Source organism: Thalassospira sp. UBA4513, from assembly GCF_002388495.1.
Classification (GTDB): Bacteria; Pseudomonadota; Alphaproteobacteria; order Rhodospirillales; family Thalassospiraceae; genus Thalassospira; species Thalassospira tepidiphila.
Map to the genome: position 1 here is coordinate 44,517 of NZ_DGMR01000001.1, position 42,438 is coordinate 86,954.

39 protein-coding genes are annotated in these 42,438 nt (G+C 55.0%); 8 read left to right on the forward strand and 31 right to left on the reverse strand.

From position 1 onward, the window contains the following. On the forward strand, positions 1-382 hold a 382-nt coding region (locus B2T33_RS00245), incomplete at its 5' end, for a chorismate-binding protein (protein ID WP_286790869.1). A gap of 71 nt (positions 383-453) precedes the next feature. Here B2T33_RS00245 and B2T33_RS00250 read toward each other — a convergent pair. After that, positions 454-1,677, reverse strand: coding sequence for a divergent polysaccharide deacetylase family protein (locus B2T33_RS00250; RefSeq protein WP_286790870.1), 1,224 nt, complete (start codon positions 1,675-1,677; stop codon positions 454-456). Between the two features lie 271 nt (positions 1,678-1,948). Between B2T33_RS00250 and B2T33_RS00255 the strand changes: the two genes are divergently transcribed. From B2T33_RS00255 to lexA, 5 genes are all read left to right on the forward strand, one after another. Next, a complete protein-coding gene (locus B2T33_RS00255; RefSeq protein ID WP_286790871.1) occupies positions 1,949-2,521 on the forward strand; it encodes an anthranilate synthase component II in 573 nt (190 codons plus the stop codon). A 32-nt stretch (positions 2,522-2,553) separates the two neighbouring features. Beyond that, the gene (gene trpD, locus B2T33_RS00260) at positions 2,554-3,588 is read left to right on the forward strand and encodes an anthranilate phosphoribosyltransferase (RefSeq protein WP_286790872.1); all 1,035 of its coding nucleotides are present in this window, start codon (positions 2,554-2,556) and stop codon (positions 3,586-3,588) included. After that, positions 3,585-4,382 carry an indole-3-glycerol phosphate synthase TrpC gene (trpC, locus tag B2T33_RS00265; protein ID WP_286790873.1) on the forward strand — a complete coding sequence of 266 codons (798 nt, stop codon included), beginning with the start codon at positions 3,585-3,587 and terminating at the stop codon, positions 4,380-4,382. The genes trpD and trpC overlap by 4 nt, the downstream gene beginning before the upstream one ends. Before the next feature lie 19 nt (positions 4,383-4,401). Further along, entirely contained in the window at positions 4,402-4,881 is a 480-nt protein-coding gene (gene moaC, locus B2T33_RS00270) for a cyclic pyranopterin monophosphate synthase MoaC (RefSeq protein WP_286790874.1), read from the forward strand. A 162-nt stretch (positions 4,882-5,043) separates the two neighbouring features. Beyond that, the gene (gene lexA / locus B2T33_RS00275; RefSeq protein WP_008891187.1) at positions 5,044-5,751 is read left to right on the forward strand and encodes a transcriptional repressor LexA; all 708 of its coding nucleotides are present in this window, start codon (positions 5,044-5,046) and stop codon (positions 5,749-5,751) included. 76 nt (positions 5,752-5,827) lie between these two features. Here the strand turns inward: lexA and B2T33_RS00280 are convergent, their stop codons facing one another. Continuing rightward, a complete protein-coding gene (locus B2T33_RS00280; protein WP_286790875.1) occupies positions 5,828-7,828 on the reverse strand; it encodes a ComEC/Rec2 family competence protein in 2,001 nt (666 codons plus the stop codon). Positions 7,829-8,107: 279 nt separating this feature from the next. Here B2T33_RS00280 and gltX point away from each other — a divergent pair, with 279 nt between their 5' ends. Next, the gene (gltX, locus tag B2T33_RS00285) at positions 8,108-9,514 is read left to right on the forward strand and encodes a glutamate--tRNA ligase (protein ID WP_286790876.1); all 1,407 of its coding nucleotides are present in this window, start codon (positions 8,108-8,110) and stop codon (positions 9,512-9,514) included. Positions 9,515-9,624: 110 nt separating this feature from the next. Next, positions 9,625-10,932, forward strand: a complete 1,308-nt coding sequence (locus B2T33_RS00290; protein WP_040823987.1) for a citrate synthase — start codon at positions 9,625-9,627, stop codon at positions 10,930-10,932. A 100-nt stretch (positions 10,933-11,032) separates the two neighbouring features. On the opposite strand, the gene B2T33_RS00295 is transcribed toward B2T33_RS00290, so the two are convergent. The 29 genes from B2T33_RS00295 to B2T33_RS00435 all read right to left on the reverse strand — a co-directional run. After that, the gene (locus tag B2T33_RS00295; protein ID WP_286790877.1) at positions 11,033-11,473 is read right to left on the reverse strand and encodes a VOC family protein; all 441 of its coding nucleotides are present in this window, start codon (positions 11,471-11,473) and stop codon (positions 11,033-11,035) included. A 73-nt stretch (positions 11,474-11,546) separates the two neighbouring features. Next, entirely contained in the window at positions 11,547-12,713 is a 1,167-nt protein-coding gene (gene lpxB / locus B2T33_RS00300) for a lipid-A-disaccharide synthase (protein WP_286790878.1), read from the reverse strand. Beyond that, positions 12,703-13,566, reverse strand: a complete 864-nt coding sequence (locus B2T33_RS00305; protein ID WP_286790879.1) for an LpxI family protein — start codon at positions 13,564-13,566, stop codon at positions 12,703-12,705. The genes lpxB and B2T33_RS00305 overlap by 11 nt, the downstream gene beginning before the upstream one ends. Beyond that, positions 13,547-14,350 (reverse strand): acyl-ACP--UDP-N-acetylglucosamine O-acyltransferase, encoded by an 804-nt coding sequence (lpxA, locus tag B2T33_RS00310; protein ID WP_008891194.1) that lies wholly within the window; start codon positions 14,348-14,350, stop codon positions 13,547-13,549. The genes B2T33_RS00305 and lpxA overlap by 20 nt, the downstream gene beginning before the upstream one ends. A gap of 2 nt (positions 14,351-14,352) precedes the next feature. Next, entirely contained in the window at positions 14,353-14,802 is a 450-nt protein-coding gene (fabZ, locus tag B2T33_RS00315) for a 3-hydroxyacyl-ACP dehydratase FabZ (protein WP_008891195.1), read from the reverse strand. Between the two features lie 11 nt (positions 14,803-14,813). Further along, positions 14,814-15,833: a UDP-3-O-(3-hydroxymyristoyl)glucosamine N-acyltransferase gene (gene lpxD / locus B2T33_RS00320; protein WP_286790880.1), complete on the reverse strand. Its 1,020-nt coding sequence runs from the start codon at positions 15,831-15,833 to the stop codon at positions 14,814-14,816. Then, a complete protein-coding gene (locus tag B2T33_RS00325; RefSeq protein ID WP_245227865.1) occupies positions 15,833-16,405 on the reverse strand; it encodes an OmpH family outer membrane protein in 573 nt (190 codons plus the stop codon). Before B2T33_RS00325 ends, lpxD begins: the two co-directional genes overlap by 1 nt. Before the next feature lie 5 nt (positions 16,406-16,410). Next, positions 16,411-18,732: an outer membrane protein assembly factor BamA gene (gene bamA / locus B2T33_RS00330; RefSeq protein ID WP_197147400.1), complete on the reverse strand. Its 2,322-nt coding sequence runs from the start codon at positions 18,730-18,732 to the stop codon at positions 16,411-16,413. Then, positions 18,732-19,835: an RIP metalloprotease RseP gene (rseP, locus tag B2T33_RS00335; RefSeq protein WP_197147399.1), complete on the reverse strand. Its 1,104-nt coding sequence runs from the start codon at positions 19,833-19,835 to the stop codon at positions 18,732-18,734. The genes bamA and rseP overlap by 1 nt, the downstream gene beginning before the upstream one ends. 38 nt (positions 19,836-19,873) lie before the next feature. After that, on the reverse strand, positions 19,874-21,037 hold the full coding sequence (locus B2T33_RS00340; RefSeq protein ID WP_197147398.1) for a 1-deoxy-D-xylulose-5-phosphate reductoisomerase: 1,164 nt from the start codon (positions 21,035-21,037) through the stop codon (positions 19,874-19,876). Positions 21,038-21,076: 39 nt separating this feature from the next. Next, on the reverse strand, positions 21,077-21,973 hold the full coding sequence (locus tag B2T33_RS00345; RefSeq protein ID WP_349678215.1) for a phosphatidate cytidylyltransferase: 897 nt from the start codon (positions 21,971-21,973) through the stop codon (positions 21,077-21,079). Next, entirely contained in the window at positions 21,882-22,622 is a 741-nt protein-coding gene (locus B2T33_RS00350) for an isoprenyl transferase (protein ID WP_008891202.1), read from the reverse strand. Before B2T33_RS00350 ends, B2T33_RS00345 begins: the two co-directional genes overlap by 92 nt. 2 nt (positions 22,623-22,624) lie before the next feature. Beyond that, on the reverse strand, positions 22,625-23,188 hold the full coding sequence (gene frr / locus B2T33_RS00355) for a ribosome recycling factor (RefSeq protein ID WP_008891203.1): 564 nt from the start codon (positions 23,186-23,188) through the stop codon (positions 22,625-22,627). A 2-nt stretch (positions 23,189-23,190) separates the two neighbouring features. Then, positions 23,191-23,922, reverse strand: coding sequence for a UMP kinase (gene pyrH, locus B2T33_RS00360; RefSeq protein ID WP_040824079.1), 732 nt, complete (start codon positions 23,920-23,922; stop codon positions 23,191-23,193). A gap of 166 nt (positions 23,923-24,088) precedes the next feature. Then, the gene (tsf, locus tag B2T33_RS00365) at positions 24,089-25,012 is read right to left on the reverse strand and encodes a translation elongation factor Ts (RefSeq protein ID WP_008891205.1); all 924 of its coding nucleotides are present in this window, start codon (positions 25,010-25,012) and stop codon (positions 24,089-24,091) included. Between the two features lie 87 nt (positions 25,013-25,099). Beyond that, positions 25,100-25,879, reverse strand: a complete 780-nt coding sequence (rpsB, locus tag B2T33_RS00370; protein WP_008891206.1) for a 30S ribosomal protein S2 — start codon at positions 25,877-25,879, stop codon at positions 25,100-25,102. A 230-nt stretch (positions 25,880-26,109) separates the two neighbouring features. Then, positions 26,110-29,595, reverse strand: a complete 3,486-nt coding sequence (gene dnaE / locus B2T33_RS00375) for a DNA polymerase III subunit alpha (protein ID WP_197147396.1) — start codon at positions 29,593-29,595, stop codon at positions 26,110-26,112. A gap of 89 nt (positions 29,596-29,684) precedes the next feature. Beyond that, a complete protein-coding gene (locus tag B2T33_RS00380; protein WP_008891210.1) occupies positions 29,685-30,419 on the reverse strand; it encodes an ABC transporter ATP-binding protein in 735 nt (244 codons plus the stop codon). After that, on the reverse strand, positions 30,412-31,662 hold the full coding sequence (locus B2T33_RS00385; RefSeq protein WP_063089389.1) for a lipoprotein-releasing ABC transporter permease subunit: 1,251 nt from the start codon (positions 31,660-31,662) through the stop codon (positions 30,412-30,414). Before B2T33_RS00385 ends, B2T33_RS00380 begins: the two co-directional genes overlap by 8 nt. A 116-nt stretch (positions 31,663-31,778) precedes the next feature. Beyond that, positions 31,779-33,104: a proline--tRNA ligase gene (proS, locus tag B2T33_RS00390; RefSeq protein WP_197147395.1), complete on the reverse strand. Its 1,326-nt coding sequence runs from the start codon at positions 33,102-33,104 to the stop codon at positions 31,779-31,781. A gap of 150 nt (positions 33,105-33,254) precedes the next feature. Next, positions 33,255-33,722 carry a hypothetical protein gene (locus B2T33_RS00395; protein WP_252724113.1) on the reverse strand — a complete coding sequence of 156 codons (468 nt, stop codon included), beginning with the start codon at positions 33,720-33,722 and terminating at the stop codon, positions 33,255-33,257. 528 nt (positions 33,723-34,250) lie between these two features. Next, a complete protein-coding gene (locus B2T33_RS00400) occupies positions 34,251-34,490 on the reverse strand; it encodes a DUF1467 family protein (protein ID WP_008891214.1) in 240 nt (79 codons plus the stop codon). A gap of 110 nt (positions 34,491-34,600) precedes the next feature. Further along, on the reverse strand, positions 34,601-35,005 hold the full coding sequence (gene mce, locus B2T33_RS00405; RefSeq protein ID WP_008891215.1) for a methylmalonyl-CoA epimerase: 405 nt from the start codon (positions 35,003-35,005) through the stop codon (positions 34,601-34,603). Between the two features lie 107 nt (positions 35,006-35,112). Continuing rightward, a complete protein-coding gene (locus tag B2T33_RS00410; protein WP_197147393.1) occupies positions 35,113-36,789 on the reverse strand; it encodes a ribonuclease J in 1,677 nt (558 codons plus the stop codon). Between the two features lie 73 nt (positions 36,790-36,862). Then, entirely contained in the window at positions 36,863-37,657 is a 795-nt protein-coding gene (locus B2T33_RS00415; protein ID WP_008891217.1) for a type III pantothenate kinase, read from the reverse strand. 43 nt (positions 37,658-37,700) lie between these two features. Then, on the reverse strand, positions 37,701-38,459 hold the full coding sequence (locus tag B2T33_RS00420; RefSeq protein ID WP_286790882.1) for a biotin--[acetyl-CoA-carboxylase] ligase: 759 nt from the start codon (positions 38,457-38,459) through the stop codon (positions 37,701-37,703). A 2-nt stretch (positions 38,460-38,461) separates the two neighbouring features. Continuing rightward, positions 38,462-39,901, reverse strand: coding sequence for an NADH-quinone oxidoreductase subunit NuoN (nuoN, locus tag B2T33_RS00425; protein ID WP_232308431.1), 1,440 nt, complete (start codon positions 39,899-39,901; stop codon positions 38,462-38,464). Between the two features lie 11 nt (positions 39,902-39,912). After that, positions 39,913-41,430 (reverse strand): NADH-quinone oxidoreductase subunit M, encoded by a 1,518-nt coding sequence (locus B2T33_RS00430; protein WP_008891220.1) that lies wholly within the window; start codon positions 41,428-41,430, stop codon positions 39,913-39,915. 6 nt (positions 41,431-41,436) lie between these two features. After that, positions 41,437-42,438: proton-conducting transporter membrane subunit (locus B2T33_RS00435; protein ID WP_286790883.1), on the reverse strand; the 1,002-nt coding region annotated here is incomplete at its 5' end.

The window sequence follows — 42,438 nt, forward strand, 5'->3', positions numbered from 1 at the left end:
TTATTCCCACGTCATGCATATCGTCTCAAACGTGGTCGGTCAGATTGACGAAACAAAATACGACGCCATGGATGCGCTGAAGGCCGGCTTCCCGGCCGGAACCGTGTCGGGTGCGCCAAAAGTTCGCGCCATGGAAATCATCGATGAACTGGAATCGGTCCGGCGTGGCATCTATGCCGGCTGTATCGGCTATATCTCGGCCGACGGTTCGATGGATACCTGCATCGCGCTTCGCACCGCCGTCATCAAGGACGATAAAATCCACATTCAGGCCGGTGCCGGTGTCGTCGTCGACAGCAAACCGGAACTCGAACACAAGGAATGCCAGAACAAGGCCGGTGCCCTCATGGCCGCCGCCCGCGAAGCCCATCGCTTCGCATAGCTCGCAATCCTGCAAACAAAAAAGGGCTGCAGTTATCCTGCAGCCCTTTTTTTCATGTCCGTCAGCGAACCCTAGCCGGTCACACTTTGCATCGACCGGCGCAGGACATCGGTAATAGGCACCAGAACAAAGCCCTTGGCCTGAATTTCGGGGATCCATTTGTGAAGCGCCCCGATTGTCAGATCGCGCGGATGACCAATCGCAATCGCAAAGCCCTGTTTGCGGGCGACATTTTCGGTGCGGGCCAACATATCGGCGATCTTGGCCGCATCATCGGCATCATCAATAAAGATATCACGTGTAATCGCCGGAACGCCAAAGCTGCTGGCCGTCGAATAGCCGACCGAGTCTGCGCTGGTCCGGCTATCGAGGAACATCAGGCCGCGCGACTTCATGACTTCCATGACAACACGCATGCGTTCGGGATCGGCGGTAAATTTGCTGCCCATGTGATTGTTCACACCGACATAGCCATCAAACCGATCCAGCATCCAGGACATCTCATTGAGGATGGTCTGGCGGTCATAGCTTGCCAGCAACGCATGCGGCCCCGGATCAACCGATGCCGATGACGGTTCCATCGGCATATGCAACATCACTTCATGACCGGCCTTGCGCGCGGCATTGACCTGCGCCTGCAAATCACGGGCATAGGGCAGATAGGAAATCGTGATCGGCCCCGGCAGATCGACCGTTTTGGCGGTGCGCGGCTGATCAAGGCCGGCATCATCAATCACAATCGCAATCACCGGCTTGTCGCCGGTATCCTGTGTCAGCGCGGCATATTTTTGCCACGGCTGATCTGTCGGGCCAACGGTTGCAACCGGAACATCATTGCCACTGTCGCCAGGAAGGATATCCCCACCCTGGTCCGGTTTGCGTGCGGCCGGTGCCGGCACAAAGTCCGTCAGTCCCTGCCCGCCTTGCCCGGTGGATCGGGTAGTTTTACTGTTTTCACCGACCAGATATCCCGTGCGTCCACGCTCAGAAACATTGGCATTTTCCGAAAGCTTGTAATCCTTGCGAAGCTTCGGGGTCGGCTCCGGCTCAGCCAGGGCATAATTCGGTGCGCTTTGATCCGCTGCGCGGCCAAATTCATCGGACGCGCGATCAAGCTCAAGCATGCTGCCAACGGCAATAATGGCCGACAGCGTACCCGCAACAAAGGCCCCGCCCAGCATCAGGCGACCAATGCCACCCGATTTCTTTTTCGGGGCGGTCTTTTTACGAGTGGATTTCTTGGGTGCCGCCCTCTTACGTTTGGCGGTCGGTGCCCGGGTTGCCCGGCGTGCCACGCTGTGGTCTCCAGTATTCGTTTGTTGGGATGCTCGTAGCGGCTGTTTCGTTCACTGAACGACCGCTTCCCATGTTGTGATTATACACCGATCAAGTCGGTTTGTGTTTTCACGTTTTTAAAACGGTTCTGGTTAGCGCACGGTTAAAAGATCGTAACCATCTTCATCAATGTCATCAAATGGCGAAAAAAGCCTTGCTCTGCTTCTGCTTGACGTAGCGACAAGGGCGTTTATTCTCTGGCAACTTTAATGTGCACAGGCCTTTCCTCCGATGTATCTCCTCATCGACAATTACGACAGTTTCACATTCAATCTGTGGCACTATCTGCGCGAACTCGGCCCAGAGGTCGAAGTGCGCCGCAATGATGAGATTACCGTGGATGCGGCCATGGCGCTCAATCCCGAAGGCATTGTGATTTCGCCGGGTCCTTGCGATCCGGAACGGGCCGGTATCTGCCTTGATCTGATCAAGGCTGCCGCGGGCAAGGTCAAATTGCTTGGCGTCTGTCTGGGTCATCAATCGATCGGTCAGGCCTTTGGCGGCAAGGTGATCCGTGCGCCCGAATGCATGCATGGCAAGACCGATGCGATGAAGCATTCCGGCGCCAGCGTTTTTAAAGGCCTTCCCAGCCCGTTTGAGGCCACCCGTTATCACTCGCTGGTGATTGAACGCGAAACTTTGCCCGACAGCCTTGAAATAACGGCCGAAAGCGGAGATGGTCTTATTATGGGCGTGCGTCACAAAACCCATCAAATTCATGGTGTCCAGTTCCACCCCGAAAGCATCGCTTCGGAACATGGACACGCTCTGCTTAAGAATTTTATCGACTATACCGGTGCGTAATGCGCACCGGACCGCAAACCAAGGAAGACCCGATGTCGACTGATCATGATCTGAAGCCAATTCTGGCCAAAGTCGCAGATGGCGAAAAACTGACCGAAAGCGCGGCCGAGGCGGCCTTTAATGTGCTGATGTCCGGTCAGGCGACACCATCGCAGATGGGGGCTTTCCTGATGGGCTTGCGCATTCGTGGCGAAACCGTTGATGAAATCACCGGTGCCGCCCGTGTCATGCGCGAAAAGGCAACCGGCATCATTGCCCCGGAAAATGCGGTCGATACCTGCGGCACCGGCGGTGATGGCAGTGGCACCTATAACATCTCGACCGGGGCTGCGATTGTTGCCGCCGCCGCGGGTGCTACCGTTGCCAAGCACGGCAACCGCGCCGCATCGTCGAAATCCGGGTCTGCCGATGTTTTGATGGCGCTTGGTGTCAATCTTGATGCTGATATGAAGCTTCTGGAAAAGGCGCTTCGCGACATCAATCTTTGCTTCATGATGGCAACCCGTCACCATTCGGCGATGCGCCATGTCATGCCGACCCGCGTTGAAATGGGCACGCGCACGATTTTCAACCTGCTGGGACCGCTGGCCAATCCGGCCAAGACCAAACGTCAGGTTCTTGGTGTGTTTGCCAAACAGTGGGTCGAACCGATTGCCAATGTGCTCAACCGTCTGGGATCGGTGCATGCATGGGTTGTTCATGGCCACAGCGGCCTTGATGAAATCTCGACCACCGGCCCGACTTACGTTGCCGAGGTCAAGAACGGCAAGGTCACCACGTTTGAAATCACCCCAAGTGATTTTGGGCTCGAAACCGTAACGCTTGACGACCTCAAGGGCGGTGATGCCGATGTCAACGCCAAGGCCATTACCGACCTTTTGGCGGCCAAGAAAAGCCCGTACCGCGACATCGTTCTGATGAATGCCGGGGCGGCTCTTGTGGTCACCGGCATTGCTAGCGATTTGGCCGACGGCATCAAAAAGGCCGCAGACGCCATTGATAGCGGCAAGGCCGCCGAGACCCTGCAAGGGCTTGTGAAGATCACCAACGAAGGAACCCCGGCGTGAGCGACGTACTAGCCAAAATCTGCAATGACAAACGCGATCACGTTGCGGCCTGCAAGGCGCGCAAGACGCTTGCCACCCTCGAGGCCGAGGCAAAGGCACAATCAGCCCCACGCGGCTTTATCAAGGCGCTTGAAACCAGTGTTGCCGATGGCCGTTATGGTCTGATTGCCGAAATCAAAAAGGCATCCCCCTCCAAGGGGCTGATCCGCCCGGACTTCAATCCGCCGGAACTCGCCAAGGCCTATAAGGCCGGCGGGGCAAGCTGCCTGTCTGTTCTGACCGACATCCCCTATTTCCAGGGCGATGACAGCTATCTGGTCGCGGCCCGGGCCGCAGTCGATCTTCCGGCGCTTCGCAAGGATTTCATGGTCGATCCCTATCAGATTACCGAGGCACGCGCGCTTGGTGCGGACTGCATCCTCCTGATCATGGCAGCCCTTGAAGATAGTTTGGCGGCTGAGCTTGAAGATGCCGCGCACAGCCTTGGCATGGATGTTTTGATCGAGGTGCACAACGCCCCGGAACTTGAACGCGCGCTCAAGCTCAAGTCACGTTTGGTGGGGATTAATAACCGCAACCTCAAGACCATGGAAATCTCGCTCACCACGACCGAGGAACTGGCAAGCATGGTCGGCGATGATCGGTTGCTGGTGGCCGAAAGCGGCCTGTTTACCCCTGATGACCTTGCCCGTATGGCAAAGGTCGGCGCTGAGTGTTTCCTGATCGGCGAAAGCCTGATGCGCCAGGACGACGTCGCAACCGCCACCCGCAAACTGCTTGGCCTTGCGGCCTGATCAATACTGGACAGAACCAATGGCAGACAAGCTTTCCCATATTGATGCCGGTGGCAACGCGGTGATGGTCGATATTTCGGCCAAGGCAGAAACCGCACGCATTGCGATTGCCAAGGCCCGGGTTCTGATGTCTTCCGAAACGGCAAAGCTGATTGCGGCGCGCGGCCATAAAAAGGGGGATGTTCTTGGCATCGCCCAGCTTGCCGGGATCATGGGGGCGAAAAAGACCCCTGACCTGATCCCGCTTTGTCATCCCCTGCCCCTGACTTCTGTCACCGTGGATCTCGAACTGGCCAACGATGCCGATGCCGTCGATATCACCGCCACCTGCAAGACAACCGGCAAGACCGGTGTCGAGATGGAAGCCCTCACCGCTGCCTCGGTCGCAGCACTCACGGTTTTTGACATGTGCAAGGCGGTTGATAAAAGTATGAGGATTACCGATTTGCGGGTCACCCGAAAAGAAGGTGGCAAATCGGGTACCTTCGTCGCGGACTAGCTTCCTGTCCCTGCGGACCGCCTACTATTCATATTTTTTGAAGGATCACGGCGATTATTCGGTTTTTCCGTCAAATCGCACAGAGCCGCTTGACCCGCGAAAAGAACTAAAGTAGAACATCTGTGTATCCTTTTTGTTCTTTTTACAGGTTCGGGAAATAACATGCTGACGCGCAAGCAATATGAGTTGCTGGTCTATATAGACAATTACCTTCGCGATCACGGGATTTCGCCCTCTTTCGATGAAATGAAAGAGGCCCTGAACCTTAAATCCAAATCCGGCATTCACCGCCTGATCACAGGCCTCGAGGAACGCGGCTTTATCCGCCGCCTTGCGCACCGTGCACGCGCGCTTGAGGTCGTCAGACTTCCGGAAAACAGCGATGATGACGCCCCGGAAACGCCAAACAATGTGACCTCGCTTGCCAGTGTGCGAAAGGCCGCGCATCGACCAACCACGGTGCCAACCGCCTTCTCGGAAGCCGGGGAATCCGTTGGTTTGCCGCTCTATGGCCGGATTGCTGCCGGTACACCGATCGAGGCCCTTCGCGATCAAACGACCATGGTGCAGGTCCCGGCCGCCCTGCTTGGTGCCGGTGATCACTATGCCCTTGAAGTATCGGGGGATTCGATGATTGATGCCGGCATTCTTGATGGCGATACCGTCCTGATCCAGCGCTGTGAACAGGCCCATGACGGAACGATTGTGGTGGCACTCGTCGATGACAGCGAAGCCACGCTTAAGCGCCTGAAACGCGGACGTGGTGAAGTTCTGCTGGAACCGGCCAACGCACGCTATGAAACCCGCGCCCTGTCGCCAGATCGCGTGCGCATTCAGGGCCGTCTGGTCGGGCTGCTGCGTCAGTACTGATTGCTTGCGCGAAGTTACAAACAAAAACGCCCGGTGCTTGTGCCCGGGCGTTTTTGTTTTGAGTACGATCAGGTTGTTAGCGCCCTGCTCTGCCGCCGATGATGATCCAGGGCCAATTGCCAGTTTCCGCACGGACGGTGTTGATTTCTGGCTTTTCGCCAGGCTCAGACGGCAGTTTGATCGCAACACCGCCCTGCCACCACAGAACGTCATCATCGATGATCACGCGCGCGCCAGAGGCCTGACAGGTGGTTGGTAGATCGGTTTTCAGGCTGACAATGATATCTGCATTACGGCAGGCATAAAACGGATTGGCAATACGGCTTGCGACGATGATCCGTGACGGAACGATGTTAGCGCTAACACCAAGGGAGCACGGGTCGTTCTGGCAGGCCTGTACGCGGCTTGGTTCCTGTTCGGGGCGAATACCAAAGCGGCTCATCCAGATGCCTTTTTGAAAGTCATTCAGCCGCGATGAGGTATGCAGGATAGCGGCATCGGGATCATAAACAGCCCAGCTTTCGCGGTCGCCCGAAATCAGGATTTCGGGTTCTTTGTGCAGTGCCTGAAAGATAATGGCGGCAAAAATCACCGGAAGGACCGGCACGATCATCACCTTGTCGCGCCAGATAACGATCCAGGCCAAGGCAAACAGCCCCAAGGCAACCGCCAGCATATCAAGGCCCGAGACATACCAAAGCCCCCAGTCCTGTGCGGCAACCAGTTCGGCGGTTTCCAACAATACCGTCAATCCGGGCTTCATCGCGGCCAAAGAAAACCCTGATAACCCAATCGGGATCAGCGCCAGCGTCACGACAATCCAGGGCATGACCCAGAATGCCATGACCGGAATGGCGACCAGATTGGCGAGTACGCCGAGCATTGAAATACGGCCGAAATGATAGCCGATAATGGGCGCAGTCACCGCCGTCACGATCAAACTGGTCAGCAGCAAACCGGCAAGATAAAGACCGGCACGCTCATACCAGGACAGCATCCCCTGCCGATCCAGCCAGCGCCGCCCCGGCCCGTCATAAAACGCAACAAGTGCGCCAACGGCGGCAAAGGAGAGCTGGAAACTGGCGCCAAGCGCCGCATCAGGCCGAAGGATCAAAACAATGATCGCGGCCACGCCCACAAGGCGCAGCGATATGGCACGGCGATCCAGCAGGAGTGCCAGCCAAACCACAAGCAACATGACAAAGGCGCGCTGGGTCGGGATGGTCGCCCCGGATAATCCAAGATAGACAAGCCCCGCCAGCATGGCCGCCATCGCTGCCCATTTCTTGATCGGATAGCGCAAGGCAATTGATGGAATGGCGGCCAACCCGAACCGGATCAGGAAAAACACCGTCCCGCACAGCAATCCCATATGCAGACCGGAAATCGCCAACAAATGCGCAAGCCCGGATTTGCGAAGGTTATCGGCAATATCCGGGGAGACTTCACCGCGTTCGCCAATGATCAGCGCCTTGGCAATGCCGGTTTCAGGGCCAGTCATTTCATCGCTGATGACGGCTGAGATATATTGACGCGCCCTTTCAATACCGACCAGTAAAATATTGTTGTTTATGTCTTTTTGATTTTCCAGAACTTCGAACTGTCGTCCAAAGACAAAGCCGGATGCGGCAATATTGCTGAAATAGAGATTACGTGAAAAATCCGGGTCGCCGGGAACCGCAGGTGCGCGCAAGGGAAAGAGACGTGCGTTCGCGCGGATCTGATCGCCAATTGAAAGCGCACTATCGCCCAAGAAACTGAGCCTTACATTCCAGTCCAGTTGGTCTTGGGCAATGCCGACAATCTCGGACGGCTGCACGGTGGCGCGGATACGTCCGTTCCTTGGCTCCAGCGCGATGATGGTGCCGGTAACCTCGGTCGTATAGAACGTTTTTGTCGTGATATTATCCGGGCCAAGTTCGGTATGGATGGCACTTGTCAAAGCCCCGAAAGCCAGACTGGCAAGCAGTTGAAACGCGAAGGCCAGAGTGGCAAGTCGCCGCGACATCCAGAAACCGCAGCACAGCAGAATCACCGCCAGAGCAATTTGACCAAGCCCGATACGCGCAGGGAGCAAGAAATACCCGGCACAGCCCAACCCAAAGAAGATAACCGAGGACAGAAACCATTTATTTCTTTGGCTTGTTACAACAAAATTAATTTGTGAGAAAACACCCACAAACAATTGTTTTAATTTAACTTTACCTGTCGCCGTACGACGAATGTCCAATAGCCCGCCTGCCGCATAGTTTCTATCTAACATCCGCTGTGGTGCAACAGCGTGTCATTTGTGCTATAGCCTGCACGCCAAAAGTCCTCAGGACAAGCGACAACATCCAAATAACGGATAGATTGAATGACGGTTGTTACCCGTTTTGCCCCGTCTCCGACCGGGTTTCTGCATATCGGCGGCGCACGCACCGCACTTTATAACTGGCTGTATGCCAAACATACCGGTGGCAAGTTCTTGCTCCGGATCGAGGATACCGACCGTGAACGTTCAACGCCCGAGGCCGTAGACGCCATTTTTGACGGCTTGAACTGGCTTGGCCTGACCGCAGACGAAGAGCCGACTTTCCAGTTTGCCCGTCGCGACCGCCATGCAGAAGTCGCCCAACAGCTTCTTGATGCCGGGAAAGCGTATTATTGCTATTGCTCCCCCGAGGAGCTGACCGCCATGCGCGAGAAAGGCCGCGCAGAAGGCCGTCCGATGAAATATGACGGTACCTGGCGTGATCGCGATCCGTCCGAGGCACCGGAAGGTGTCAAACCGGTGGTCCGCGTCAAGGCGCCGCAGGAAGGCGATGCCGTGATCAATGATCAGGTGCAGGGCGAAGTTCGCGTCGGAAACGAGCAGCTTGACGATTATGTCATCCTGCGCGGCGACGGAACGCCGACTTACATGCTTTCGGTCGTGGTTGATGACCATGACATGGGTGTTACCAACGTTATTCGTGGTGACGACCACCTGACCAACGCATTCCGTCAGAAAGTCATTTATGATGCCATGGGTTGGGATGTCCCGACCTTTGCGCACATCCCGTTGATCCATGGCCCGGATGGAGCCAAGCTGTCGAAACGCCATGGTGCGCTGGGTGTTGATGCCTATCGCGATGAAATGGGCTTCTTGCCCGAGGCATTGAACAACTATCTTCTGCGTCTTGGCTGGGGCCATGGCGATGATGAAGTCATTTCGACCGAGCAGGCAATTGAGTGGTTTGACATCACCGATGTCGGCAAAGGGGCTGCGCGCTTTGATTTTGCAAAGCTGACCAACCTTAATGGCATCTACCTGCGTCAGGCCGATGACAAACGCCTTGCAGACGAGATTTCGCCGCTGATTGCCAAGCAAATTGGCGTGGATGCGCTTGATGCGTCGCAAAAAGAAATCTTGATCAACGGCATGGCAGGCCTTAAAGAAAGGGCCAAGACTCTTATCGAGCTCGCCGACTCTTCGGCTTTCTACGTTACCGATGGCATTACATCCGTTAACGAGAAAGCCCAGTCCCTGATTGATGGTGCACCTGAAGGTCTGTTCAAGGAACTGGCCAACAGTCTTGAAGCGCTTGATAGCTGGACCGAAGAGGACGTTGACGCAAGTGTTCGTGCCATTGCCGATAAGTTTGAGTTAAAGCTTGGCAAAGTTGCGCAGCCCTTGCGGGCGGTGCTTACAGGCTCCAACTCTTCACCAGGCATTTTCGAAGTAATGATTGTGCTTGGTAAAACCCAAACGCTGAAACGCATTCGCCATTTTGATGCTTAACAACAGCGAATTAAGAAAAACTAATAACCCGTTTGCGCTTTGTGCGCCGCAGCATTATGCTGCACACAACTTGAAACCGTGTTCGTTCAAACAGGGAAGGAAAAATAGTCATGGCATCTAATCCCAAGACTTCCCACACCGTGACAATGACCGACAATGCCACTGGCAAGTCGTTCGATATGCCGGTGATTGAGGGCAGTGTAGGCCCGTCTGTGATTGACATCCGCAAGCTGTATGCTGAAACCGGATATTTCACCTATGATCCGGGCTTCACTTCGACCGGCTCTTGCCAGTCGGAACTGACCTATATTGATGGCGACGTTGGTATTCTGCGTCACCGCGGTTATGCAATTGATGAACTTGCAGAAAATGCCGACTTCCTCGAAGTCTGCCATCTGCTGCTTTATGGTGAGCTGCCGAATGCCACCGACAAAGCCAAGTTCGAGAATGATATTACCATGCACACCATGGTCCACGAACAGATGCGCAATTTCTATAACGGTTTCCGCCGTGATGCGCATCCGATGGCGATCATGTGTGGCGTTGTTGGCGCACTGTCCGCGTTCTATCATGACAGCACCGACATCAACGATCCGAAGCAGCGGATGATTTCGGCCTATCGCCTGATTGCGAAAATGCCGACCATTGCGGCGATGGCGTATAAATATTCCATCGGTCAGCCGTTCCGCTATCCGAACAACAAGCTCGGTTATGCAGAAAACTTCCTGCAGATGATGTTTGGCAACCCGTGTGAAGACTATGAAGTCAATCCGGTTCTGGCCAAGGCAATGGATCGCATCCTGATCTTGCATGCCGACCACGAACAGAATGCGTCGACCTCGACCGTTCGTCTGGCAGGTTCTTCGGGTGCCAACCCGTTTGCATGTATTGCTGCTGGTATCGCCTCGCTTTGGGGTCCGGCACATGGTGGCGCAAACGAAGCCGTTCTGGTCATGCTCAACGAAATCGGCGATGTGAAAAACATCCCGGAATACGTTGCAAAAGCAAAAGACAAGAACGATCCGTTCCGTCTGATGGGCTTTGGTCACCGCGTTTACAAAAACTACGATCCGCGCGCCAAAGTCATGCAGGAAACCTGCCACGAAGTTCTCAAAGAACTCAACATCAGCGACCCGCTGCTTGACGTTGCCCAGGAACTGGAACGTATCGCACGTGAAGACGAGTACTTCATCGAGAAGAAACTCTATCCGAACGTCGACTTCTATTCGGGCATCATCTTCAAGGCGATGGGCATCCCGGTTAGCATGTTCACCGTGCTGTTCGCTGTTGCACGTACCGTTGGCTGGATTTCCCAGTGGAAAGAGATGATCGAAGATCCGTCTCAGAAAATCGGTCGTCCGCGTCAGCTGTTTACCGGTGTTGCAGAACGTCCGTTCGTTCCGGTCGACAAGCGCTAAGCCGCGTCGACATCGACAGATCAAAGAAAAGGCCCGGAATTTTCCGGGCCTTTTTGTATTTGTGAGGCAGCTTTAACCTGCCCCACGATATTTTCCGGGCTTACCAGCTTCCGGTGTTTTCCATGCTGGCCCACGGTTCAGCCGGGGCGAGGCTTTCGCCTTTTTGCAGGAACTCGATGGAAATGCCGTCCGGGGAACGAACAAACGCCATGCGCCCGTCACGCGGCGGACGGTTGATGGTGACACCCTCATCCATCAGTTTCTGGCAAAGCGCATAAATATCGTCGACTTCATAGGCCAGATGCCCGAAGTTGCGTCCGCCGGAATAGCTTTCCGGGTCCCAGTTATAGGTCAGTTCAAGTTCCGGGGCCTTGACGGATTTGGCACTTTCGACATCCGCCGGCGGTGCAAGATAGATCAGGGTGAAACGGCCCTGCTCGCTCTCGATCCGGCGGGTCTCTTTCATACCAAGAAGGTCGCAATAGAATTTCATCGACTCATCGACATTCTCGACACGTACCATCGTGTGCAGGTAGCGCATAACACTCTCCGTTATGAATTGATCAATGCGAAGAACCTAATTGCAATGCGGATTTGATGCCACCTGTAACAGATTATTTTTTGGCGATGATTTTCAAAATCTGCTCGGCAGCCTTTTCGCTGGGCGGTCTGTCACCAAATCCCAGCAAGGTGCAGGCTTCCTCAAAACCGTCGATCTGTGCGGCGCGTTCGGGGCTATCGGCCATCAGGGTTTCAAGAACCGGAATGATCTTTTTGGCCTTGCATTTGTCCTGCAAGAATTCGGGGATTAGTTTTTTGCCAAGGACCAGATTAACAATGGTGACGGTATCGATCTTGATCAGGCGTTTTGCAATCCAGCCCGTCACTGCATTGACCTGATAGGCAATGACATGCGGCACACCGGCAATTGCGAGCTCCAGCGAGACGGTTCCTGATGCCGCCAGCGCACAGTCGGCCGCCGAAAACGCATCATGGCGCTCCCGGTCGGATGCGACAATAATCGGATCGAGCGGCCAGGATTTCATTTCTTCGGTGACGGTGTCGACAACCTTGCTGACCGTTGGCACGACGATGCGCGCGTCGGGGTATTTCGCGGCAACATCATCTATTACCTTGCGAAACACCGGCAGGAGGCGTTTGACTTCGGAATTACGGCTTCCGGGCAAAACGGCCAGAAGCTTTTGGTCCGGAGTCAGGCCATGTTGGGTACGGAACCGCTCACCATCCCCGTCATGGCGTTCTTCGACTGCTGAGTGGCCGATAAAGGTGGTTGGCAGGCCTTCTTTTTCAAAGTAAGGCGGCTCAAACGGCAAAAGTGCCAGAAGATGATCGAGGAAACCAGCAATCTTCTTTGCCCGGCCTTCGCGCCAGGCCCAGACCGAGGGGGCGACATAGTGCACCAGCGGGATGCCCTTGCCTTTCAGCTTCTTGCCGACCCGAAAGCTGAAATCCGGGGCATCGATGGTAATCACGACATCGGGTTTCTCGGACTTGGCAAAATCCGCGGTTTGGGAAATGCGTTTGAGCAAGTGTGGAATATGCGGCACGACCTCTGTCAGGCCCATGACCGACATTTCATTCATCGGAAACAGGCTTTTGAGGCCTTCACGTTCCATGCGCGGACCGCCGACACCGATAAAGCGAATATGATCCTGCTTGGCCTTAAGGGCCGCCATCAGGCGCCCCCCCAGTTGATCCCCGGATGCTTCGCCAGCCACAAGCATGATTTTCGGGCCAAGCGGCGTGATTTCATCCGCCATTTTGGCGTTCCTCGTCGGGGAAGGCCAGACCGACGACAAACAGGCCCAGCGCATCAGCACGGGCAATCACAGCAGCACGGTCAATGATCATGGTCCCACCGGCAAGCAATGCGATGCCACGCAGGCCAGCCTTATGGGCCTCTTCGACGGTTTTCATGCCGATGGCCGGCAGATCAAGGCGTTTGTCCTGTTGCGGCTTGGCGGACTTTACCAGCACCCCGCCAACACCATCACGGCAGTATTTGGCCGAGCGACGCACCATTTCATCGGTGCCTTCGATCGCCTCAAGGGCCAGAACCAGCCCCTGTTGCACGACACATCCCTGCCCGACATCAGCCTGCCCCAGTATTCGGGCGACTGACAGGCCATGGCGGGCATCGGTCATTGCCTGTTCATCGGGGGTTACCGCACCAAGAACGCCTTCCTCGACCGCGAGATCGCCAAGAATTTCATGGGCGCCCAAAAGTCGGAAGCCTTCGCGTTCGAGCTCCTTGCCGACAAGGCGGAGCAATCCGTCATCGCCAAGTGCCTTGGTGCCAACTTTCATCAAAAGCTTTGCTGCCCGCCAATCCGGGCGGATCGAAGAAAAGCTGGGGCGTGCGACCTTACCTGCCAGAACCACGTCCTGGCAGTTTTCCTTGCGCATGGCATAAAGGATTTTCGATGCTGCGCCAAGGCGGGCCGTTACATTCGGATATTGATCAAGGTCGGCATCATCGGCATAGCCATCAAGTTTGACGATGCAGACATCGCGGCCCATTGAAACAGCCGCGGACGCCAGACGGGCGGGAAGCGCCCCGCCCCCGGCGATAATCCCCAATTTCGGCTGCGGATTATCCTGCGGAGCTGTCATATTTTGGCGTGCATACGGAACGCATGCTTTCCGCTTTGAGGAAATTGATGATTTCCATCACCGGGCCGACGCCCTCAAAATCCTTGGCGACTTCTTCGACACGTTCGGCCAGAGTGCCTTCCTGTGCGAACAGAAGGCGATAGGCCTTGCGCAGCGAATGGATGGTTTCACGGTCAAAACCGCGGCGTTTCAGGCCGATGATATTCAGGCCCGAAAGATACGCACGGTTGCCGATGACAGACCCATAAGGGATGACGTCGCTTTCGACCCCGGTCATGCCGCCGATCATGGCGTGCTTGCCGATACGAACAAATTGGTGAACCGCCGAAAGACCGCCAACGATTGCGAAGTCTTCGACCACCACGTGGCCCGCAAGCGTGCCGTTATTGACCAGAATGCAGTGGTTGCCGACATGACAATCATGCCCGACATGGGCCCCGGTCATCAGAAGGCAGTCATCACCGATGGTGGTTTCCATACCGCCACCTTCGGTGCCCGGATTAAGGGTTGCGCCCTCGCGGATTTTGGTGCGTTTGCCAACGATCAAACGGCTGTTTTCGCCCTTGAATTTCAAGTCCTGCGGGGCATGCCCCACAGAGGCAAAGGGATAAACTTCGCACTGATCGCCAAGGGTGGTGTGACCTGCGACCGCGACGTGGCTGTGCAGTTTGACACCATCACCCAAGACAACATTCGGACCGACCACGCTATAGGGTCCGATTTCGACATCCTGACCAATCTGCGCGCCATCTTCGACAACGGCGGTTGGATGTACTTTTGACATTATCAGTTATCCCGGATCATCGCGGCGATGGTTGCCTCGGCAACGACTTGGCCGTCGACCTTGACCTGGCTTTCGAACTTCCAGACCGGGCCGCGGCTTTGTTTTTTGGTCACGTGGATGTGCATGACGTCACCCGGGGTTACCGGTTTACGGAAACGGGCGTTATCGATGCTCATGAAATAAACCAGCTTGCCTTCGGCATCCGCGCCAAGGGTCTGAACGACCAGGATGGCTGCGGTCTGCGCCATGCTTTCGATGATCAGGACGCCCGGCATGATTGGCTGCTGCGGGAAATGGCCGGTAAATTGCGGCTCGTTCATCGTCACGTTCTTGATGCCGGTGGCACGGACATCGGTTTCGATGTCGATGACCTTGTCGATCAGAAGGAACGGATAGCGATGCGGAATCATTTCCAGAATGCGCTGGATATCGACACTTACCAGTTCGGTCATGTGTGTAGCCCTTATTTCTTTTTTCGTATCAGACGCGACAAGGCGACCGTCTGTTTATGATATTCCATGACCGGAACGGCTGGGCTTCCGCCCACAGTTTCCCCCGGCCCCACATTTTTCATGACACCCGACTGGGCTGCGACTTTCGCGCCATCGCCGATTTCGAGGTGTCCTGTAATGCCTGCCTGACCGGCAAGCACGACAAAATTGCCAATCTTGGTCGAGCCCGAGATCCCGACTTGCGAGACGACAACACAGCCCATGCCAAGTTCAACGTTATGGCCGATTTGCACCAGATTGTCGATACGACAGCCGTTCCCGATGACGGTATCTGGCCCTGCCCCGCGATCAATCGTGCTGTTTGAACCGACTTCGACGTCATTGCCAATGACGACCCGGCCCAATTGCGGAACCTTGGCGTGCCCTTCTGGGCCCATGGCAAAGCCAAAGCCGTCCTGCCCGATGCGGGCACCGGGATAGATCAGGCACAGATTGCCAATCAGGCTGTGGCTGATGGAGGCATTCGCACCCACCTTGCAGCCCGCACCGATGACAACCCCGTCACCAATGACAGCATTGGATGCGATGATGGTGCCATCGCCAATTTCGCACTTGGCACCGATGACTGCACCGGCATCGACCTGCACGCCTTCGCCAACCTTGGCAGACGGATCAATGACGGCGCGATCCGAAATCACGCCATTGCCGGTTTCGAACGGATAGAACGCAGTCGCGGCCTTGGCATAGGCGCGATACGGGTCCTTGGTTACGAACAACACCATGCCTTCGGGTGCACGCTCGACAAACTCAGGGCGCACAAAGCACGCCCCTGCCTTGCTGCTGACAAACGCATCAAGATATTTGCGATTGTCAAAGAAGCTCAGGATATCGCCATCTGCGTTTTGCAGGGGCGAGACATCGTGAAAGACCCGTGTTTCATCGGGTGCATTGACCAGTGTTGTTTCCGTCAGTGCGGCTATTTCAGCAACACTGAAGGGTCCCTTGCGGCTAAAGAAACGGGCATCCGCCATCAGGAGCCTTCCTTGAATTCAACCGTGATGGTTGGAACCTCGGCATTTGCGCGATCAAAAACTTCCTTGGTCGCATCCATGGTGGTTGCAAACAGAACAGCTTGCCCACGATGCAGGACAAGGTTTGCGCCACGTTCTTCGGCAATGCTTCCTATGATTTCGTTCAGGGCTTGCGAGAATTTGGACTGAGCCTCGGCTAGGGCTTGATCGAGAACACGGCTGCGGGCCTGGGCAAATTTCTGGAAATCAGCGACTTTTTGCTGAAACTGCTTTTGTTTTTCCTGAAAAACGTCTGCAGCCAGCAGCGTGCGTTGCTGAGCGAGTTGTTTTTCTTCCTCGCGCAGCCCCTGCTCGCGGGTTTCGATTTCCTTTTGATAGGCAACCTGTCGATCGCGGATTTGTTTGCGGGCATCCTGCATCGCAGATGCTTCACGCATGATGCCGGCAAAATCGACAATCATGACGGAGGCAAAGTTATCCGGGTTCGGTTCTTGCGCCTGCGCAACATTGGCATGTGCAGAGAAACCGATAAGAGCGGAGAGAACCAGCAGATTACGGAGAGATTTGATCATTTTCATTAGAATCTCGTTCCGAAGTTAAGTCGGAACATTTCCTCTTTGTCGTGATCTTCTTTTGTGACTGCCTGAGAGATGTCAACACCAATCGGGCCGAACGGCGATTCCCAACCTACACCAAAACCGACAGAGCTTCGTAGAGTGCCCGTATCATAAATTTCGCCGGGACGGGCACCATCGACGTCCTGCCCGGAGCCGAAGTCACTAAACACGCGACCTGTTAAAGCAAACTCAGATGGAAGCCCGAGCGGGAAGTCTAACTGAACCGTTCCAGTGTAGTACAGTTTGGAACCCAAAGCATCCCCGGTCGCTATATCACGCGGGCCGACACCGGCAGATTCGAAACCACGCAGGTTTGAACCACCAACAGAAAAACGTTGCGAAATGCGGGTATCATCGTCGAACCCGAAAATGTAGCCGGTAGAACCACGGGTCGAGAGAACCCACTCATGCTCGCGATCGATCGGATAGTAATATCCGCCCTCAACGCGCGACCGCAAATATTGCTCATCGCCGCCAACACCGGCCAAATCATTTGACAGGCGGGCGAAATATCCCTCCGTCGGCGAAATCGAGCTGTCACGTTCATCATAGGTCAGAGTATGACCAATAGCGGACTCAACAAACTCGGTCTCTTCAGCCAACAGAAGTCGTGAAGCGCTGCTACGATTGATGTTTGAATAGCTATTGCTTTCGAGCGAGTAGCGGAACGAATGCGAGAGTTCCTCACTGTAGCGGAATCCCGCACGGAGACGTCCCCCGGTCTGCTCTTCATCATACGAGCTTTCGTCCTGATTATCTTCTTCACGACGATAGACATCAAAACCTGCAGCGATTTCGCGATCAAGGAAATACGGCTCGGTGAAGGACAGGTCGATCTGCTGGTCGGTTGAACCAAGCGTGAAGTTCAGGCGCAAATCCTGGCCTTTGCCAAGCAAGTTGCGTTCACGAATACCAAGCTGACCAAACGCACCATTATCCGTTCCGTAACCCGCACCAATGGAAAACTCACCGGTCGATTTTTCTTCGACATCGACCTCGATCACGGTCTGATCCGGCGACGCCCCCGGCAGGGTTTTGACATCCACAGATTTGAAGAAGTTAAGGTTTTCGATGCGCTGTTTGGAACGCTGCATCTTGGAGCTGCTGAACGCATCGCCTTCGACCAAGCGGAATTCGCGACGGATCACCTCATCGAGGGTTCGGACGTTGCCGACAACGTTGATACGTTCGACATAGACCTTCGGCCCTTCGGAGATGTTGAAGGTGATGTCAATGGTGCCGGTTTCACGGTTGCGCTGAACATTCGGGCGGATGTCAATGAAGGCATAGCCTTGATCCCCGACACTGTCGGTCAAAGCATCAACCGCATCGTCCACAAGGTTGGCGTTATACCATTCGCCGCTTTCAATCTCGATCAGCGGCAACAGGGTTTCCGGATCGATCTTGTCGATCTGTGAGACGACATTGATCTCGCCAAACTGATAGCGCTGCCCCTCGCTCACCGTGTAGGTGACAAAGAAATCCGAGCGATCAGGTGTCAGTTCGGCAACCGACGACAAAACCTGAAAATCAGCATAGCCGGCAGACAGGTAGAAGCGACGCAGGAGTTCGCGGTCAAAGGTCACACGGTCGGGATCGTAGTTATCGTCGGCCGTCAGGATTTTCCACCACGCACTTTCGGTGGTGCGGATCACATCAGACAGTTCTCCGTCGTCAAAGGCCTTGTTGCCAACAAAGTTGATTTTGCGGATACCCGTGGCATCCCCCTCATCAATCTCGAACGCCAGATCGACACGGTTCTGGTCAAGCTGGATGACCTTGGGCTCAACCGTTGCGGCGAAACGTCCGCTACGACGATAGAGTTCGAGGATACGCTGAACGTCGGCCTGCACCTTGGTGCGGGTGTAAACAACGCGCGGGCGCAACTGCAATTCAGCACTCAGGGTATCATCATCAAGACGCTGGTTTCCTTCAAACGCAATGCGGTTGATGATCGGGTTTTCAACGACATTTACACGCAAAATTCCCTGATTAAAGGAGAAGGACACGTCGGCAAACAGGCCGGTCGAGAAAAGCGCCTTGAGTGAACTGTTGATTTTCTGGATGTCGTAGGAATCGCCAGGTGCAACGGTGAGGTAGGCATTCACCGTCGCCGTTTCGATACGATTATTGCCTTCGACTTCAATGTCGCGAATCAGACCCGATTGGGCATGCGCAGCCACAGGAACAATCAATGGCGCCGTTCCGCCAAGCAGGGCCGTAATGACAACGGCCGCTTTTACCTTACGCAGCAAGTTAACCCCCCTGTTGCTGTCATGCATTAGCCAGCAAGTCCTTTGAGGAAACTAAAGACACCCAATTGCGTCAAATCGTTCCACGTTGCGAAAATTATTAAGCTGAATACCAAACCCGCGCCGATACGGAAACCATATTCTTGTGCTTTTGCCCCCAATGGCTTACCGCGAATTGCCTCAATCGCGTAGAACACAAGATGACCACCATCCAGGACCGGAACAGGCATCAGGTTGATCAACCCAAGGCTGATGGAAAGATAGCCCATAAAGAACAGAAGCGGTGCGATGCCCCCTTCGGCCACCTGTCCTGACATTTGCGCGATCCGGATCGGCCCGCCCAGTTCAGAACTGTCGCGATCACCACTGATCATTTCACCGAGTGCCGAGAAGGTCTGCGTGGTCAATGAATAGGTCGTCTCAAATGCGCGACCGACCGATTCCACAACCCCGGTGCGGCTCGTCTCAAAGTCACCAGCGGTGATGCCAAGGCGTCCGACCGTCGCAGTCATACCACCCTCGTCGACTTCGACGGCTTCGGGCGTCACGGCAAGATCAACGATTTCACTGTCGCGTTGGACCGTGACGGAAATCGGTTGCCCGGGATTTGCTCGCACAATGTCAGAAAGCTCAGAAAACCATTCAACCGGCTGACCGTTGATCGCGGTGATGCGGTCATCAGCCATCAGGCCAGCAACAGATGCCGGGCTGTTTTCAAGAACTTCGCCAACAACCGGCAAGGCACGCTGTTGCCCGACAGCAGCAAACAGGAATGTAAAGACGATGATGGCAAAGATGAAGTTGGCCAAAGGTCCGGCAAAAACGATGGCCGCGCGTGCGGCGACCCCTTTGTGATGGAAGGCGTGTTTTGCTTCTTCGGCGTCAAGGTCATCGCGACCACCGGCACTGGCAGGGTTCATGTCGCCAAACATTTTGACGTAACCACCAAGCGGTATCAGGCTGACTTTCCAGCGCGTGCCCTTTTTATCCTGCCAACCGAAAAGTTCGGGGCCAAATCCGATTGAAAAGGCTTCGACCTTCACGCCGTTTTTGATTGCCACCCAGTAGTGACCATATTCGTGAACAAACACGAGTACCGAGAGCACAAAAAGAAAAGCAAGCAAGGTTTCCATCAAGAATTCCCTAAGCCGGTGAAACCGGCAGTTTCAATCTAAGAAGCCGAAACAAGGCACGCCGACGTTTCCCGGCGCACCATTGCATCTGTTTCAAATACCTGTTCAAGGCTGGTCAGCGGTTCGCTTCCAAGCCTTGTCATGAGCTTTTCGACAGTCGCGGCGATATCAAGGAAGCCGATTCTGTCATTAAGGAACGCTTCGACGGCGACTTCGTTGGCAGCGTTCAGAACAGTAGGCAGCGTGCCACCTTCCTGCAAGGCCTGTCGTGCCAGACGAAGAGCCGGGAAACGATTTGTATCCGGCGCCTCGAAGTTCAAACGCCCGATCGTGGCAAAATCAAGACGCGGTGCGTCCACTTTGATCCGATCCGGCCATGAAAGCGCATAAGCAATTGGTGTCCGCATATCCGGAGATCCCAGCTGTGCCAGCACAGAACCATCAGGATATTCCACCATGCTGTGAACAACTGATTGAGGATGAACAACAATTTCAATCTGTTCCTCGGCGACCGGGAACAAGTGCCAAGCCTCTATCAGCTCCAACCCTTTGTTCATCATGGTCGCAGAATCGATCGAAATCTTTGCGCCCATTTCCCAATTCGGATGCGCCAAAGCCTGGACCCTAGTGACAGATTGCATGTCCTTTAATGACCATTCCCGGAACGGACCGCCCGAAGCGGTTAAAAGGATACGGTCAATGCGCGTTTCTTCGCGATCCTCGAGAACCTGGAAAATTGCACTATGTTCGGAATCAACCGGGATCAGGGTCGCACCATGCCTTGAAATTTCCGCCGTCATCAGGGCGCCGGCACAGACCAGCGTTTCCTTATTGGCAAGTCCAATGCGTGCACCACGGCGAATGGCCGCCAGCGTCGGTTTCAGGCCAGCTGCCCCAACAATTGCGGCAATGACGATGTCAGAGGGACGTTCGGCAGCCTCGATCAGCGCGTCTTCGCCGGCCGCGATTTCAATACCCTTCCCCGCCAGAGCATCGCGAAGGTCCGCAAAACAGGAAGAATCGCCGATCACGGCGCATTTGGCGCCAAGTTCGATGGCGGCCTTGGCCAATGCATCGACATTGCGATGCGCCGTTACAGCTTCGACAACATATTTGTCAGTGTGGGACTTTAAAACATCAACGGTGCTGGCCCCGATGGAACCGGTAACACCAAAGACACTGACGGATTTCTTCAAAGTCATCAAACACCTGTAAAGACAGCAGCCCGAGGATTGGCCGCCTTAACGCAGAGAAAGCCCTGCGAAACAGATAATAGCAAAGGCAACAGGAAACACCGACAACATCCCGTCAGCACGATCAAGCAATCCGCCATGGCCTGGGATCAAGTGACTGCTGTCCTTGACCTTGAAACGACGTTTGAGTGCGGATTCACCAAGATCACCGATTTGGGCAATGATCGCCAAAACCATACTGACCGCGACAATCGCCCAATTGATCGCATCGGAACTGAAATACGTGACCAATCCACCGATCAAACCGGCACAGACCATGCCACCGATCAACCCCGCCCATGTTTTCTTTGGGCTGAAGCGTGGTGCGAGTTTTGGGCCGCCGATGGTCTTGCCAAAGGCATAACCGCCTGTGTCGGTGGCCCATACAAGGAAGAACAGCCACATAATGATCAGAAGACCGTCGCCATCCTGAGTGCGCAGCCAGAGTGCTGACAGTGCAGCAACCGAGATGTACAAAACGCCAAACCCGGCAAGCAACCAATTTGCGCCCGAGCGGGCCGCAGCAATAATCACCCCGATGGCAATCGGCATGACAATATATTCTTCCTGACCAGCGACATACATTATCATCGCAACCGCAAGCGCAACGGCGGTAACAACCGATATGCCGTTGTGGTGGTTCGGGGCGCACATCCGCGACCATTCCCACATCATGCCTGCAGAAAACACAAACAGTAATATGTCAAAATAGGGAGATCCGAACCAGACCGCCGCAACAGCCACAGGCGCCATAACCATCGCGGAAAGAACGCGTGGCATCAGGCCGGAATTGGTATCTTTTTGATCTTGTGTCTCAGATGACGGCACCAAAACGCCGCTCCCGCCCGGCAAAGTTATCGATAGCTTTTTCGAGGTGGCTGCGATCAAAGTCCGGCCAAAGCACATCTTCAAAGACGAATTCAGTATAGGCCGACTGCCAGAGCAAGAAGTTACTGATCCGCTGTTCGCCGCTGGTTCGGATCAGAAGATCCGGGTCCGGAATACCGGCTGTCGACAAGTTTTGTTCGATCAGGTCTTCGGTAATCTCGTCGGCGGACAGTTCGCCTGCGGCAACCTTGGCGGCAATATCGCGTACAGCCTGCGTGATTTCAGCACGCGCACCATAGCTCAGTGCGATGGTCAGGTTCAGGCGCGTATTGTCGCGTGTTTGATCTTCGGCCTTGGCCAGAAGTTCGCGGATATCATCAGCAAACCGCGAACGATCGCCGATGATGCGAATTTTGATACCATTTTTGTGCAAAGTGGATAATTCGCGCTTTACGAACAGGCGCAGCAGCCCCATCAGGTCGCTGACTTCGCTTTCCGGACGCTTCCAGTTCTCGGTCGAGAAGCCATAAAGCGTCAGATACTCGATCCCAAGTTCGCCTGCGGCTTCGATGGTGCGACGGACGGCATCAACACCGGCGCGATGCCCCATCGTCCGCGGTCGGCCACGCCCGCGCGCCCAGCGCCCGTTGCCATCCATGATGATGGCAACATGACGCGGCACACAAAGCGCATCTGAAGGTTGAGTTTGCGAAGAAAGCACAGCCATAATCAGACTTGCATGATTTCCTGTTCTTTGTGGGCGAGTGCTTCGTCGATCTCGCCGATGACCTTGTCGGTCAGCTTCTGGACTTCTTTTTCTTCGTCGTGCATCTCGTCCTTGGAGATGTCACCGTCCTTTTCCCATTTTTTCAGTTGATCCATGCCATCGCGACGGACGTTACGAACCGAAATCTTGGCCTGCTCGGCATATTTGCCAGCAACCTTGGAAAGTTCGGTACGACGTTCTTCGTTAAGTGCCGGGATCGGAACGCGAACAAGCGTGCCATCAGCAGCCGGGTTCAGGCCAAGGCCCGAATCACGGATGGCTTTTTCGACGGCCTTGACCATCGACTTGTCCCAAACCTGAACCGAAAGCATACGGGATTCTGGAACACTGACCGATGCCACCTGATTAAGCGGGGTCGGAACGCCATAGGCTTCAACCATGACCGGTTCCAGAAGGCTCACACTGGCGCGCCCGGTACGCAGACCGGTGAACTCCTTGTGCAATACTTCCACAGCCCCTTCCATACGGCGGGACAGGTCCTTTTTTAGGCCAGCAACGTCAGACACGTTCAGTCTCCATTCGAAATAATCGTAAACGTCCCCTTCGCAGAAACAACGTCTGCGAAGGCACCCGGATTATGCAAAGAAAATACAATAACCGGAATATCATTTTCGCGTGCCAAAGAAATAGCCGATGCGTCCATAACACGCAAATCTTTGGACAGAACTTCCATATAGGTCAGAGAGTCATAGCGTTCTGCCGTCGGGTCGGTTTTCGGATCCGCAGTATAGACACCATCAACCTGAGTACCCTTGAGCAACGCATCACAGCCCATTTCAACCGCGCGCAAGGCAGCAGCGGTATCGGTGGTGAAGAACGGGTTGCCGGTGCCCGCAGCAAAGATCACAACCCGGCCCTTTTCCATGTGACGGACCGCACGGCGGCGCACATAGGGCTCGCAGACAGAAGACATCGGGATGGCAGATTGTACACGGGTCTGAACGCCATGGCGTTCCAACGCGTTCTGAACAGCAAGCGCGTTCATGATGGTGGCCAGCATGCCCATATAGTCGGCGGTTGCGCGTTCCATGCCCTGCGAGGCACCTTTGACACCGCGGAAAATGTTCCCGCCGCCGATCACCATGCAGACTTCAGCACCCATGTCATGAACGGCTTTGATTTCGCTGGCAATCCGGTCAACAGTTTCTGGATCGATACCGTATTGCTGTTTACCCAAAAGCCCCTCGCCCGAGAGCTTCAAAAGGACGCGACGAAACTTCAATGGGCCGTTTTCTGCCATGTCGGATTGCCTCTTAAATGCCGATGTAACGCATTGCCCGAACGCGGGAAATGCAGAATTCAGATATAAAAAGACCGGCGAGTAACAGGGCGGATATGCGCTGCCGACCTCGCCGGTCTGGATCATACACGAAATGGTGGCAAACGCACCATTCCGAACAGATGTTTTATTTGTTCAGCTGCTCAGCAACTTCGGCAGCAAAGTCTTTTTCTTCGCGTTCGATGCCTTCACCGAGTTCGAAGCGAACAAAGCCCTTAAGGGTGATCGGCTTGCCAGCTTCTTTGGCAGCGTTCTCAATCACGGTTTTGACTTTGTTTTCACCGTCAATCACGAAGGTCTGTTCAACCAGAACAACCTGCTCGTAATATTTACGGATACGACCTTCGATCATCTTTTCGATGATTTCTGCCGGACGGCCGGATTCTTTGGCCTGTTCGGTCAGAACAGCTTTTTCACGCTCTACCAGTTCCGGATCAAGATCATCGACGGTTGCCGATGCCGGATTGGTTGCAGCAATGTGCATCGCGATCTGTTTGCCAAGGCCTTCGAGAACGCCAGCGTCTGCTTCGGATTCAAGCGCAACCAGAACACCGATCTTACCCAGATCAGTGGCAACAGCGGAGTGAACGTAGGAAGCAACAACACCTTTGTCGACAGCCAGACCAGCCGAGCGACGCAGCGACATGTTTTCGCCGATGGTAGCGATCATGTGGGTGACCTGCTCTTCGACGTTACGCGAGGTACCCGGGTAAGCAGCAGCTTTGAGGGCATCAATATCGCCGTTAGCAGCAACCGCCTGATTTGCGATTTCGCCAACAAATTTCTGGAAGTCTTCGTTACGCGAAACGAAGTCGGTCTCGGAGTTCAGCTCGACAACGGCACCTTTGGTGCCGTCAACTGCAACAGCAACCAGACCTTCGGCAGCAACACGGCCAGCTTTCTTGGCAGCAGCAGCAAGACCTTTGGTGCGCAGCCAGTCAACAGCTGCTTCAAGGTTACCATCGGTTTCGGACAGCGCTTTTTTGCAATCCATCATGCCAGCGCCGGTGGTTTCGCGAAGCTCTTTAACGAGAGCAGCGGTAATAGCCATTTTTAAAGCCCCTAAGTACGCGATCAGGTTAACACCTAACAAAACGGCGGCATGCTAGCCGCCGTTTCATCAGGTACAAAATGAAACTTATGCGGAAGCTTCTTCTGCAGCTTCGGAAGCAGCAGCTGCCTCGGCCGGAACTTCTTCCGCTTCGCCAAGGTCTGCGCCAGAAGCAGTCATTTCTTCCTGGATGCCGTCCAGAACGGAACCAACGAACAGATCGCAATACAGCTGGATTGCGCGGATCGCGTCGTCGTTGCCCGGAACCGGGAACTGAACGTTTGCCGGATCAGAGTTGGAGTCGAGGATCGCAACAACCGGGATGTTCAGGTTTTTGGCATCCTGAATAGCAAGCGATTCTTTGTTGGTGTCGACCACGACGATAATGTCGGGAAGACCACCCATGTCCTTAATACCGCCAAGGGCGCGCTCAAGCTTGTCGCGCGAACGGGTCAGGTTCAGGATTTCTTTTTTGGTCAGACCTTCTGCACCAGCGTTCAGGATCTCGTCCTGTTCTTTGAGGCGCTTGATCGAGTTGGAAACGGTGTTCCAGTTGGTCAGCATGCCGCCGAGCCAGCGATGGTTCACATAGTACTGGCCGCAACGCTTTGCAGCGTCTGCGATGATCGGGGAAGCCTGACGCTTGGTACCGACGAAGAGAACACGACCACCCGAAGCGGTTACGTCACGAACGGCCTGCATCGCGCGATGCAGCATCGGAACGGTTTCCTGCAGGTTCAGGATGTGAATGTCGTTGCGGGCACCAAAGATGTACGGTTTCATCTTCGGGTTCCAACGGCGGGTGTGGTGACCAAAGTGGACACCAGCTTCCATGAGCTGGCGCATGGTAAAGGTTGGCAAAGCCATGATAATTCCTACCTTTTTCCGGTTAATACCTCCGCGGAAGGGAATTCCATACACCATGTATGAAACACCGGATGGACGAGTTGCCATATGACGGCAGTCGCCGCTCTTCCGCGTGCGATGTTCGGGCGGGTTTTAATCCCCTCAGCGAGAGATTGCAACCCCTAAAATGCGCACAAATGTGCGGTTCTCAACAGTTCCGACGGACGATACGCGCCAACCAGATGAAATCATCAGATTTCTTCGGCAAATTCCACACCTGGAATCGCGCCAATTGCGCCGATCAGGGATGGGCCAACCTTATAGTTTTCTTCAAGCTCGATCTCGGCCATGCGACCGTCATCGCAAACCGTTGACAGACTGACAAGACCACGCCCCCGGCCCGCCTGTTCAAGCAACTGACGAATTTCCGCGACGGGATCAGGACGGTTCAGGCGAATGCGAATGCCTTCGGCCGCACCGGCAACCGCCTGTTCGAGGTCTTCGACGCGCTGGCCCTGAATGCGCAGTTGGCCTTCGCGCATTTCAGCAGAAACATTGAGCAAAACCGGGCGTCCGGCATTGATGATTTCCTTATACGCCGCCCATGCCTCGGCCCAGAAGGCGACTTCGAAACTGCCGGTCGGGTCAGAGAACATGACAAAGGCGAATTTCGAGCCATTCTTTTTCGAGATCATTTCGCGTGCGTTGATCAGCGTTCCGGCCAGACGGATGGTGCCCTTGTTGGATGCACGCATGCGGGCCGGCAATTCCTTGATCGGGGCGATGCCGATGCGCTGGATGCTTTTGCCAAATGTATCAAGCGGATGAGCCGACAGATAAAAACCAATGGCCGAGAATTCCTCGGTCAGTTTTTCCATCGGGACCCAGTCGCGTTCATCAGGCAGACGGATCTGATCCTTGCCAAAGCCACTGCTGTCGCCAAACATCGAAATCTGATCGTCATTGCGCGCATGCATTTCACGCTGGGCAACGGCGATGACCTTATCGACATTTTCAAACATGACCTTGCGATTGGACGCCAGGCAATCCAGCGCCCCGGCACGTACAAGGTTTTCAAGCAGGCGCTTATTGACCGCGCGGCTGTCTATGCGCGATGCGAAATCGGTAATGTCCTTGAATGGACCGTTGGCTTCGCGTTCGGCAACCAGGCTTTCCATTGCGGCATCGCCGACATTTCGAACCGCGGCCAGCGCATAACGGATCTTGCGCACACCATCATGGTTTTCGACCGAAAACGCGACTTGGGAATTGTTGACACATGGCGGCAGGATTTCGATTTCAAGCCGTTCGACTTCCTGTTTGAAGATCGCCAACTTTTCGGTGTTGTGCATATCAAGCGTCATCAAGGCGGCCATAAATTCGACCGGGTAATTCGCCTTGAGATATGCCGTCTGATAGGCCACCAGCGCATAGGCCGCCGCGTGGGATTTGTTAAAGCCGTAGGATGCGAATTTGGCAACCTGATCAAAGATGTCAGACGCCTGCCCGCGATCAACGCCATTCTTCTCGGCGCCATCGACAAACAGGCTACGCTGCTTTTCCATTTCCTCGGCGATTTTCTTACCCATCGCACGGCGCAACAGGTCAGCACCACCAAGCGAGTAGCCCGCCATGATCTGGGCAAGTTCCATGACTTGCTCCTGATAGATCATGATGCCATAGGTTTCTTCGAGGATCGGCTGCAACATCGGGTGCATGTAATCAGGTTCTTCCTGGCCGTGCTTACGCGCGATGTAATGCGGAATGTTATCCATCGGACCCGGACGATACAGCGCCACGACAGCGATAATATCTTCGAGTGTATCGGGCTTTAGCCCTCGCAGAACATCCTGCATGCCCTGGGATTCAAGCTGGAACACGCCGACGGTTTCGGCGGCTGACAGAAGCTTGAAGGCCGGGCGGTCATCAAGGGGAATTGCACTGATATCAAAGTCTTGCGGGACGTCTTTTCGAAGACGCATCAAATTGACGGCCTCGATAATCACCGTCAGGGTCTTAAGACCCAGGAAGTCAAACTTCACCAGCCCGGCATTTTCAACATACTTCATGTTGAACTGGGTGACCGGCATGTCCGAACGCGGATCGCGATAGATCGGGACCAGTTCATCAAGGTCACGGTCACCGATCACCACGCCTGCCGCGTGGGTCGATGAGTTACGATAAAGGCCTTCGATCTGCATGGCGATCGACAGCAGACGATCAATATCCGGGTCCTCACGCGCGATGCGGCGAAGGTCCGGTTCCATATCAATGGCTTCTTTCAGCGGGATCGGCTTGGCCGGATCGCCCGGGATCATTTTACAGATCTTGTCGACATAGCCATACGGGATCGACAGAACGCGCCCGACGTCACGCACAGCGGCCTTTGCCTGCAACTTACCAAAGGTAATGATCTGTGCGACGCGGTCGTGGCCGTATTTTTTCTGAACGTATTCGATCACCTCACCGCGCCGGTCCTGACAGAAATCGACGTCAAAGTCAGGCATCGACACACGTTCCGGGTTGAGGAAACGTTCGAACAGCAACGAAAACCGCAGCGGATCAAGGTCGGTAATCAAAAGCGCATAAGCCACGAGCGAACCCGCACCCGAACCACGACCCGGCCCGACCGGAATTTCATGATCCTTGGCCCACTGGATGAAGTCGGCAACGATCAGGAAGTAACCCGGGAAACCCATCTGATTGATGATACCGAGCTCGTAATCAAGGCGTTCCCAGTAAGGCTTGGCGATTTCTTCTTTTTCCGCATCCGACATTTCATCGGTGAAGACGTATTTTTCGAGACGGCCTTTCAGGCCTTCTTCGGACATGTGGCGGAGTTCATCGACCTCTGTGCGGCCTTCGCCGCAATCAAAGGGCGGCAGGATCGGGTCGATCTTTTCCACGTGCCAGGAGCAACGTTGGGCGATTAAAATCGTATTGTCGCAGGCTTCCGGAATGTCGGCGAACAGATCGCGCATTTCGGCTGCAGACTTGAAGCGGTGATCGGGGGTCAGTTTCCAGCGATCTTCCTGACCAACAACCGCCCCCTGCCCGACGCAGATAAACACGTCATGGGCTTCGTACATATCGACCGTCGGGAAATAGCAGTTATTGGTCGCGACCAGCGGCACATCATGATCATAGGCCAGCTTGATCAGGCCGGGTTCGACCTGTTCTTCAAGCGGTTCGCCATGGCGCTGCAATTCGATGTAAAGGCGGTCACCAAAGATGTCCTTAAGCTCGGATACGCAGCTTTCGGCCTTTTCGAGCTGCTCTTCACCCAGCAAACGCGCAAGAGGCCCGGTCGGGCCACCGGTCAGGCAGATGATGTGGTCGGCATATTTGCGGATATGTTCGTAAAGGGCTTTTGGCTCGCTGCCGGCCTCGGACGTCATGTGGGCGCGCGAAACGATTTTCAGCAGGTTAAAATAGCCTTCCTTGTTCTGGGCAATCAGAACAAGGCGGTCTGGCATCGGTTCGCGGGCGATTTTGCCAACAGTGGGTTTATCGCCATAGCGTTCCACACCCATCTGCACGCCAAGGATCGGCTGAATGCCGGCACCGCTCAGCGCGCCAGCGAAATCAAGTGCGCCGAACATGTTGTCGGTATCGGTCATCGCAACGGCGGGTTGGCCGTCAGCAGCACAGAGTTTGGCAAGCTCCTTGGTCGTGATCGCACCTTCGGCCAGCGAATAGTTGGTGTGTACACGAAGATGGACGAAACCATTTTCCATCGGAGCCAGACCTCTGAAATATAAGAAAAATGCAGGAGTGCCGCGCCCATCACAGGCGCGGCAAAACCAGCTTAAAGAATTTTGATCGCTTAGGGAAGATCAGCGGGATCGAGTTCGATCAAATGACCGTCGCGCAGCGTCACCACCCGATCCATCTGGCGTGCAAGTTCCGGGTTATGGGTCGCAATCAGCGACGCAAGACCGGTTTCACGCACCAGTGTCATCAACATGCCAAACACCGTTTCGGCCGTTTGCGGATCAAGGTTACCGGTGGGTTCGTCGGCAAACAACACATCAGGCACGTTGGCCAGCGCACGGGCAATTGCAACACGCTGTTGCTCACCGCCTGACAAACGCGCCGGACGATGATCGGCACGCTTTTCAAGGCCAAGACAACGCAGCAATTCCAGCCCGCGCTCTTCGGCCTCGGCCCGCTTCAGGCCTTTGATCATTTGCGGCATGACGACATTTTCAAGGGCTGAAAATTCCGGCAGCAAATGATGGTACTGATAGACAAAGCCGATGTGGCTGCGGCGCATTTCAGTGCGCGCCAGATCAGACAGATCCGTGCTGCGCTTGCCACCGATGGACACAAGCCCCCCATCGGGCTTTTCCAAGAGACCGGCAATCTGAAGCAGGGTTGATTTACCCGCGCCTGACGGCCCGACAAGGGCAACGATTTCGCCCTGATGGATTTCGAGATCAACCGATTTCAGAATTTCGAGCTGATCGGGGCCCTGATTGAAAATGCGATCAATCTTTTCGAGGCGCAGCACAACTTTGCGCGCACGCTGTTCGGCGGTTGTTTTCAACAGATCACTCATAACGCAGGGCCTCCACCGGATCGAGGCGCGATGCCCGCCATGCCGGATAGACCGTGGCAAGGAAGGACAATGTCAGCGACATGATACAGACCATAACGACCTCGCCGACATCCATGTCCGCTGGCAGCTGCGACAGGAAGTAAATCTCGGCATTGAACAGATCGGTCCCGGTCAGGCTTTGGATAAACTGACGGATATTTTCGATGTTCAGGCAGAACAGAACCCCAATAACCAGACCGGAAATCGTGCCCAGCACACCGATGGAGGCACCCGCCAGGAAGAACACCTTCATGATCGATTGGCGGGTCGCGCCCATGGTGCGCAGGATGGCGATATCGCGGCCCTTGTCCTTTACCAGCATGACCATGCCGGAAATGATGTTAAAGGCGGCAACAAGGATGATCAGGGTCAGGATCAGGAACATCACATTGCGTTCAACCTGAAGCGCATTAAAGAACCCGGCATTGGATTGTTGCCAATTGACCAGACGCAAGGATTGCCCGGACAAGCTTGTCAGCAATTCCTCCATCGTGTCATCAAGTGCGCCGATATCTTCAAGCATCACTTCAAAATGGGTGATTTTTTCCGGCAGGCGGAAATAGACCTGCGCGGCCTCCAGCGGCATGAAGATAAAGCCGCTGTCATATTCATACATGCCGATATCAAACAAGCCCGCCACGGTATAACCACGCACACGCGGCACGGAACCGAATGCGGTGACATTGCCCTTCGGCGAAATCAGGTTGACCGTATCGCCAACGCCAACGCCAAGCTTCATGGCCAGACGCGCGCCCATGATAACGGTGTCTTCACCCTTGAAATCATCAAGAGAGCCGAAAACGATATTATCGGCGATTGTTTTGCGTTTTTTGACATCTTCGGGGCGCATGCCGCGCACAATGGCACCGGACGCGCGGCCATTTTTCGATGCCATCACCTGCCCTTCGACCACGGGCACCGTCAGAACAACATTGCCGTTTTTGGCAATCTCGTCTTCGATCTTGGTGTAGTCACCAAGGCCGCCATTACCCTGTGCATAGACCGAGATATGGCCGTTCAGCCCGAGAATTCGGCCAAGCAGTTCTGCCCTGAAACCATTCATCACCGACATGACAATGATGAGTGTCGCAACACCCAACATGATGCCGAGCAAAGAGAAGATGGCGATGACGGAAACAAAGCCTTCCTGCCGACGTGGACGCAGGTAGCGAAAGGCCACCATACGTTCGAACGGACTGAACATGGGCAATCGATCCTTGTGGAAGCGGGTCAGGAAAAAGGTATGAACAAAGAACTTAGCGTTCAAACCGAAAATGGCAACGGGGCAGCACAAGCTGCCCCGTCCGAAAGCATATTTTATCAGGCGCTGAGCTGATTAAGCGCCGCTTCAAAGGTGACTTCGGTTTTCTCACCCGATTTGCGGTTCTTGAGTTCAACAACACCGTTTTTAAGGCCTTTAGGGCCAATGACGATCTGCCAGGGCAGACCGATCAGATCCATATCGGCAAACTTGCCACCGGCACGAATGTCACGGTCATCATAAAGGACCTCGACCCCGGCATTGGTCAGCTTGGCATAGGCATCTTCGCAGGCCGCATCGCATTCATCGTCACCGGTACGCAGATTGATCAGACCAACCTTGTACGGCGCGACAGATTCCGGCCAGATGATGCCGTTTTCGTCGTGGGATGCTTCGATCAATGCACCGACAAGGCGCGACACGCCAATGCCGTACGAGCCCATCTGAACCGGAACTTCGGTGCCATCCGGGCCAAGGACGGTTGCGCCCATCGGTTCGGAATATTTGGTGCCGAAGTGGAAGATGTGACCGACTTCGATGCCACGCGTGGTGACAAGATCATCACCAAGGGCGGTTACGGCCTCGTTGCTGGCATCATGCATTTCTTCGGTTGCGGCGTAATCTTCAAGCGTGCCCTGTACCCAGTTTTCAAGGCCGGTACGATCATTCAGATCAACGCCCTTGCCGGTCAGGTCCTTGTCGAGCCACTTCTTGTCGCAGAACACTTCACTTTCGCCGGTATCGGCCAGAATGATGAATTCGTGGCTAAGATCACCACCGATCGGGCCGGTATCGGCCACCATCGGGATCGCCTTGACGCCCAAACGGGTGAAGGTGCGGCAATAAGCCAGGAAGATCTTGTTATAGGTGTGACGCGCGCTTTCGTAATCGATATCGAACGAGTAAGCGTCTTTCATGTAGAATTCGCGCCCCCGCATCACGCCAAAGCGCGGGCGGATTTCGTCGCGGAATTTCCACTGGATATGATAGAGCAGCTGCGGAAGCTGTTTATAAGAGCGCACATCCTTGCGGAAGATGTCGGTGATCGCTTCTTCGTTGGTCGGACCAAACAGCATCTTGCGATCATGACGGTCGGTGATGCGCAGCATCTCAAGACCGTAATCATCATAACGACCACTTTCCTGCCAAAGCTCGGCCGGCTGAATGGTGGGCATCAGAAGCTCGTTAAAGCCGATCTTGTCCTGTTCTTCGCGAACGATCTGTTCGATCTTTTTAAGAACACGGTGGCCGAGTGGCAGCCAGGAATAGATCCCTGCGGTCAGCTGACGCACCATACCGGCGCGGAGCATCAGACGATGGGACGCAATCTGGGCTTCCGAAGGGGTTTCCTTCAGGGTCGGCAGAAAGAACTGGGAAAGACGCATCAATGCCTCGTGATGATCAGATCTGAATATTTGGGTCTGTAATAACCTTGCCCGGAAAATGCGACAGAGCAGCCCGAAACGCAAGCCGGAACTTGCTTTATATCATCGATGGCTGGTTAAGCGCCAAAGATGGCAAAACGACGACGGCAATCAGCGAAAGCCAGCCTTGCGGCAAGCATCAATCAGTTCAGCGTTATTGGCATCATCGCCAAGTGGCTGATCGTTGAAATAAACCCGCCCGTTGCGATAGGTGATCTTGCCGACATTCTGTTCGCCGCTGACCCCGTCCGGCACGGTAATTCCCGAATATTTGAAGAAGTCGATGGTGACCGGAAATTCGATTTCCTTGGGCAGCGAATTCAAGATGTTGCTGCCCCCATTCAAATCGGCCGGGGCAACCGCATTCCCGCGCACATCGACACCCGGCTTGTACGCCACATCATCATCCGGCACGTGGGTAACCAGTTCCTTGCAGGCAGCACGCGTAACGATGATCGTTGGTGCCGATGCCTCACTTGTTGCTGCAGCATCATCCGCAGCACCGCCATCCGTTTGTTCTGTCGCGGAGGGGAACGGGGATTCGTCCTGCGCGTAGGCCGTGATGAGTGGAGACACCATCAGCATCACCGCAGTCGCAGGAGCCAATAGTCTGATTTTATGACCTAATCCGGCTTTTGAGATAGATTGGACCAATGAAAACTGGGGCATGATTTAGTTTCGTCCTATCTGTGTGCAGTGCAGCAACGATTCATTTGTGAAGTTTGGTCAAAACATCTTGCATAAAAACGAAACATGTGGCTTTTTAGTCGTCCGCTAACGGCGCAAGATCGTTGCGGAAGGCGTATCGCAGCCGCTCATAATATTGCGGGAGGCTTTGTTGCCAATAAGCATACAAGAAGCAGGCGCGACGTCGAAATAAAACCTGTGCATAAGCCCAGGTCTTAGGAGGAAGTATAAAAAGATTACGGGAAAACAGCTATAAAAATAGCGTCTTAGCAAGATCCTTGTGATCTTGCTTTTTTTTTGCTCCTGCACCAATCGACGCGCCAAGCCATGATTTTTCTGCAGGGCTTGCGACGCGCCAAACGACAAAACCCCGCACAAAATGTTGCGGGGTTTTATGTTTTGCGGCGTGGGGCAAACGCCTTATTGCGGCGGCCGGACTTCGATCATGCCGCTGGTGATGACAAACCATGCGACCACCCACAGGATTGCCGAAATCAGACTGGTGGCGAGGATCTTTTTCCACATATGCGGCTTTTCCGGTGCACCGCTGTCATGGCCCGGTTCAACATTTTCGACCCGCTTCACGCCGACCGGCAGCACCATGAACAGAACCAGCCACCAGATAACGATGTAAACAAGAAGTCCGGAAAACCAGTTCATAGGGGTGCCTTCGGGTTGGATGCAGCATCTGAATGTTTAAAAGACGATAGAAACGCCCGACCTGTTTTGCAAGGCCGGACGTTGTGAGGCGGATCTCCTGAGGGGGTAGATCAAACCTGTTCGAGTTCGACCAGGGTTCCGTTGAAATCCTTGGGATGCAAAAACAGAACCGGCTTGCCATGGGCACCGATCTTGGGTTCACCATCGCCCAGAACACGTGCACCACTTGCCTGCAGCTTGTCACGCGCGGCCAGAATGTCATCGACCTCATAGCAGACATGATGAATGCCGCCCGACGCGTTCTTTTCAAGGAAACCCTTGATCGGGGAGTTGTCCCCCAACGGATAGAGCAGTTCGATCTTGGTATTGGGCAGTTCGACAAACACAACCGTCACGCCGTGATCAGGCTCGTCTTGCGGCTCCGAGACCTTTGCGCCCAGAACATCGCGATATTGCGCAATCCCGGCCTCAAGGTCCGGCACAGCAATCGCAACGTGGTTCAGCCGTCCAATCATGGTGTTCTCCTTGCGTCTTTCATCTGCCCGATTGGGGCCAATCTAGGACGGTGAACATCTTTAAGACAACTGCGCTTTTGGTCGAATGCGGTTGCCTGCGTGCTCAATCAGCCCTGCTCTTTCACGCGCGCCAGATGGACTTCGATCAGCGGGCGTTTGCCCATGCGTTGACGCACCGGACGGCGCAGGGCCTGACGGACGGCAAGGATCACCGTGGCATCGTCCATGACTTCTTCGTCATTAAGTTGATCAATGCGATTGCCGATTTCGGCAGCAAATTGATCCAGACGGGTTTCTTCGCCGGGCTCGTCAAACAGGCTGGGGGCTGTGATCATCGGTTCATTGACCATTTCGCCAAACTGGTTGAGCACCACGGTCACAAACATCACGCCGTTCCAAACGATGCGATTGCGGTTACGGAAGGTATCGGCATCGCGTTTGAGCAACCGACCGCCATCAAGGGCGAGAACACCGGCCTCTGCCACGCCGATAACGTGGGCATCGCCGGGCGCCAGCCGAATAACCGTGCCGTCATGCGGGATGACCTGTTCGGGGATCTGGCATTCTGCACCAAGGGCGGCCTGTTCGCACAGATGGCGGGTTTCGCCATGCACCGGCACAAGAATTTTCGGGCGGGTCAGCTGATACATGCGGGTCAGGTCTTCACGGCCCGGATGGCCCGACACGTGGATCGGTTCATCGCGCGCGGTGATGACTTTGACGCCACGGCGAATCAGCAGGTTCTGGATATAGCCGATCGACTTTTCATTGCCAGGAATTTCACGCGCCGAAAACACCACCGTATCACCCGGATCGAGTTGAACCGTCGGATGATCGCCCTTGGCAATGCGCGACAATGCGGCACGCGGTTCGCCCTGTGATCCGGTGCACAGCAAAAGCACCTGATCCTTGGGCACTTCCATCGCGTCTTCGTCGGTCAGAAGGTTCGGATAGCCTTTAAGATAGCCGACTTCACGCGCGGCCTCTGTTACGCGGTTAAGCGACCGGCCGGCAAGCCCGACACAACGGCCGTTTTCATGGGCCGCCTCGATCACCGACTGCACACGGGCAACGTTGGTGGCAAAGCAGGCAACGGCAATGCGCCCCTGCGGGTGTTCGGCGAACAGTTTGGACAGGTTCTTGGCAACGTCGCCTTCGGAGCCTGTTTTGCCTTCCGAGAACACATTGGTCGAATCACAGACCAGCGCCATGACGCCTTCATCGCCCAGTGCTTCGAGCTTTTTGACATCCGATGCCTCGCCAATCTGGGGGTCGGGATCGAACTTCCAGTCGCCGGTATGGACAATCAGGCCTTTAGGCGTCCGGATCGCAAGAGCATTCGGTTCCAGGATCGAGTGCGTCATGGTGACGAATTCGATATCAAAGCAGCCTAGCTGGAACCGCCCGCCCAGTTCGATCACATGGATCGGCACCTGATCGGCAAAATCGGTTTCAGACAGCTTGGCCTTTAGGAATTCGGCGGCAAACGGGGTCGCGTAAATCGGGCATTTCAAACGCGGCCACAGATACGGCACCGCGCCCAAGTGATCTTCGTGCGCGTGGGTCAGGACCAGGCCAAGCAGCTTGTCCTTGCGTTCCTCGATAAAGGTCGGGTCGGGCATGACTACATCGACGCCCGGCAGGCCTTCCTCGCCGAACGAAACCCCCATATCGACCATCAACCATTGATCGTCATAGCCATAAAGGTTCAGGTTCATGCCAATTTCGCCGGAACCTCCGAGCGGCACGAACAAAACGTCATCTTTTGGCAAATACAAATCCACGGAAGCTATATCCTTTGTTTTCGGCGCATCAATTACATGCGGGATAATCGTTCCCCTTGCGTCACGCAAGTCTTTATCCTGTAGGGCGTTCGGTCTGCTGGCTGTTGCGACGATAGATCATCAACAAACCCAGCATGGTCAGATCACCATGCAGATATTCAATTTCATCAACCGCCTTGGTAAAGAGCGGCGCAAGCCCACCGGTTGCGACGACTTTCATTTGGTCGACATTTTGCTGTTGGCGAATACGCGCAAGCAACCCTTCGATCATCGAGACATAGCCCCAGTAAACCCCTGACTGCATGGCTTCGACCGTGTTTTTGCCCACCACACTGCGCGGGGCTTCGATCGCGACCATCGGCAACTGGGCAGCGGCCATATGCAGGGCCTTGATCGACAGGTTTACACCCGGCGCAATCACACCGCCAAGGTAATCACCATTGCCGTCGACAACGTCAAAGGTCGTGGCCGTGCCGAAATCAAGCACCACCAGCGGCCCGCCAAACAGTTCGTGGGCGGCAATCGCGTTGACAAGGCGGTCAGCGCCCACCTCGCTTGGTCGGTCCATGATGATTTTCATATCAAGATTGACCGCAGGATCCCCGACAACCATCGGTTCGACGTTGAAATAACGGCGACACAGGGTCTTGAGGCTGAATTCCGCAGCCGGAACCACGGTGGCGATAATCGCCCCCGTAATCGCATCCTTGGGCACGCCAGACAACGTGAAAAGATGATGCAACCACACGCCCAGCTCGTCCGCGGTGCGTTCGGTGGTGGTGGAACAGCGCCACTGGCCCTTGATGGTATCGCCATCAAAAACGGCAAAGACGATGTTGGTGTTCCCGGCGTCAATCGCAAGCAACATGATGCTTACAAGCCTCCGCTACAAAGCAAGCTATTTGGTTATATCAGGCGGCAAAGAACACTTCGCCAGCCCCGATGCGGTGCTCAAAACCGCTGTCTTCTCTTAGGATAAGTTCGCCACCCTCATCAAGCCCGACGAAAGTTCCCTGAAGTTCGCGTTCGGTCAGGCGGGCGACAACCGGTTTGCCAATGCCATATCCCCGCGCCAGCCAAGCTTCGCGGATCGGTTCAAAACCATCCTGTTCCCAGATCGGCAACCAGTGCGCAACGCGCGCAACATAGGTTGATATCAGATCCGTAACCGAAACCGGGGAGCCCAACGCCGCCAACGAGGTTGCCGGGCGTTCGGCATCATCGGGGAAAAAGGCGACATTCACCCCTGCCCCGATCACAAGGTAATCGGTTGCTGATCGCTGATTGGACGCACTTTCAAGCAGGATACCGCAAATCTTGCGATCATTGACCATCAGGTCATTGGGCCATTTGCAATCCGGACGCACCATACCGCCGGTGACGGTTTCAACCGCCTCGGCCATGGCAACAGCGATCAGGAAGGTCAGACGGGCGGCTTCGGCCAGTGAACAGGTCGGACGCAGCAACAGCGACGAATACAGATTACCCACCGGTGACGACCAGGCACGGCCACGGCGGCCACGGCCAGACGTCTGGGTTCTGGCTATAACAAGGGCGCCACTTTGGGCGCCCTTGTCTGCGAGGCGCTTGGCCTCTTCATTCGTGCTGTCGACCGCTTCCAGTTCGTGAAGGGTGAAACCTTCGGGAAGACGGATCGTTCGCAATGCCATTCTTACATCCCAAACAGCGATGCCGCGGCAACAGCTGCGCTATCCATCAGCGGGTTCGGGAAGAAGACGAAGGCCAGAATGATGATCGTGGCAACCGCCATGATGACATTCATCTCGGTACCATTGCGATCAAAGCCTTCGACTGGCTCGTCGAAATACATGACCTTGATGATACGCAGGTAGTAATAGGCACTGACAACCGAGGTCACCAAACCGATAACTGCAAGCGTCACAAGACCGGCATCGACGGCTGCCTTGAAGACATAGAACTTGCCAAAGAAGCCAGCCAGCGGCGGGATACCTGCCATCGAGAACATGAAGATCGCAGTGATCGCAGCCATCAGCGGCTTGGTTTTCGCAAGACCGGCAAGATCGGTGATTTCCTCGTTCATGCGGTCGTTACGACGCATGCACAGGATGACGGCAAAGGTGCCAAGGTTCATGACAAGGTAGATACCCAGATAAACCAGAACACCGGTGACACCTTCCTGCGTGCCTGCGGCCAGACCGACAAGTGCGAAACCAACGTGACCGATGGACGAATAAGCCATCAGACGTTTGATGTTTTCCTGACGAAGTGCGGCAAACGAACCAACCGCCATCGACAGGATGGAGATCAGGACAATGATCTGCTGCCAGTCTTCGACAGCACCGCCAAACGGACCAACGGCAACGCGGATGAACAGCGCCAGACCGGCAATCTTCGGGGCAACAGCAAAGAAGGACGTGACCGGGGTCGGCGCACCTTCATAAACGTCCGGGGTCCACATGTGGAACGGAACAGCGGAAACCTTGAAGCACAGACCGGCAAAGATGAAGGCCAGACCAACCAGCGCACCCAGCGGCAGTTCACCACCGACAAGCGTATTGCCCAGAACGGTGAAGTTCGTGGTGCCGGTAAAGCCATAGACCATCGACATGCCATACAGCAGGATGCCCGAGGCGATCGACCCGAGGATGAAGTATTTCAGACCCGATTCCGTCGAACGCACGGTGTCACGGCGGATGGCCGCAACAACATAAAGCGCAAGCGACTGCAGTTCGAGGCCAAGATACAGCGACAGCATATCGGTTGCCGATACCATCGCCATCATGCCAAGCGTGGCAAGAGAGATCAGGATCGGGAACTCGAAGCGTGCCATGTTTTCACGCTCGGCAAAGTTCATGGCCATGATAATGCCGGTTGCAGAACCGATCAGGATCAGGACCTTGCAGAACTTGGCAAACGGATCAGCACTGAACTGACCAAAGAATGCCGAACCACCATCACCCATTACCACCAGTGCGATGGTAATGACCTGGGCAGCAACTGCCAGCCAGGATACGGTGCGGAAGGATTTGTCCTTGCCGGCGAAAACCCCAAGCATCAACAGCGCCAAGGCAGAAACTGCCATAAACATTTCGGGCAGCGCGGCCCCGAGGTTGAGCATAGAAACTCCCATGTTCATTCCCCTCAATTCGCAGCCAGCTGGGCGGCTTGTGCCGCTGCAGCCTGGGCCGTTTCGACCTGGTTGACGAGGTTCTCAACCGAGACATGCATGATGTCGAGGAAGGAGACCGGATAGACCCCCATCCACAGAACGATGATCACCAGCGGTGCAAAGATAATCCATTCACGCGGGCTCAGATCGAGGATGGTTTTCAGGTTCTCTTTGGTGAGTGCCCCGAAAATAATCCGGCGATAGAGATACAGCGCATAGGCCGCACCAAGGATCAGACCAGTTGCCGCAAAGAAGGCGACCCAGGTGTTGGCTTCGAACGCACCCAGAAGTGCGAGGATTTCACCAACGAACCCGCCCGTACCCGGCAGACCGACCGATGCCATGGTGAAGAACATGAAGATCAGTGCGTAGCTCGGCATACGGTGGACAAGACCACCATAGGCGTCGATTTCACGGGTATGGATACGGTCATAGACCACACCGACACACAGGAAGAGTGCACCGGAAACCACACCGTGGCTGAGCATCTGGAAGATCGAACCTTCGATACCATGCTGGTTAAAGGTGAATGCACCGATGGTCACGATCCCCATATGGGCGACCGACGAATATGCAATCAGCTTTTTCATGTCCTGCTGCGCAAGGGCGACCAGCGACGTGTAGATGATTGCAACAATCGACAGCGTGAAGACGAGCGGTGCGAAGGTTTCAGATGCCAGCGGCATCATCGGCAGCGAGAAACGCAGGAAACCGTAACCACCCATTTTCAACAGCACACCAGCCAGGATCACAGAACCAGCTGTCGGTGCTTCAACGTGGGCATCGGGCAGCCAGGTATGGACCGGCCACATCGGCACCTTGACGGCAAACGATGCGAAGAAGGCCAGCCACAGCCAGAGCTGCATATTATAATCGAAGCCGTATTCCATCAGGGTCGGGATATCGGTGGTGCCCGCTTCGAAATACATCGCAAGCAGTGCCACCAGCATCAGGACCGAACCAAGAAGGGTATAAAGGAACAGCTTGAATGCCGCATAGACGCGACGCTGACCACCCCAGACGCCGATGATGATGAACATCGGGATCAGGACGCCTTCAAAGAACAGATAGAACAGCAGACCGTCAAGGGCACTGAACATGCCGACCATCATCGTTTCAAGAACGAGGAAGGCGATCATGTATTCCTTCACGCGCTTCTGGATCGCTTCCCATGCCGACAGGATACAAATCGGTGTGAGGAAGGTCGCAAGCAGGACGAAGAGAACGGAAATACCGTCAACGCCCATGTGATAGGAAATGTTCAGACCCGGCATCCAGTCCGCCTGCTCGACGAACTGGAAATCTGCGGTCGTTGCATCGAAGTTCACCCACAGCATCAAGGATACGAGGAATGTGAACCCCGAGGTCCAAAGCGCAACCCAACGGGAATTGCGGGCAACAGTCGCCTCTTCACCATTGATCAGCAGCAGCAGGGCTGCACCGACCAGCGGCAGGAAAGTGACGATCGAAAGAATTGGCCAATCACTCATCGCCCGTTAACCCATCTTCCAAATTGTGTAGGAGACCAGCGCTGCAATGCCGATCAGCATCGCAAATGCATAGTGATAGACGAAACCACTCTGAATGGCGCTGACGCGACGTGCGATGTTACGGCAAGCAGCTGCCACACCATCCGGACCGCAACCATCGATGATGGCACCATCCCCTGATTTCCAGAAGCCATAGCCCAAAGCAAAGGCCGGCTTGACGAAAATCTTGTCATAAAGCTCGTCGAAGTACCATTTGTTCAGCGCGAAGCGGTAAACACCGTTGAAGGTGTTGGCCAGCGTGCGCGGAAGCGACGGGACGAGCTTGTACATGACAATCGCAAGCGACAGACCAGAGATCATGGCAACAAACGGTGCCCATTTCACCCAACCCGGAACATGGTGTGCATTTTCCAGAGCGTTGTGACCTTCGGCCATGAAGAGTGCGCCATTCCAGAAGGTCAGCATTTCTTCAAAGTCGCCGCCACCGAACCAGTCCTTCGCGAACCAGCCGGCAAAGACAGCACCGACGGTCAGGAACAGGAGCGGACCGGTCATGATCGCCGGGCTTTCATGCACGTGCGCCATGGTGCGTTCATCAGCGCGCGGAGCGCCGAAGAAGGTCAGGAAGATCAGACGCCAGCTGTAGAACGAGGTCATCAGAGCCGCAAGGATACCTGCCCAGAACGCATACAGGCCAACGCCGGTATGTGCCCCATAGGCGCTTTCAAGGATAAGGTCCTTGGAATAGTAACCCGCAAAGCCCGGAACACCGGTAATCGCCAACGTCCCGATCACCATCACAGCAAAGGTCAGCGGAACCATTTTGGCGATGCCGCCCATCTTGCGCATGTCCTGTTCATCAGACATGGCATGGATGACCGAACCGGCACCAAGGAACAGAAGCGCCTTGAAGAAGCCGTGTGTCATCAGGTGGAAGACACCTGCCGAATAGGCCGACACGCCGCAGGCAAAGAACATATAGCCCAGCTGCGAACAGGTCGAATAGGC

Coding starts and splice junctions, on each gene's coding strand:
- tsf (WP_008891205.1), bottom strand. CDS start 25,012: ATGGCTATTACCGCTGCTCTCGTTAAAGAGCTTCGCGAAACCACCGGC.
- B2T33_RS00325 (WP_245227865.1), bottom strand. CDS start 16,405: ATGATCAAATCTCTCCGTAATCTGCTGGTTCTCTCCGCTCTTATCGGT.
- moaC (WP_286790874.1), top strand. CDS start 4,402: ATGGCAGACAAGCTTTCCCATATTGATGCCGGTGGCAACGCGGTGATG.
- dnaE (WP_197147396.1), bottom strand. CDS start 29,595: ATGGAAAATGGTTTCGTCCATCTTCGTGTACACACCAACTATTCGCTG.
- B2T33_RS00255 (WP_286790871.1), top strand. CDS start 1,949: ATGTATCTCCTCATCGACAATTACGACAGTTTCACATTCAATCTGTGG.
- B2T33_RS00420 (WP_286790882.1), bottom strand. CDS start 38,459: ATGGCATTGCGAACGATCCGTCTTCCCGAAGGTTTCACCCTTCACGAA.
- B2T33_RS00350 (WP_008891202.1), bottom strand. CDS start 22,622: ATGGCTGTGCTTTCTTCGCAAACTCAACCTTCAGATGCGCTTTGTGTG.
- B2T33_RS00400 (WP_008891214.1), bottom strand. CDS start 34,490: ATGAACTGGTTTTCCGGACTTCTTGTTTACATCGTTATCTGGTGGCTG.
- B2T33_RS00380 (WP_008891210.1), bottom strand. CDS start 30,419: ATGAGTGATCTGTTGAAAACAACCGCCGAACAGCGTGCGCGCAAAGTT.
- B2T33_RS00415 (WP_008891217.1), bottom strand. CDS start 37,657: ATGTTGCTTGCGATTGACGCCGGGAACACCAACATCGTCTTTGCCGTT.
- bamA (WP_197147400.1), bottom strand. CDS start 18,732: ATGCATGACAGCAACAGGGGGGTTAACTTGCTGCGTAAGGTAAAAGCG.
- B2T33_RS00430 (WP_008891220.1), bottom strand. CDS start 41,430: ATGAGTGATTGGCCAATTCTTTCGATCGTCACTTTCCTGCCGCTGGTC.
- B2T33_RS00295 (WP_286790877.1), bottom strand. CDS start 11,473: ATGCGCTACCTGCACACGATGGTACGTGTCGAGAATGTCGATGAGTCG.
- nuoN (WP_232308431.1), bottom strand. CDS start 39,901: ATGGGAGTTTCTATGCTCAACCTCGGGGCCGCGCTGCCCGAAATGTTT.
- B2T33_RS00290 (WP_040823987.1), top strand. CDS start 9,625: ATGGCATCTAATCCCAAGACTTCCCACACCGTGACAATGACCGACAAT.
- trpD (WP_286790872.1), top strand. CDS start 2,554: ATGTCGACTGATCATGATCTGAAGCCAATTCTGGCCAAAGTCGCAGAT.
- mce (WP_008891215.1), bottom strand. CDS start 35,005: ATGATTGGACGGCTGAACCACGTTGCGATTGCTGTGCCGGACCTTGAG.
- lpxB (WP_286790878.1), bottom strand. CDS start 12,713: ATGGCGGATGAAATCACGCCGCTTGGCCCGAAAATCATGCTTGTGGCT.
- B2T33_RS00385 (WP_063089389.1), bottom strand. CDS start 31,662: ATGTTCAGTCCGTTCGAACGTATGGTGGCCTTTCGCTACCTGCGTCCA.
- proS (WP_197147395.1), bottom strand. CDS start 33,104: ATGCGTCTTTCCCAGTTCTTTCTGCCGACCCTGAAGGAAACCCCTTCG.
- B2T33_RS00345 (WP_349678215.1), bottom strand. CDS start 21,973: ATGTGCTTTGGCCGGACTTTGATCGCAGCCACCTCGAAAAAGCTATCG.
- lpxA (WP_008891194.1), bottom strand. CDS start 14,350: ATGTCAAAAGTACATCCAACCGCCGTTGTCGAAGATGGCGCGCAGATT.
- rseP (WP_197147399.1), bottom strand. CDS start 19,835: ATGGAAACCTTGCTTGCTTTTCTTTTTGTGCTCTCGGTACTCGTGTTT.
- fabZ (WP_008891195.1), bottom strand. CDS start 14,802: ATGACCGAACTGGTAAGTGTCGATATCCAGCGCATTCTGGAAATGATT.
- B2T33_RS00340 (WP_197147398.1), bottom strand. CDS start 21,037: ATGACTTTGAAGAAATCCGTCAGTGTCTTTGGTGTTACCGGTTCCATC.
- rpsB (WP_008891206.1), bottom strand. CDS start 25,879: ATGGCTTTGCCAACCTTTACCATGCGCCAGCTCATGGAAGCTGGTGTC.
- B2T33_RS00395 (WP_252724113.1), bottom strand. CDS start 33,722: ATGGTGTCTCCACTCATCACGGCCTACGCGCAGGACGAATCCCCGTTC.
- lpxD (WP_286790880.1), bottom strand. CDS start 15,833: ATGGCGGATGCCCGTTTCTTTAGCCGCAAGGGACCCTTCAGTGTTGCT.
- lexA (WP_008891187.1), top strand. CDS start 5,044: ATGCTGACGCGCAAGCAATATGAGTTGCTGGTCTATATAGACAATTAC.
- pyrH (WP_040824079.1), bottom strand. CDS start 23,922: ATGGCAGAAAACGGCCCATTGAAGTTTCGTCGCGTCCTTTTGAAGCTC.
- B2T33_RS00305 (WP_286790879.1), bottom strand. CDS start 13,566: ATGACAGCTCCGCAGGATAATCCGCAGCCGAAATTGGGGATTATCGCC.
- gltX (WP_286790876.1), top strand. CDS start 8,108: ATGACGGTTGTTACCCGTTTTGCCCCGTCTCCGACCGGGTTTCTGCAT.